This window comes from Streptomyces sp. NPDC056883, from assembly GCF_042788835.1.
Lineage (GTDB): Bacteria > Actinomycetota > Actinomycetes > Streptomycetales > Streptomycetaceae > Streptomyces > Streptomyces stoeckheimensis.
This window is the reverse complement of the sequence record NZ_JBHUBS010000009.1, coordinates 56,268-111,656: the sequence shown is the minus strand read 5'-3', so window position 1 is coordinate 111,656 and position 55,389 is coordinate 56,268. Positions and strand designations below refer to the sequence as shown.

General features: G+C 71.8%; 55 protein-coding genes (2 of these 55 running past the window's edge). 27 read left to right on the top strand and 28 right to left on the bottom strand.

The annotated features are described in order from the left end of the window. From ACFRU2_RS22805 to ACFRU2_RS22770, 8 genes are all read right to left on the bottom strand, one after another. On the bottom strand, window positions 1-583 hold the 5' portion of the coding sequence (locus tag ACFRU2_RS22805; protein WP_382974883.1) for an aspartate-semialdehyde dehydrogenase. Its footprint begins 437 nt before the window's first position; the window shows 583 of its 1,020 coding nt (coding positions 1-583); its start codon is at window positions 581-583; the stop codon falls past the left edge of the window. Further along, window positions 580-1,614 carry a DMT family transporter gene (locus tag ACFRU2_RS22800; RefSeq protein WP_382974880.1) on the bottom strand — a complete coding sequence of 345 codons (1,035 nt, stop codon included), beginning with the start codon at window positions 1,612-1,614 and terminating at the stop codon, window positions 580-582. Before ACFRU2_RS22800 ends, ACFRU2_RS22805 begins: the two co-directional genes overlap by 4 nt. Window positions 1,615-1,626: 12 nt before the next feature. Next, on the bottom strand, window positions 1,627-2,949 hold the full coding sequence (locus ACFRU2_RS22795; RefSeq protein ID WP_382974878.1) for a methylaspartate mutase: 1,323 nt from the start codon (window positions 2,947-2,949) through the stop codon (window positions 1,627-1,629). Next, entirely contained in the window at window positions 2,946-3,353 is a 408-nt protein-coding gene (locus ACFRU2_RS22790) for a cobalamin B12-binding domain-containing protein (protein WP_382974876.1), read from the bottom strand. The genes ACFRU2_RS22795 and ACFRU2_RS22790 overlap by 4 nt, the downstream gene beginning before the upstream one ends. 378 nt (window positions 3,354-3,731) lie before the next feature. Continuing rightward, window positions 3,732-3,968, bottom strand: coding sequence for a hypothetical protein (locus tag ACFRU2_RS22785; RefSeq protein ID WP_382974873.1), 237 nt, complete (start codon window positions 3,966-3,968; stop codon window positions 3,732-3,734). A 7-nt stretch (window positions 3,969-3,975) separates the two neighbouring features. Next, window positions 3,976-4,416 (bottom strand): hypothetical protein, encoded by a 441-nt coding sequence (locus tag ACFRU2_RS22780; RefSeq protein ID WP_382975193.1) that lies wholly within the window; start codon window positions 4,414-4,416, stop codon window positions 3,976-3,978. A gap of 235 nt (window positions 4,417-4,651) precedes the next feature. Beyond that, window positions 4,652-6,118, bottom strand: a complete 1,467-nt coding sequence (locus tag ACFRU2_RS22775) for a DHA2 family efflux MFS transporter permease subunit (RefSeq protein WP_382974870.1) — start codon at window positions 6,116-6,118, stop codon at window positions 4,652-4,654. A 14-nt stretch (window positions 6,119-6,132) separates the two neighbouring features. After that, window positions 6,133-6,759, bottom strand: a complete 627-nt coding sequence (locus ACFRU2_RS22770; RefSeq protein ID WP_382974867.1) for an NADPH-dependent FMN reductase — start codon at window positions 6,757-6,759, stop codon at window positions 6,133-6,135. 112 nt (window positions 6,760-6,871) lie between these two features. Here ACFRU2_RS22770 and ACFRU2_RS22765 point away from each other — a divergent pair, with 112 nt between their 5' ends. Continuing rightward, entirely contained in the window at window positions 6,872-7,543 is a 672-nt protein-coding gene (locus tag ACFRU2_RS22765) for a TetR/AcrR family transcriptional regulator (protein WP_382974864.1), read from the top strand. Between the two features lie 102 nt (window positions 7,544-7,645). Continuing rightward, window positions 7,646-8,806, top strand: a complete 1,161-nt coding sequence (locus ACFRU2_RS22760; protein WP_382975191.1) for a serine hydrolase domain-containing protein — start codon at window positions 7,646-7,648, stop codon at window positions 8,804-8,806. Here the strand turns inward: ACFRU2_RS22760 and ACFRU2_RS22755 are convergent. The 4 genes from ACFRU2_RS22755 to ACFRU2_RS22740 all read right to left on the bottom strand — a co-directional run bounded on the left by ACFRU2_RS22755 (window position 8,790) and on the right by ACFRU2_RS22740 (window position 13,820). Further along, window positions 8,790-10,844: a DUF2207 family protein gene (locus tag ACFRU2_RS22755; protein WP_382974861.1), complete on the bottom strand. Its 2,055-nt coding sequence runs from the start codon at window positions 10,842-10,844 to the stop codon at window positions 8,790-8,792. The genes ACFRU2_RS22760 and ACFRU2_RS22755 overlap by 17 nt on opposite strands. Beyond that, window positions 10,845-11,408, bottom strand: coding sequence for a LemA family protein (locus ACFRU2_RS22750; protein ID WP_382974859.1), 564 nt, complete (start codon window positions 11,406-11,408; stop codon window positions 10,845-10,847). 112 nt (window positions 11,409-11,520) lie between these two features. Beyond that, entirely contained in the window at window positions 11,521-12,840 is a 1,320-nt protein-coding gene (locus ACFRU2_RS22745) for an LPXTG cell wall anchor domain-containing protein (RefSeq protein ID WP_382974856.1), read from the bottom strand. Window positions 12,841-12,878: 38 nt separating this feature from the next. Further along, entirely contained in the window at window positions 12,879-13,820 is a 942-nt protein-coding gene (locus tag ACFRU2_RS22740; protein ID WP_382974854.1) for a YhjD/YihY/BrkB family envelope integrity protein, read from the bottom strand. Between the two features lie 159 nt (window positions 13,821-13,979). Here ACFRU2_RS22740 and ACFRU2_RS22735 point away from each other — a divergent pair, with 159 nt between their 5' ends. From ACFRU2_RS22735 to ACFRU2_RS22725, 3 genes are all read left to right on the top strand, one after another. Then, entirely contained in the window at window positions 13,980-14,504 is a 525-nt protein-coding gene (locus ACFRU2_RS22735; protein WP_382974851.1) for a GNAT family N-acetyltransferase, read from the top strand. A 65-nt stretch (window positions 14,505-14,569) separates the two neighbouring features. Beyond that, a complete protein-coding gene (locus ACFRU2_RS22730; RefSeq protein WP_382974848.1) occupies window positions 14,570-15,079 on the top strand; it encodes a SigE family RNA polymerase sigma factor in 510 nt (169 codons plus the stop codon). A gap of 79 nt (window positions 15,080-15,158) precedes the next feature. Continuing rightward, window positions 15,159-16,436, top strand: coding sequence for a hypothetical protein (locus tag ACFRU2_RS22725; protein ID WP_382974846.1), 1,278 nt, complete (start codon window positions 15,159-15,161; stop codon window positions 16,434-16,436). A 3-nt stretch (window positions 16,437-16,439) separates the two neighbouring features. On the opposite strand, the gene ACFRU2_RS22720 is transcribed toward ACFRU2_RS22725, so the two are convergent. After that, the gene (locus tag ACFRU2_RS22720; RefSeq protein ID WP_382974843.1) at window positions 16,440-18,110 is read right to left on the bottom strand and encodes a bifunctional 3'-5' exonuclease/DNA polymerase; all 1,671 of its coding nucleotides are present in this window, start codon (window positions 18,108-18,110) and stop codon (window positions 16,440-16,442) included. 239 nt (window positions 18,111-18,349) lie between these two features. Further along, the gene (locus ACFRU2_RS22715) at window positions 18,350-19,192 is read right to left on the bottom strand and encodes an NAD(P)H-binding protein (RefSeq protein ID WP_382974840.1); all 843 of its coding nucleotides are present in this window, start codon (window positions 19,190-19,192) and stop codon (window positions 18,350-18,352) included. A 91-nt stretch (window positions 19,193-19,283) separates the two neighbouring features. Here ACFRU2_RS22715 and ACFRU2_RS22710 point away from each other — a divergent pair, with 91 nt between their 5' ends. Continuing rightward, on the top strand, window positions 19,284-19,697 hold the full coding sequence (locus tag ACFRU2_RS22710; protein ID WP_382974837.1) for a winged helix-turn-helix transcriptional regulator: 414 nt from the start codon (window positions 19,284-19,286) through the stop codon (window positions 19,695-19,697). A gap of 4 nt (window positions 19,698-19,701) precedes the next feature. Next, window positions 19,702-20,883: a DUF2786 domain-containing protein gene (locus ACFRU2_RS22705; protein WP_382974834.1), complete on the top strand. Its 1,182-nt coding sequence runs from the start codon at window positions 19,702-19,704 to the stop codon at window positions 20,881-20,883. 15 nt (window positions 20,884-20,898) lie between these two features. On the opposite strand, the gene tatA is transcribed toward ACFRU2_RS22705, so the two are convergent. Further along, window positions 20,899-21,069, bottom strand: coding sequence for a Sec-independent protein translocase subunit TatA (gene tatA, locus ACFRU2_RS22700; protein WP_382974832.1), 171 nt, complete (start codon window positions 21,067-21,069; stop codon window positions 20,899-20,901). 346 nt (window positions 21,070-21,415) lie between these two features. Between tatA and ACFRU2_RS22695 the strand changes: the two genes are divergently transcribed. Both ACFRU2_RS22695 and ACFRU2_RS22690 read left to right on the top strand, forming a co-directional pair. After that, the gene (locus ACFRU2_RS22695) at window positions 21,416-23,497 is read left to right on the top strand and encodes an FUSC family protein (protein ID WP_382974829.1); all 2,082 of its coding nucleotides are present in this window, start codon (window positions 21,416-21,418) and stop codon (window positions 23,495-23,497) included. Window positions 23,498-23,601: 104 nt separating this feature from the next. Further along, window positions 23,602-23,838: a DUF397 domain-containing protein gene (locus ACFRU2_RS22690; protein WP_112450436.1), complete on the top strand. Its 237-nt coding sequence runs from the start codon at window positions 23,602-23,604 to the stop codon at window positions 23,836-23,838. Between the two features lie 98 nt (window positions 23,839-23,936). On the opposite strand, the gene ACFRU2_RS22685 is transcribed toward ACFRU2_RS22690, so the two are convergent. After that, window positions 23,937-24,425: an ATP-binding protein gene (locus tag ACFRU2_RS22685; protein ID WP_382974826.1), complete on the bottom strand. Its 489-nt coding sequence runs from the start codon at window positions 24,423-24,425 to the stop codon at window positions 23,937-23,939. Between the two features lie 328 nt (window positions 24,426-24,753). Between ACFRU2_RS22685 and ACFRU2_RS22680 the strand changes: the two genes are divergently transcribed. The 7 genes from ACFRU2_RS22680 to ACFRU2_RS22650 all read left to right on the top strand — a co-directional run bounded on the left by ACFRU2_RS22680 (window position 24,754) and on the right by ACFRU2_RS22650 (window position 32,254). Beyond that, the gene (locus ACFRU2_RS22680; protein ID WP_382974823.1) at window positions 24,754-25,614 is read left to right on the top strand and encodes a helix-turn-helix domain-containing protein; all 861 of its coding nucleotides are present in this window, start codon (window positions 24,754-24,756) and stop codon (window positions 25,612-25,614) included. 115 nt (window positions 25,615-25,729) lie between these two features. Then, window positions 25,730-27,187 carry an aldehyde dehydrogenase family protein gene (locus ACFRU2_RS22675; protein ID WP_382974820.1) on the top strand — a complete coding sequence of 486 codons (1,458 nt, stop codon included), beginning with the start codon at window positions 25,730-25,732 and terminating at the stop codon, window positions 27,185-27,187. Between the two features lie 60 nt (window positions 27,188-27,247). Then, on the top strand, window positions 27,248-29,326 hold the full coding sequence (mrdA, locus tag ACFRU2_RS22670) for a penicillin-binding protein 2 (RefSeq protein WP_382974817.1): 2,079 nt from the start codon (window positions 27,248-27,250) through the stop codon (window positions 29,324-29,326). 115 nt (window positions 29,327-29,441) lie between these two features. Further along, complete coding sequence (locus ACFRU2_RS22665; RefSeq protein ID WP_382974814.1) at window positions 29,442-29,945, top strand: DinB family protein; 504 nt, start codon at window positions 29,442-29,444, stop codon at window positions 29,943-29,945. Window positions 29,946-30,006: 61 nt separating this feature from the next. Next, window positions 30,007-30,606 (top strand): PadR family transcriptional regulator, encoded by a 600-nt coding sequence (locus ACFRU2_RS22660; RefSeq protein WP_382974811.1) that lies wholly within the window; start codon window positions 30,007-30,009, stop codon window positions 30,604-30,606. Window positions 30,607-30,701: 95 nt separating this feature from the next. Further along, window positions 30,702-31,460, top strand: a complete 759-nt coding sequence (locus ACFRU2_RS22655) for a MerR family transcriptional regulator (RefSeq protein ID WP_382974808.1) — start codon at window positions 30,702-30,704, stop codon at window positions 31,458-31,460. An 86-nt stretch (window positions 31,461-31,546) separates the two neighbouring features. Next, entirely contained in the window at window positions 31,547-32,254 is a 708-nt protein-coding gene (locus tag ACFRU2_RS22650) for a DedA family protein (RefSeq protein WP_382974806.1), read from the top strand. 97 nt (window positions 32,255-32,351) lie between these two features. Here ACFRU2_RS22650 and ACFRU2_RS22645 read toward each other — a convergent pair whose 3' ends face one another. Next, window positions 32,352-34,007, bottom strand: coding sequence for a threonine/serine exporter ThrE family protein (locus tag ACFRU2_RS22645; protein ID WP_382974803.1), 1,656 nt, complete (start codon window positions 34,005-34,007; stop codon window positions 32,352-32,354). Window positions 34,008-34,190: 183 nt separating this feature from the next. Further along, window positions 34,191-34,685: an inorganic diphosphatase gene (locus ACFRU2_RS22640; protein ID WP_266960167.1), complete on the bottom strand. Its 495-nt coding sequence runs from the start codon at window positions 34,683-34,685 to the stop codon at window positions 34,191-34,193. 162 nt (window positions 34,686-34,847) lie between these two features. Between ACFRU2_RS22640 and dacB the strand changes: the two genes are divergently transcribed. From dacB to folE, 6 genes are all read left to right on the top strand, one after another. Beyond that, window positions 34,848-36,308 carry a D-alanyl-D-alanine carboxypeptidase/D-alanyl-D-alanine-endopeptidase gene (gene dacB / locus ACFRU2_RS22635; protein ID WP_382974800.1) on the top strand — a complete coding sequence of 487 codons (1,461 nt, stop codon included), beginning with the start codon at window positions 34,848-34,850 and terminating at the stop codon, window positions 36,306-36,308. A gap of 57 nt (window positions 36,309-36,365) precedes the next feature. Next, window positions 36,366-37,517 carry a zinc-dependent metalloprotease gene (locus ACFRU2_RS22630; RefSeq protein ID WP_382974798.1) on the top strand — a complete coding sequence of 384 codons (1,152 nt, stop codon included), beginning with the start codon at window positions 36,366-36,368 and terminating at the stop codon, window positions 37,515-37,517. A gap of 232 nt (window positions 37,518-37,749) precedes the next feature. Next, window positions 37,750-38,865, top strand: coding sequence for a tRNA lysidine(34) synthetase TilS (gene tilS, locus ACFRU2_RS22625; RefSeq protein ID WP_382974795.1), 1,116 nt, complete (start codon window positions 37,750-37,752; stop codon window positions 38,863-38,865). 66 nt (window positions 38,866-38,931) lie between these two features. Continuing rightward, on the top strand, window positions 38,932-39,492 hold the full coding sequence (hpt, locus tag ACFRU2_RS22620) for a hypoxanthine phosphoribosyltransferase (RefSeq protein WP_243339812.1): 561 nt from the start codon (window positions 38,932-38,934) through the stop codon (window positions 39,490-39,492). A gap of 182 nt (window positions 39,493-39,674) precedes the next feature. Continuing rightward, window positions 39,675-41,702: an ATP-dependent zinc metalloprotease FtsH gene (gene ftsH, locus ACFRU2_RS22615; protein ID WP_382974792.1), complete on the top strand. Its 2,028-nt coding sequence runs from the start codon at window positions 39,675-39,677 to the stop codon at window positions 41,700-41,702. A 96-nt stretch (window positions 41,703-41,798) separates the two neighbouring features. Then, entirely contained in the window at window positions 41,799-42,407 is a 609-nt protein-coding gene (gene folE / locus ACFRU2_RS22610; RefSeq protein ID WP_250754436.1) for a GTP cyclohydrolase I FolE, read from the top strand. An 86-nt stretch (window positions 42,408-42,493) separates the two neighbouring features. On the opposite strand, the gene ACFRU2_RS22605 is transcribed toward folE, so the two are convergent. From ACFRU2_RS22605 to ACFRU2_RS22580, 6 genes are all read right to left on the bottom strand, one after another. Beyond that, window positions 42,494-42,982, bottom strand: a complete 489-nt coding sequence (locus tag ACFRU2_RS22605) for a DUF3180 domain-containing protein (RefSeq protein WP_382974789.1) — start codon at window positions 42,980-42,982, stop codon at window positions 42,494-42,496. A 76-nt stretch (window positions 42,983-43,058) separates the two neighbouring features. After that, window positions 43,059-43,655 (bottom strand): 2-amino-4-hydroxy-6-hydroxymethyldihydropteridine diphosphokinase, encoded by a 597-nt coding sequence (folK, locus tag ACFRU2_RS22600; protein WP_382975189.1) that lies wholly within the window; start codon window positions 43,653-43,655, stop codon window positions 43,059-43,061. Between the two features lie 8 nt (window positions 43,656-43,663). Then, the gene (gene folB, locus ACFRU2_RS22595; RefSeq protein WP_030010912.1) at window positions 43,664-44,023 is read right to left on the bottom strand and encodes a dihydroneopterin aldolase; all 360 of its coding nucleotides are present in this window, start codon (window positions 44,021-44,023) and stop codon (window positions 43,664-43,666) included. 141 nt (window positions 44,024-44,164) lie between these two features. After that, window positions 44,165-44,608, bottom strand: coding sequence for a nuclear transport factor 2 family protein (locus ACFRU2_RS22590; RefSeq protein ID WP_351383571.1), 444 nt, complete (start codon window positions 44,606-44,608; stop codon window positions 44,165-44,167). Further along, entirely contained in the window at window positions 44,605-45,510 is a 906-nt protein-coding gene (folP, locus tag ACFRU2_RS22585) for a dihydropteroate synthase (RefSeq protein ID WP_382974785.1), read from the bottom strand. The genes ACFRU2_RS22590 and folP overlap by 4 nt, the downstream gene beginning before the upstream one ends. Window positions 45,511-45,536: 26 nt before the next feature. After that, entirely contained in the window at window positions 45,537-47,387 is a 1,851-nt protein-coding gene (locus tag ACFRU2_RS22580; RefSeq protein WP_382974782.1) for a phosphatidylglycerol lysyltransferase domain-containing protein, read from the bottom strand. Window positions 47,388-47,541: 154 nt separating this feature from the next. Here ACFRU2_RS22580 and ACFRU2_RS22575 point away from each other — a divergent pair, with 154 nt between their 5' ends. After that, on the top strand, window positions 47,542-48,648 hold the full coding sequence (locus ACFRU2_RS22575) for an alpha/beta hydrolase-fold protein (RefSeq protein ID WP_382974779.1): 1,107 nt from the start codon (window positions 47,542-47,544) through the stop codon (window positions 48,646-48,648). Between the two features lie 37 nt (window positions 48,649-48,685). On the opposite strand, the gene ACFRU2_RS22570 is transcribed toward ACFRU2_RS22575, so the two are convergent. After that, entirely contained in the window at window positions 48,686-49,693 is a 1,008-nt protein-coding gene (locus ACFRU2_RS22570; RefSeq protein WP_382974776.1) for an ABC transporter ATP-binding protein, read from the bottom strand. A 132-nt stretch (window positions 49,694-49,825) separates the two neighbouring features. On the opposite strand from ACFRU2_RS22570, the gene ACFRU2_RS22565 reads away from it, so the two are divergent. The 4 genes from ACFRU2_RS22565 (at window position 49,826) to ACFRU2_RS22550 (ending at window position 53,509) form a co-directional block, all read left to right on the top strand. Then, window positions 49,826-50,560, top strand: a complete 735-nt coding sequence (locus ACFRU2_RS22565; protein ID WP_382974773.1) for an ABC transporter permease — start codon at window positions 49,826-49,828, stop codon at window positions 50,558-50,560. Continuing rightward, window positions 50,560-51,225: an ABC transporter permease gene (locus ACFRU2_RS22560; RefSeq protein ID WP_351383585.1), complete on the top strand. Its 666-nt coding sequence runs from the start codon at window positions 50,560-50,562 to the stop codon at window positions 51,223-51,225. Before ACFRU2_RS22565 ends, ACFRU2_RS22560 begins: the two co-directional genes overlap by 1 nt. A gap of 45 nt (window positions 51,226-51,270) precedes the next feature. Beyond that, a complete protein-coding gene (locus ACFRU2_RS22555) occupies window positions 51,271-52,263 on the top strand; it encodes an ABC transporter substrate-binding protein (RefSeq protein WP_382974770.1) in 993 nt (330 codons plus the stop codon). Window positions 52,264-52,360: 97 nt separating this feature from the next. Then, on the top strand, window positions 52,361-53,509 hold the full coding sequence (locus tag ACFRU2_RS22550; protein ID WP_382974767.1) for a hypothetical protein: 1,149 nt from the start codon (window positions 52,361-52,363) through the stop codon (window positions 53,507-53,509). 9 nt (window positions 53,510-53,518) lie between these two features. On the opposite strand, the gene ACFRU2_RS22545 is transcribed toward ACFRU2_RS22550, so the two are convergent. From ACFRU2_RS22545 to ACFRU2_RS22535, 3 genes are all read right to left on the bottom strand, one after another. Further along, a complete protein-coding gene (locus ACFRU2_RS22545; RefSeq protein WP_382974764.1) occupies window positions 53,519-54,778 on the bottom strand; it encodes an alpha/beta hydrolase in 1,260 nt (419 codons plus the stop codon). 71 nt (window positions 54,779-54,849) lie between these two features. After that, window positions 54,850-55,065: a hypothetical protein gene (locus ACFRU2_RS22540; protein WP_266956188.1), complete on the bottom strand. Its 216-nt coding sequence runs from the start codon at window positions 55,063-55,065 to the stop codon at window positions 54,850-54,852. A gap of 51 nt (window positions 55,066-55,116) precedes the next feature. After that, window positions 55,117-55,389 carry the 3' portion of an arylamine N-acetyltransferase gene (locus ACFRU2_RS22535; protein WP_382974761.1) on the bottom strand. 660 nt of this gene lie beyond the right edge of the window, so the window shows 273 of its 933 coding nt (coding positions 661-933); its start codon lies off the right edge, out of view; the stop codon is at window positions 55,117-55,119.

Below are 55,389 nucleotides of genomic sequence, written 5' to 3'. Positions count from 1 at the left end.
GGCGGCTGAACCGCCGGGCCTGAGCGGTGTCGCCCGCCAGAATGCTGCGCGCGCCGTCGTACAGCTCGTCGATGCCGTTCTGACCGCCGCCGGAGGCAGCCTGGTAGGTGGAGACGTAGACGCTCCGCAGTCCGAAGGTCTCGTGTACCGGGCGCAGCAGACGAACCAGCGGAATGGTCGAGCAGTTGGGGTTGGCGACGATCCCGGAGATCGGGCGCTCGGCCAGCAGGGCGCCGTTGACCTGCGGAACGACGAGCTGCGATGCGGGGTCCATCCGGAAGGCGTTGGTGTTGTCGATCACCAGGGCACCTGCCCCGGCGGCCTTCCCCGCCCATTCGGCGCTGACGGGCGTACCCGCGGAGAAGAACGCGATGTCGACGTCGGAGAAGTCCGCGGTGCGCAGGTCCTCGACGACGACGCTCCGGCCGAGGACGGACACGGTGCGGCCGGCGGACCGCTCCGAAGCGATCAGCCGCACGGACTCGTGGGCGAATCCGCGCTGCTCGATCAGGCCGAGCAGGGTCTGGCCTACGGCTCCGGTGCCGCCGACGACGGCGATACGGGGTGGACGCGAACGGCTCACGTGGTGCTCCGGGAAGGGAGGGCCGGTACGGGACCGGCGGCGTGGACTGCCACAGGGGCGACAGGAGTGGGGACGGGGGTGACGACAGGAGCAAGGGGGGTGGGCTCGGCAACCGGGGCAACCGGGGCGACCGGGCGGCTCGGACCGAAGCGCCAGCCGAGGTTGATGCCCAGGGTCGCGGCGGCGATCAGCGGAATGCCCAGGGCCTGGAGGAGGCTCACGCGGTGTCCGTACACGGCCCAGTCGCAGAACATCGCGACGGCCGGGTAGATGAAGGCCAGCACGGCGATCTTGGACGTGGGCAGCTTCTGGTACGAGGAGTACATGAGGGCGTACATCACGCAGGTGTGGATGACTCCGAGGCCGACGAGCCAGGCCCAGCCGGCGCCCAGGCCCGCGGTTTCCGCGAGGCGCGTGAACGGAAGCAGCAGCGGGATGCCCACGAGGACCTGCATCAGGGCGACCAGATGCGGCCGCACGCCCGTCACGCGCTTGGTGAAGATGGTGGAGAGCGCGTAGAAGAGGGCCGCGAGCAGTGCCTCGCCCAGTCCGAGGAGGTAGCTGCCGCCTCCGACCAGGTCGGCGGGGGACACCCCGGCGACCAGGACGAGTCCGCCGAAGGCGACGGCCAGCCAGGCGAACTTCGAAACCGTCAGCTTGTCGCGGAAGAAGAGCGCGCCGAGCAGGACCACGTAGAACGGCTGCGTGTGGTAGACGACCGTGGCGACCGAGATGGACGTGGACCGGTACGACTCGAAGAGCAGCACCCAGTTGAAGACGATGAACACGCCGCCCAGGCAGGTCAGGAGAACCTTGTGCCGGGTGAAGCCATGGTCACGGAAGAATCCGCCGGCCAGGCAGTACAGGCCGAGTGCGACCGCGCCGAACACGCAGCGGAAGAACACCACGTTGAACGGAGTGGCTCCGGACTCGACCACGAAGACGCCGATCGTGCCCGAGAGGGCCATCGCCAGTGACAGCTGGAGGGTGCCCTTGCGTTCCAGGGCCGCTCCGGTCGGGGCTGCGCTCATGGTGAACCTCTTCTATCGAAGGACGGGGGGTGCGGGCCGGCGGTCGTAGCGCCTCTGGTTCTCGCCGAGCATCCGGAGCAGCTCGGCCGATCCGCCCGCGCGGGGGGCCGTGCGCGCGCTCCGCGGAGGCAGGGGCATCCGGCCGGTGTCGGCCCAGGTGAGCCGCCCCTCGGGGGTGAAGGCGGTCCGGGTCCGCCCGGCGTTGTCCGGGTGGAGGCAGTACGGCAGGTCCAGCACACCGGTACGGAACGCGGTGACCAGGGCGTCACCGATGTCATGACGCAGCCCGCGGACCGCATCGATCAGGGCGCGTGCCTCCAGGTAGGTCTCGCTGTCCGCGCCGTACTCGTCGTACTCGCCGTTCTCGTCGCGGTGCTCCGTACGGGCGACGCGAGCGGCCTGCTGCCCGAAGCGGGCCGCGTGCTCGGCTGCGAGTTCCAGCGCCTCGACGTTCTCCGCGACCGTGGGGATGCGCGAGGATTCGACGGCGGTCTTGACGATCAGCCGGTGCGCGCCGGCCGACATGGCCAGTTCCACGCTGTCGCGGGAGATCGCCGCAGCGCCCTCGGGAGTACTGGGGAAGAGCCCCATGAACGTGTAGACGACGATGTGGGTGTCCAGGCCGGGCAGGAACTCGCCGACGAGTCGGCGCAGTGCCCGGATGGCCTCGAGGTCCTGCCCGGCGTGCACCTGCTGGGCGTAGCTCAGCGAGATGCTGCGCAGACCGTGCTGCCGGAAGAAGAGCCCCTCCAGGACGCTGAGCGCGACCGTCAGCGAGGGCGGGCACAACTGGCCCAGCATGCAGCCGGCGAAGCTCTCCAGGTGTCCGGGCCTGCCGTCGCCGGGGCCCGGCGCGAGGATCTCGCAGCACTCGGCCCAGGCCTCGACGGCCTTGGCGAGCGGAACTCGGCTGTAGGGCAGGCAGTAGGAGACCGGGCCGCCCTCGGTGGCGTCCAGTCCCGCGTCCAGCAGGGTCCTGAAGATCTTCAGGGGCTGGGCGGATCCGTGCCGTACCTGGACGGGTACGCGGGTGCCGACGGCCTCGGCGACCATGTCGCGGGTGTCGGCGGCTCCGTGCAGTACGAGGGGATAGCCGTTCAGGTCGTGGCCGTCGCGGAGGGCGAGGTCGGCGGCCGCGTGATCGCCGACCCTGGTGTAGCTGTCCAGGGTGAGGGTGGCGACGGTGTCGGCCCGTGCGCCGGCGACGGCCCGCAGACCGTCACGCATGCGGGGGATGGTGCCGAAGCCCATGCGGGGCTGGACCACGAGCCGGCCCTGCGCGTGGTGCTCGGCCACGTAGGCGGAGAAGGCGGTGGGCGCCGGTGAGGTCGTCACGCCGCGACCAGGGCGTCGAGGTGCTCGAGGTGCCGGACGAACTCCGGAATCGCGTCGTCACCGACGAAGACCCCGGAGAATCCCTGGTCGAGCAGGTCGGCGATGTAGTCGGCGTTCCCGTCTCCCCGAGTGCCCAACTTGCCGCCGATGACGACCGGAAGTCCGGGAAGGTGCTCGTGCACGGCGCGGACGTACGAACCACCCTGCTGGTGGCCGTGACCGTTGACGCTGCTGATGACGATCAGGTCGGGACGCTCGCTGAGGGCTTCCTGCACCAGCAGTGATTCCGGCACACAGGCACCGAGATTGACGGTCTGATGACCGAGTTCCTCCAGCAGGAGCTGGAGATAGACGAGATTCCAGGTGTGTGAATCCGAGGAGACACTGGATATGAGGACTCTCATGGCGTGCTGGGCTCCTGCTGCTCGGTGGCGGTGTTCCTCGACGAGTGGGGGTGGGGGGCGACGGCACGGCATGCGGTCTGTTTGGAGACCGTTTCCCGTTGGCGTTGGAGAGAGCTTCTCCCCCCGTGCATCCCGCGCGTAAGCACTTGCGGCTGGCATGAAACGCCCGGGCCGCATGGTGCCGTTCGCGGACCCCAGAAAGCGCGATCGACCAGCACCTTCGTCCCCTTGGCACGCACCGGCCAGGACCTAGCTGGCCACGCCCTGACGGCCCGCCCGAGCTGCTCCGAGTCCGCGAAGGCCGCCGTCGGCGGCAACGGCACCGCCAGTCGGCTGCCGTGCGCGGTCAGCCGCTCCGCCCAACGGTTGCGGGGGCGATCAGCTCTGTGGGTGAGCGCCGCGTCTTTTCGACAGCTGGGACCGCCGTGCCCAGCGGGCCAGGGCGCCGACGGCGAGCGAGGTGACGATCGCGCCCCAGTCGATGACGTGGGGAAGCCCCGGGAAGAAGGCGAAGAACGCGAAGGACGCCGCGGTGGCCAGCAGGAAGGCCGCCAGGCCGGCACGGCGGAGCTGGGCTTCCCACGCGGATTCGTCGGGTGAAGGCTGGGTGGTCATGTGCGGCTCACTTCGTGATGTGGTGGCACTGACTGACCCGGCGCACACCGTTGACGCTGAGGTGAGCGCAGGCCTTGCCGTAACGAGGCAGTGTCTGAGGTGCGTTGTCGCGCAGGGGATGGATCTCGCACTCGGTGTGCGTCTTGCCTCGGGACGTGCGGTAGGTCTTGTTGTCGGTGTCCGCGTAGGTGAAGTCGATGCGCCAGTTGCAGAAGCCTGAATTGAGGGCACCTACGAAACCGCAGTCGACGCCGGCGTTCTGGTAGGTGATCTTCTTGCCTTCGCCGCGGATGACGTGAGTGAACATGCAGCCCGTCGGGACCTTCATGGTGACACCGCCGACTTGGTAGTCGAAGCCGGTGACGGGCGTCGAGCCGATGACGCCGGCGTGCGCCTCGGCGGGAGGTAAGACGGCCAGCCCGGCCGTCGTGGCGAGAGTGGCGATGATTCGGGCTGCCAAGAGCTTGCCGATCAGTGTCCCTTCAGGCGGAGTGTGTCTGCCGGAAGGGAACGCTCGTCGTCGACTTGCAGTTCTGCTCCGGGAGGCACTCCACTACGAAGAGTGATCAGCAGATTGGCTTGCTGACTACCCGTAACCGCCGACCTGTCTAAGCCCCTTGGCACGGCAGAGCCCGGACTCCTGGTCGTGGGCGAGGAGTCCGGGCTGGACGTGTGTGGGTGGGTCAGGGGCGGCGGGTGGGGAGTTGGGAGGCCGGGATTAGGGCCAGGGTGAGGAGGAGGGCTGCGAGGGCGTATGTGGTGCGGAAGCCCGTTGGGGTCGTGCCCGTCTCGGTCAGGGTGATCGAGAGGAGGGCGGTGCCGACCGACGCGCCGATCTGGGAGTTGATGCTGAGGAGGGTGCTTGCGGCGGTCAGGTGGGCCCTGGGGAGGTCTCGGCTTGCGGTGGTCATCGTCGGCATCATGACCATCCCGGCTCCGATGCCCATGACGATCGAAGCGGTGACGAACCGCCAGGGTGCCGCCTCCGCGGACCCGGCCTGGAGTGCGGTCAGGGCCATGCCCAGTGCGCCCACCGCGATCCCGGCCCGGATCAGCCGGCGCGGGGAGACCTTGTCCACGCGGCGCGAGGCGATCTGCATGACCAGTCCGACGGTGAGTCCGGCCGGTGCGCCCAGCAGCCCGGCCGCCGTCGCGGTCATGCCGCGGCCCTGCTGCCAGTACATCGGTCCGAGCAGCATGGATCCGAAGTAGCCGCAGGTGAAGAGGGTGAGCGTGGTGATGCCCGCCCGGAAGGTGCGGTCGCGGAGGAGTTTCAGGTCGAGGAGGGGCTCGCGGGCGGTCACGGACCGGCGGGCGAAGGTGGCCACGAGTGCGGCGCCGGCCAGGGTGGGGAGCAGGGCGTCGGGGGCGGTGAAGGTGCCGCCTTCCCCGCCGCGGGCCAGGCCGTAGAGGAGCAGGGCGAGGCCCGGGGAGAGCATCAGCAGGCCGGGTACGTCCAGCCGGGGCGGGGAGGCCGCGGAGCCCGGCGCGTCGGAGCGCAGCAGTTTCGCGGCGAGGAACAGGGCGACCGCCCCGACGGGCAGGTTGACCAGGAAGATCCACTGCCAGGACGCCGAGTCGACCAGCCAGCCGCCCAGCACCGGACCGGCCACCGGCCCGACGATGATGGGCAGCCCGAGCAGGGCCATCACCCGCCCGAGCCGGGCCGGGTCCGCGGTGCGCATCACCATGGCCATGCCGACGGGCATGAGCAGCCCGCCGCCGAGGCCCTGTACCGCGCGGAAGGCGATCAGGCTCCCGGCGCTCCAGGCGCACGCGGCGAGCAGCGATCCGAGCGAGAAGAGGGTGAGGGCGCCCAGATAGGTGCGCTTGGCGCCGAAGCGGCCCATCGCCCAGGCCGAGGCCGGGATGACGGCGGCGAGCGCGAGCGAGTACGCGCTGGCGGCCCACTGGATCGTCGCCAGGGGGGCGTGGAAGGCCTCGGAGAGGCGGTGCAGGGCCACGTTGACGATCGTCATGTCGAGCACCGACATGACCGAGCCGACGATGACGACGCCCGCGGTGCGGCGTAGCAGCGCTGCGGATGCCGGGGAGGGGGCAGGGGTGACGGCAGGGGCCTCGGGGGCAGGGGCGTCGGGGGCGGGGGTCTCGGTGGTGTGTGCGCCGATCGCCCGGTTCGTCGTACGCATCCTCGTGCCGCCCCTCAGCCCTGGTACGGGTGGCTCGCGCGGGCGGCGCGCAGAGCGCGTCCCCACCAGGTCAGCTGGCCGAGCATGCCCTTGAGCGCGCCCTCGGCCACGGCGGTGTCGCGCGGGACGCCGTCCGTGCCGAGCCCGGACCAAGGCCCGTGCAGGCTGACGGAGTCGCGCACGGTCACGGAGTGCAGCTCGGCGAAGACCAGCCGGAGCTGCTCGACGGCGCGCAGGCCGCCGCCGAGGCCGCCGTAGGAGACGAAGCCGGCCGGCTTGGCCTGCCATTCCTCGCGGTGCCAGTCGATGAGGTTCTTCAGTACGGCCGGGAAGCTGTGGTTGTACTCGGGGGTGACGATGACGAAGGCGTCGGCGGCGGCCAGCCGCGGGCTGACCTCCGCGAGGGCGGCGGCCGCCTGCGGGCTCGGCGAACCGCCCCAGCCGGGCATGGCCAGCGGCAGGTCGACGTCGGCGAGGTCGATGAGGTCGAGGTCCAGGCCGCCGACGGCGCCCGCGGCGCCGAGGAACCAGTCGGCGACGGCGGGGCCCTGCCGGCCCTCGCGGACGCTGCCGAGGATGACGGCGACGCGCAGCGGCGCGTCCGTCCGGGGGGTGGTGGGACCGGAAGTGGCGGCGGACATGGCAGGTTCCCCTCGTTGGCGGTGCGGCCGCCCGTGCGGCTGCTCCTCCGGTAAACTACAACGACCGTTGTAAAAAGTGCAACGGTCGTTGTACTTCTCGTGTGGAGGCGAAATGAGCACCGGCACCGGCGCGGGCACCGGCACCCATGACAAGAAGCTGGAGAAGCGGATCGCCATCGCGAGCGCGTCCTGCGGGGTCTTCGGCCGCGAGGGCTACTCCCGCGCCTCGGTCGACGCGCTCGCCGCAGCGGCCGGCGTCTCGACGCGCACGCTCTACAACCACTTCCCGGGCGGCAAGGCGATGCTCTTCGCCACCGTCGTCACCTGGACCTCGGGGCAGGTGCGCGACGCCCAGATCGCCCAGATCGAAGCCGTCCTGAACCCCGAACGCCCGCCCCGCCCCGAGGACCTGGAGCGGGACCTGGTCGCCTTCGCCCAGCGGGTCATCGGGCTCATGACCGACTACGCCGACCACTTCGCGCTGGTCCGCCACATCCACGCCGAAGCCGACCACGTGCCCCCGGAGGTGCTGGAAGCCTGGACGAACGCCGGCCCCGGCCCGGTGTCCCGCGCGCTCGCGGACGCGATGGCGGGCCTCGAGGCCGCCGGGCTGATCGATGTGCACGGCGACGCGATGCTGGCGGCCGCCCACTTCATGGCGCTGACCTCGCACTCCATCGTGCAGCTCTCCTACTACGGGGTCCTGCCCCTCCCCAAGGACCGGACCGACCACTTGATCGCAGGCGGCGTCGCCGCCTTCCTCCGGGCCTACCGGGTGGGCTGAACGGCTCCGGTCGCCCGGCCCCCGGGCCGGGGCTACGTTGGACGGGTGAGCACGACACGGTTGCGCAGGGCGGCTGTGGGAGCGGCCGCAGTGGGGCTCCTGATGGTGCCCGTGGGGGCCGGTGCCGGGTACGCCGTGGACGTGCCGACACCACCGGCGGCGAGCAGTACGGCCGTATCCGATGAGTTTCCGCAGCTCACCCCCGCCGTGGCGCGGCAGTTGGACGACGCCATCCGGAAGGTGATGGACGAGGCCAAGATCCCCGGGGTCCAAGTGGCCCTGTCGGCGCCGGGCAAGGGGACGTACCTACGGGCCTTCGGCGTGGCCGACAAGGCCACCGGTGCGCCCATGACCGACGGCCTCAACATGCGGATCGGCAGCGAGACCAAGACCTTCACCGTGACCGCGATGCTGAAGCTGGTCGACGAGGGGAAGATCGGGCTGGACGACCCCATCGGCAAGTACGTCGACGGCGTGCCCAACGGCGACCGGATCACCCTGCGCGAGCTGGCGGGCATGCGCAGCGGACTGTTCAACTACTCGGCCGACGAGGACTTCTTCAAGGCGCTGACCAGCGATCCCCGTAGGCCCTTCACCCCGCAGGAACTGCTCGCCTACTCCTTCAAGCACCCGGTGCTCTTCGAGCCGAACGCGAAGTTCTACTACTGCAACACCAACCTGATCCTCATCGGGCTCGTCGTGGAGAAGATCAGCGGGCAGACGCTCGCCGACTACATCACCGAGGAGGTCGTCGAGCCCGCCGGGCTGAAGCACACCCTCTTCCCGACCGGCGCCGAGTTCCCGACCCCGCACGCGCAGGGCTACACGGACCAGACGGCCTCGGGGAAGACCGAGGACGCGGCCGACTGGAACCCCTCCTGGGGCTGGGCCGCCGGGGCGATGATCTCCGACCTCACGGACCTGCGGCAGTGGGCCAAGGTGCTGGCCACCGGTGAGCTGCTCACCCCCGCCACCCAGGCCGAGCGCCTCGATGTCGTACCGGCCCTGCCGGGCACCGGCTACGGGCTGGGGATCTTCAACGTCCAGGGGTGGATCGGGCACAACGGCTCGCTGCCCGGCTACCAGTCGCTGACCGTCTACAACCCGCAGCAGTCCGAAGCCACCCTGGTCGTGCTGCTCAACACCGACATCTCCGCCGAGGGCGAGGAGCCGAGCACGCTGTTCGGCAAGGCGATCACCGAGATCGTGACCCCGCAGCACGTCTACACGCTGCCGGCCCAGCCCGTCACGGGGAAGGACTGACCATCCGGCGGGCGGCCGCCTCCGCCAGTGCCGGAAGCACCGAATGGTCCGAGTCGAACGGGAGTTGCAGCATCAGGACGTGGTCCCCGCGGCGCAGGACCATGCGGCGGCCCCGCAGGTACGCCTCGTCGGCCGCTCCCGCGCCGACCGGGGTCGCCCGGCGCTTGTGGGTGGCGAGCAGCCGACGGCCCAGGACCTTCGAAGCCGTCTGCAGGAGCAGGAACGCCTCCCCGTCCGCGGTGTCGTAGGTCCGGACTCCGAGGTGGGGGGAGTACTCCGCCTCGCGCAGCTCCGTCCGGAGGATCCGTGCGGCCTCCGCGAGCGGGAGGAACTCCTTCGGGTCGCCCCGCGCGAACAGCGCGGCCACCCCGGCCCACGGGGCCGGCGGCCCGGTGTCCTCGTCCCAGGGGCCGTTCTCGGCTGCGTCCCCGTCCGCGTGCTCGTCCGTGTGCCCGTCCGTGTGCTCGTCCGGCGCGTACCCCGCCGGGAACAGCTCGCCCTGCGGTGAAGGCGTCACCAGCACCACCTCGTAGACGTGCCCGAGCATCGGTCCCCGCAGCACCCGTACGACCGCCCCCTCGCGCAGGGCCCCGTACAGCTCGGGCCGTACGGGCCAGGCCGTGACCGCGGTCCGTCCGCCCGGGTCGAGCGCCAGGTGGTGGAGCCCCTTCCCGGTGCGCAGCCGGACCACCTCGCCCTCGCTCCAGGCCCGCCGGGACAGGTCCAGCAGGGCGGAGGCGAGCAGGAACAGGTACCCGAGCAGCGCGGGGCCGGCGATCAGCACCGGCGGCAGCTGCGCCCACACCACCTGCGGCGGCACCGCCCACTCCCCGGAGATTTGGAGCCCCCCGGTGAAGCCGGCGAAGGCGAGGAGGCCGCCGTACACGTACGCCGCGAGCGGGATCACCGGCCGCCGGCCGGTCCACAGCCAGCGGGACCCCATGAGCACGCCGATCAGCAGGGCCACCTCCGCGACCAGCAGCGCGATGCTCGCGACCGGGAGCCGGATCACGGTCGGCGGATGCGCGTGCCACCAGGCCACCAGCAGCAGCACGATCGATGCCGACCCGATCCGCCGCAGGGCCAGCCGCACGCTCTCCCGCGGCGGGCGCAGGGTGCGGGCCGGGGCCGGGGCGTAGCGCAGCCGGACCTCGTGCCAGCCGCCGCCGTACGTGGACCAGGCGCGGCGCTCGTCGCGCGGGCCGAGCGGGAGCACGGCGAGTGCGGAGCGGGCCACACCGGTGGCGGCGCCGTAGGCGAGGTAGCGGTCCCAGAGGGTCACCGCCGCCGGGGGCAGCCCGGGGAAGGACTCGTCGCGGGCCAGCCACTCCCGTACGCCGAGCCAGTGTGCGCAGGCCTCGACACCGGCGGGCGTCTCGCGCTCCCCGGTGAGGCGGGAGACCAGCAGGGTCCCGAGGAACCACACGACCAGGCCGATGGCCAGGGACATGAACCAGCCGCCGGGGCCGACCAGGGACAGGAACAGGACGGCCGCCAGGGCCGCCGGCAAGGCGGCGGCCAGCGTCAGCCCGGCCTTCAGCCGCGCCGGGTAGCGGTCCCGGGCCAGTCCGCGGGCCCGGGCGTCGGCGGCCACGGCCCGGCCGAAGGCCCGCCACCAGCCCCGGTCCTCGTCCTCGGTGCCCCGGGCCAGGGCGCCGGCGGGCAGCACCCCGCCGGAGGCCAGGGCGGTGACCCGGGCCAGCACCAGGGCCTCGTAGGGGAGCAGGTCCTCGGGGGGCTCCTTCCGGGCCGGCCGGATGCGGACGAGGGTGTGGCGCGGATCGGGGCCCGTCTGCTCCAGGGCGAGGAACCCGCGCGCGGCCAGGTCCAGGAGCGTGGCGCGCGGGGCGCCGCGGCCGGCCTCCCAGCCGCCGGTCAGGAACTCCACCAGCGCGGGCGGCTCGGGCCGCAGCTCCATCGTCGGCCCGTCGGCGGCCACGGACACGGGCCGGTGGGCGACCACCGCCCAGCCGACGGCGGACAGCCACAGCAGGGCGCTCACCAGGGTGGCCGCCGCGACGAACCAGGTCCAGGTCATCTAGAACCGGACCTGGACCGGGTCGGTTTCGCCCTCCGCCGCGCGGAAGAACGCGCGGGCCCGGAAGCCGAGCGGTCCGGCGACCAGCAGGGTCGGGAAGGAGGCCACGGAGGTGTTGTAGGCCAGAACGGCGTCGTTGTAGTACTGCCGGGCGTACGCGGCGCGGTCCTCGGTGGCCGCCAGCTCCCGCTGGAGGGAGTCGAAGTTGCCGCTCGCGCGGAGCGCCGGGTAGGCCTCGGCGAGGGCGAGCAGTCCGGTCAGGCTGGTGCGCAGGACGGCCTCGGCCTGCTCCTTGTCGGCGGGGCCGCTCGCGGCGACGGCCGCCTCGCGGGCTCGGACGACGGCCTCGAAGGTGCCGCGCTCGTGGGCGGCGTAGGCCTTGACGGTCTCGACGAGGTTGGGGATCAGGTCGTAGCGGCGCGTGAGCTGGACGTCGACCTGGGCCCAGGCGTTGTCGACCTGGTTGCGGCGCCGGACGAGTCCGTTGTAGGTGGCGGTCAGCCAGACCGGAACCAGCAGGACGATCACGACGCAGACGATGACGAGCATGCCGAGCGGTGTCATGTGTGGCCCCCCGTTGCCGGGCCGGTTCCCTGCCGGCCCGGCCGTAGCGTAGGGCGGCGGCGCTGGATTGGGACCCCCCGCGCACAAGGGAATCGGCGCGCGGAGACACCCCCTAGGGGGCGGCCTTCTCCGGCGGTGGCGTCCCGTCGGAGGCTTCCGCGCCCAGGAACTCCACCACCGCCAGGGCGAAGAGCAGGGCGAGGGCCAGGCCGAGGACCACCCAGCCGGTGGGGTAGGACCAGAGGACGTAGGCGGCGAGTGCTGCCGCGGTCAGGGCCCAGACGATCCAGGAGCGGTGGCGGCGGACGAACGGCCCCACCGGGCCCGTACGCAGGCCGGCGCGGTCGGCCGTGGTGCGCGCGGCGCCGATGCCCGAGGTCCACAGGCCCCTGAGCAGGCCGGCGCGGCGACCGGGGCCGGTGAGCCAGGCGGACAGGGCGAGGACGAGGCCCAGGGCCACGACCATTCTGATCATGGTGTGGATCAGGTGGGTCAGGGTGTCGTAGACGGCTCCGGCGGCTTCCGGGGAGACCCCCGCGGGCAGCGCGTCGAGGTAGACCACGCGGAAGACCCGGAGCCCGATGCCGAGCAGCGCGGTGGCGGCGGCCACGCCCAGGGCCCCCGCGACCAGGGCCCGGCGCCGCCGCCGCGAGAGCAGGACGCCGCCGGCCACGAGGAGTACGGCGAGTACGGGCAGCCAGTTGCCGGTGATCTGCAGGAGCCGGACGTACGTCTTGACCTTGCCGATCTCGTCGGAGCGGACGAGCGTGAAGTCGGTGTGGATCTCCGGGATGCGCCCGGCGGCCTGCATGCCCTCGTCCACGAGGCGCTGTTTCACGAGGTCGACGACGGGACCGAGGTCGAGGGTGACCGTGTCGCCCTCCAGGCGCACCGCGCCGCCGCCCTTCCCGGTGAGCGCCTTGTCCACCGAGGCGTGGATCTTGCGGTTGGCCTCGGTCCAGATGGTGGCGAAGGCGTCCGAGCCGGTCACCGCCCGCGCCTTGTCGTGCACGAAGCTGCGGACCGCCCCTTCGAGGGAGTCGCCCAGCTTCCCCAGCCCCTTCTCCAGGAGCGGCCGGTCCTCCGGCGCCGTGTCGGACAGCAGGGACGCCAGGTCGATACGGGTCATGAGGGCGTCGGTGACCCGGTTGGCGACGGCGTCCTGGACGGCCGGGTCCGAAGCCAGCGGGGCGACGGTCGCCACGTAGCGGTCGGTGTCGCCCACCTGGTCCGCCGCCCAGGCCGCGACGATTCCGAGGGGCGCGAGCACGCAGCCGAGGACGATCAGCAGGGCGGCCAGGAAGGACTTCGCGCGGTGCCGGGGCGGCCGCGCCGTCCGTTCCGCTTCGAGGGTCGCGACACGGCTGCGGAGTTCCCGGAGCTCCCGTTCAGACCGCTCACCGTCCCGCGCGGCCGATCCTTCGTCCGACACCCTGCCTCCTCATCCGCGGTGATCGCGGTGCGTCCTCGTCAGCCTCGACCGGTGCGGTCCCCCGGGCGACCGGGGTTGGGCCGTCCGGGGGACGGGGATTCGGGGGACGGGGATGCGGGGGGCGACCCGCTGCGGGGCGTTCTCACGTACCTGTTCAGGGGCGGTTCCTCCGCCAGTACCGCGCCGATGGTCACCGCGAAGGCGACCGAGGCGCATAGGGCGATCAGCCACGAGAGCACGACGAGCACGAGGCCGAGGGAGCCGTATTCCCCCATGGCCCGGTCGAGCGCCGGCGGTATGTAGATGCGCGCCGTCAGCCCGAGCACGCTGGTGGCGGCTCCCGCCAGCAGGGCGCCGGGAAGCAGCGCCGACCAGGTGACGCGGTTGGCGAGCAGGAGGTGCTGCGTCCACAGCCAGACGCCCGTGCTCACCAGGAAGAAGAGCGGTGTTCCGACGAGGGGGCCGGCGCCGAAGCCGTCGCGGATCGGGCCCTGCAGCACCAGCACGAGCACCATCACCAGGAGCCACACCACCCAGCGCCAGGCCGAGATCCGGGTCCCGGCCTTGGGCAGCAGCCAGGCACGCTCGCAGACCCGGGCCATCGCCCGGCTGAGGCTGGTGGCCGACACCAGTGCGACCAGCACGCCGACGATGCCGGTGGTCTCGCGCAGGCCGTCGTCGGACGCCCCGTACAGGACCTGTTGCAGCTCCTCGTCGGGTGCGCCGCTGAGTCCGAACATGGTGCGCAGGGAGTCGCGGAGCTGGTCGCGCACGCCCGCCGGGGCGAAGGCCGCGAAGGCGAACAGCAGGGGTACCGAGCCCAGGAAGGCCTGGGCCGCGAGGCGGGTCCCCGAGTCGAGCAGGTTCGCGGACAGCAGCCTGCTCGTGAGCTCGGAGAGGAAGGGGAAGCGCAGCTCCGCACCGGAACGCAGGCCGGCCAGACCGGAACGCAAGCCTTCCAGCCGGGTCTTCCACCGCATTGCGTCTCCTGCCCGGGCCCGTTTCACGAAGTATCGACGGTCTGCCGTCGTGCCGCGATTCGGCGGTTCCCGCGCCGCAGCCACGGCCGGTGCGGGTCGCGACCCGCGCGCGGTTGCAGAATTGGGGAGCGCGACAGGGACGCCACGAGGGAGAGCGATATGAACGGTCGGACGACGCACGACGAGGCCCGCACCCCGGAGGCCGCCGACGGCGGGGGCAAGGTGGTCCTGCGCGAGGCGGGCGAGGCGGATCTGGACACCGCCGCCGAGCTCTTCCGCGGCTACCTGGAGTTCTACGAGGTGGAGGTCGAGGACCCGGAGCGCCCGCGCGCCTTCCTGGCGGAGCGGCTGGCGGGCGGCGACTCCTTCATCCTGCTCGCCGAGGTCCCGGGTGCGGGCACGGTCGGCTTCACGCAGGTCTACCCGATGTTCTCCTCGCTGGCCATGAAGCCCGCCTGGCTGCTGGGCGACCTGTACGTGGCGCCCGAGGGCCGCCGTACGGGCGCGGGCCGCGCGCTGCTGCGCGAGGTGCTGCGCCGGGCGCGGGAGGCCGGGGTCTCGGGCGTGCAGCTGGAGACGGCGTACGACAACCTCGTCGCGCAGGGGCTGTACGAGGCGGAGGGGTTCGTCCGCGAGGAGTTCCACATGTACTTCCACGACCTGACCGTTTCCGCATCGGTCTGAGATCGGCTGAAACATTCCCGCTCCCCGTCGCGTCATTGGGGTGAGACGGACACGAGGGGGAGCCGATGGGGTACGGACGCAGAGATGGGTTCCGTGAGTTCGCGGCGGGCAGATCGGCACATTTGTACCGGTCGGCCTGTCTGCTGACGAGCGGGGACACTCACCTCGCGGAGGATCTCGTACAGGAGACCCTCGGGCGGATGTACCTGCTCTGGGCACGCGTCGCCCGGATCGACAACCCGGCGGCGTACGCGCAAACCGTTCTGGTGCGTGCCTTCCTGACGCACCAGCGCCGCCGGTCGGCGGGGGAGCGTCCGGTCGGGGAGTTCCCCGACGCGGGCGCGCCGACCGGCGGCGATCCCGCGCTGCGGCTGACGCTGCTGGAGGCGCTGGGGCGGCTGGCGCCGAAGGACCGGGCGGTCCTGGTGCTGCGGTACTGGGAGGACCGCAGCGTCGAGGAGACCGCCGACGCGATGAACGTCAGCTCGGCGGCCGTACGGACCCGCAGCTCGCGTGCGCTGACCCGGCTGCGGGAGCAACTGGGCGGCTCGCTGGCGGAGTTCGCGGGGCGCTGAGTCCCCCGCTCGCTCGGGCGCACGCCATTTCCATTCTTCTCATCCCATGATTCCCTTTGGACGGAAGGTTTGATTCCGCATGCCCTTTGAAGATGAGCTCGGTGAAGCCCTCCGGCGTACGGGTGACGGTTTCACGTCCGAAGGCCGGGATCTCGTGGACGCCGGGGAGCGGCGCGGGCGGCGGATGGTGGCCCGTCGCCGGGCCGCCATGGCCGGTGGCTCGGCGCTCGCCCTGGCCCTGATCGGTACCGCCGGGGCCTACGCGAACGGGATGCTCGGGTCCGGCGGCGGGGGCCGGTCGAACGTCGCGTCCTCGGCGGAGCCGCCCGCACCGGGGGTGTCGGCGCCGGGGCAGCCCCGCAGCCGCGTCGGAACCGGCGCCGTTTCCGCCGAGCAGCTGACCGGGGTGCTCAAGCAGCTCCTGCCGCAGGGCACGCTCAGCACCGTCGAGGCGCGGGGGACGGAGCACGAGCTGGGCCCGATGGTGAGCGCGGTCTTCGACGACGGCGAAGGCAAGAGCTCCCTCGGCTTCGGTCTCTACCGGATCGACCCCAAGGGTGCGATGGCCGAGGACATGCTCGAGTGCCCCTCCAAGACCACCACGAAGTACGACAGTTGCACCTCGGAGACGCTCGCGGACGGTTCGCGGCTGCACCTCTACAAGGGCTACGTGTTCCCCGACCACCGGGCCGACGTCAAGTCCTGGCGCGCCATCGTGGTGACCCCGCAGGGGTTCATGGTGGACGCCCACGAGGAGAACTCGCCGGAGGAGAAGGGCGCGCCCGTCAGCCGTCCGACACCGCCGCTCACGCTCGCGCAGATGCAGGCGCTCGTGACGTCCCCGCTGTGGCACCCGGCCCTGAACGACCTGCCCGCCGCCGGTCAGGAGAACGAGCGTCCGGCCGGCCGCCAGGGGGCGAAGGCGGCAGTCATCCTGGAGGAACTGCTGCGTACGGACGCGATCCCGATCGTGCGCCGGGACGAGGAGCACGCCGATCTGGGCTACCTGGTGCTCGACGACGGCAAGGGCAAGTCGCTGGTCAGCCTGGAGATCCAGGTGGACAACGCGAGGAAGCCGGGAGAGCCGGCCACATGGGCGGACTTGTTCAAGGACGCCGAGACGCTGCCGGACGGATCGAAGGTCCTGACCGAGAAGCGGGACGGGGACAAGGGCGTGCCCGGCATGGTCTGGTGGAAGGCCGAGGTGCTGCGGCCGAACGGGACCCGGTTGATGCTGTCCGCGTTCAACGCCGAGACCCAGGGGTCGGCGGTGACCCGCAAGGAGCCGGTGCTGAGCGTGGAGCGGCTGAAGGAGCTCGCCACGAGCCCGAAGTGGGCCTCGGAGTACGGACAGTAGACGTCACTTCGCGTCCGCGTAGCACTCCACGACGGCCGTGGTGAAGGGGAAGCGGACCGGGGTCTCGCCGAAGGTGATGCGGCCGGCCAGGTCGCCCGCCGCGCGGATCGCCGCGACCACGGCGGGCGCCTCCTCCTCGGGGCAGTGGACGATGACCTCGTCGTGCTGGAAGAAGACCAGCTCGGCCCGCATCCCCGCCTCCGCGAGGGACCGGCGCAGGGCCGCGAGCAGGAGCAGCGCCCAGTCCGCGGCGCTGCCCTGCACGACGAAGTTGCGGGTGAAGCGGCCGCGGGCCCGGGCGTCGGTCGAGGCGTAGCTCGGGACGTAGCCGTCGGGGAGCTCCTCGGCGTCCTCCGGATCGGCCGGCGGCGGACAGGTGCGGCCCAGCCAGGTCCGTACGAGCCTCCCCTCCTCGCCCGCCTTCGCGGCGTCGTCCACGTAGGCCACGGCCCGGGGGAAGCGGCGGCGCAGCGCGGCCAGGTTCTTCAGACCGTCCCCGGAGGTCTGCCCGTACACCGCGCCGAGCACGGCGATCTTCGCCATGTCGCGGTCTCCGGAGAAGCCCTGGCGGGAGATGGAGGTGTACAGGTCCTCAGGGCGGCCGGCCACCTCCATGAAGGCGGGGTCGCGGGAGATCGCGGCGAGCACCCGGGGCTCCATCTGGTCGGCGTCGGCCACGACGAGCCGCCAGCCGGGGTCGGCGACGACGGCCCGGCGGATCACCTTGGGGATCTGCAGGGCCCCGCCGCCGTTGGTGACCCAGCGGCCGGTGTAGGTGCCGCCGGGGATGAACTCGGGGCGGAAACGGCCGTCGTGGACCCAGTCCGCGAGCCAGGACCAGCCGTGGGCGGTGTAGATCCGGTACAGCTTCTTGAACGCGATCAGGGGCTCCACGGCCGGGTGTTCCAGGTCCTGGATCTCCCAGCGCCGGGTGGACTTGAGCTTGATCCCGGCCTCCGCGAAGGCCTTGATGACATCGGCGGCCAGCTCGGGCCGTACGCGCCGGCCGAACGCCGCCGAGACCTCGTCGGCCAGCTCCGCGAGCCGGCGGGGCTGGCCGCGCCCCGCGTACCGCTCGCCGAGCAGCTCGGTGAGCAGGGCCCGGTGGACGTCGGCCCGCCAGGGCAGCCCCGCGCGGTTCATCTCGGCGGCTACGAGGAAGGCCGCCGACTCGGAGGCCACGAGCAGCCGCATCCGGTCGGGGTGGGCGGTGGAGTCGAGCCGTTTCGCCTGGTCGGCGTGGACGGCGACGAGGGCGTCGAGCGGGACGGGGGCGGGCTGGGGGTCGAAGAGGGAGTGCTGGCTGCCGGGTTCCGCCGCGCGCTGCGGGGGATCGGGCGGTACGGGCGCGTTCGTCAGGCGGGCCCAGGCGGCGGCCGCCGAGCGGGGTTCGCCGAGGCGGCCCTCGTGGGCGAGCAGGAGCAGCTCGGCGTCCTCGATGTCGTGGCAGCGATCGACGCGGGCGCCGGCGGCGAGGATTCGGGGGTAGACGGCCTGTGTGGAGCGCCAGACCCAGCGGGTGCCGGTGGGGGCTGCGCGGATCGCTTCCGCGGGGTCGGTGACCGTGAGCGGTGTGGCGGCGGCCGCGGTGCCGGTGGCGGGGTCCAGGGGCGTGGCGTGCCATCGGCCGTCGCCGTCCTCGGCGAGGGCCCACCGGGGGATGCGGTCGCTCATGAGTGCGAGTGTCCCACCGGGGTCTGACAGCGCCCGCGCGCGGCGCGCTCGTACAGGTGTACGCCGCTGCGCGGGCGTCGGGTCCCCTACCCGCCCTTCGCCCGTTCCCCGGGGCTCCGCCCCGGACCCCGTCCTGGGGCTCCGCCCCAGACCCCGGTCCTCAAACGCCGGACGGGCTGGATTTGCCCAGACCCCGGTCCTCAAACGCCGGACGGCTGGATTTGCCCGGACCCCGGTCCTCAAGCGTCGGACGGCTGGATTTGCTGCGCCCGGACTTGCTGCGGGAGAGAGGCCTTGTAGGTCTCCAGCGCTGGGCGCGGAGGGTGGGGCAGGAGGGTGCGGAGGGGGCCCCGGTCCGGGGTGGAGAGGAAGTCGGCGGCGATCGCGGAGTAGGTGCCGACCAGCATCGGGGGCTGGAAGGGGGGCGTTCCGGGGGCGGAGAGGGCCGCGCGGGCCTCGGCGAGGGTGGCCGGGGCGTAGACGGAGCCCGTCGCGGCGGCCAGGTCGGCGCCCGACAGGGGCCGGTCGCCCACCAGCTCGTACACCCGGCCCGCGTGTGCGGCGGGGTCGAGGGCGACCCGTACCGCCACGTCCGCCAGGTCCTCGCGGGCCACCGCGGCCAGCCGGCCCCGGCCCAGCGGGGCGGTGATCCGCCCGTCGGGGCCGGGCGGAGCCAGGGCGGCCAGGAGTTCCGCGTACAGGCCGTTGCGCAGGACGGTCCAGGCGAGGGAGGGGGAGGCGGCGAGGCGGCGTTCCGTCCAGCGGTGGGCCAGTGCGTACGGGAGGTGGTCGCCCTCCGCCGTGAGGCTCGTGTAGACGACGTGGCGGACCCCGTCCCGCTCCGCCGCGGCGATCGCCGCCTCGTGACGGCGGATCACCTCGTCGTCCTCCCCGTAGCCGGCCGAGATCAGCAGGAGGGTGTCCACGCCCCGGAAGTCCAGGGTCTGCGGTGCGTCGAAGTCGACCCGGACCCGGGAGGGGCCGGTGGGGCGGCGGGTGCCGATGCGGACGTCCGGGCGGTCCGCCAGCCGCTGTGCGACCAGGGAGCCGAGGCCGCCCGAAGCGCCGGTGATCAAGAGCATGGAAGGGCCTCCGAGCCATCGTCAGGGGGGTGCGCTTTCGCGTCACGCCTATCGTGTTCGATCAGTGCGCGGCGCATAAGGAGGCACATTCATGTCAGCAGGGCACACCGAAGTAACCGCCCCCGACCCCGTGGTGAGCTGCGACGACGACTGCGGGATCCGCGACGTCCTCGACCGGCTCGGTGACAGGTGGTCGGTGCTCGTCGTCGTCCAGCTCGCCGCCGGAGCCCTGCGCTTCAACGCCCTGCAGCGGTCCCTGGAGGGCGTCTCCCAGCGGATGCTGACCCTCACCGTCCGTCGCCTGGAGCGCGACGGACTCGTCCGGCGGACCGTGTATCCGACCGTGCCCCCGCAGGTCGAGTACGAGCTGACCGCGCTCGGCCACAGCCTGACCCACCTCGTGAAGGGCCTCGCCGACTGGTCCCTGGCCCACCGTCCGCAGATCGCGGCCGCCCGGGCCGAGTGGGACGAGGAGAAGGCGCAGCAGGCGGGCATGCCAAGCTGAAGGGGTGAGAGACATCGTCGACCGGGCCTGCGAGGCCGCGCTGTACAACCAGGACGACGCCGGGCTGGACGCCGGGGCGTCGGTGCTCGTCGCCGAGGGGGACCGGTGGGGCGGGGTCGGGCAGGCGCTGCTCGCGCGCGGGGAGGAGTACCTGCGCCAGGCCTGGGAGCGCGGGTGGCGGCCGGCCGACGTGCTGCGGCTCGTGCGTCGGGACCTGGAGCAGCCGCACCTGCGGATCGCCGAGGACCTGATCGCCGCCGAGGCCCGGCGGTACGCGCGGCTGCCCGAGCGGTGGACCGACGCCGAGGTGTGGTGGGGGGACGACACCGGGTACGGGGAACGGCTGGTCCAGCGGGAGCGCACCGACCGCTTCAGCCTGGCCGGGACCGTTCTGGAGGTGTTCCGGCTGCTGATCCGGCTGCCGTCCATCGAACCGGTGGGGCCCGTGCCGGGAGACCCGGCGGGTGACCTGCTCGAACACGCGCACATCGAGCCCCGCATGCTCGGCCGGATCCGGGCGCTGCTCGCGAAGGCCGAGGCGACCACCTTCCCGGAGGAGGCGGAGGCGCTCAGCGCCAAGGCGCAGGAGCTCATGGCCCGCCACACCGTGGACGCGGCCCTGCTCGCGGTGAAGTCCGGCACTGCGCAGATACCCGGGGCCTGCCGGATCGGCGTCGAGGCCCCGTACGAGGAGGCCAAGGCGGTGCTGCTCGACGCGGTGGCGAGCGCGAACCGGTGCCGGTCCGTGTGGAACAGCGCCTACGAGTTCTCCACCGTCGTCGGCTTCGAGAGCGACCTGGAGGCGGTGGAGCTGCTGTACACCTCCCTGCTCGTCCAGGGCACCGCCGCGATGACCCGTGCGGAGGCCGGTCAGCGGGCGGGCGGGCGCAAGCGCACCAAGACCTTCCGGCAGTCCTTCCTCCTGGCCTACGCGAGCCGGCTCGGCCAGCGCCTCGCGGAGACGGCCGAGCACACGGTGGCCGACACCGTGGCCGAGGCCCCCGACAACCTGCCGGCCCTGGTCGCCCGGGACGTGGCGGTCACCTCGCGGGCGGAGGAGATGTTCCCCCGGACCACGACGACCCGGCTGCGCGGAGCGACGGACCTCGCGGGCTGGGAGGACGGTACGGCGGCGGCCGACCGGGCGCACATGGCGGACGCGCGCCGGCGCTCCCTGCGGGGCTGAGCCCGGAGGTCCGGATCAGCGCTCGACGGGGGCCTCCTCGCGCAGCGCGCGGGCCTCGGCCTTCAGGATGCGGGCGGACCGGCCCAGCCCGCGGGCCATCTCGGGGAGCTTCTTGGAGCCGAACAGCATCAGGCAGACGAGCACGACGATGGCGACGTGCCAGGGTTCCAGGCCGTTCCTGAGCATGGGTGTGTCCGCCTTCCGGGGCGAGTGCCGGCAGCCTGCCGGGACGGTGCCGGAATGGGCCCGTCGGGCCGATGATCGGCGCTTGCAGGGCGTCCGCGCCATAGATCACGCCAAGCCTGAAGAACACCTGAAACCCGGGGCCCGCGCTCCGGCTGCCCTGCGGGGCTGTCCCCTACCCGCCCTTCCGCCGTTCCCCGGGCTGCGCCCGGACCCGTACGTGCGCTGCGCGCCCGTGCCCTCAAACGCCGGGCGGGCTGGAGTTTGAGCCCCGGGGAACGGCGGAAGGGCGGGTAGGGGGCTTCGCCCCGCGCAGCGGGAGCCCCTGGGCGGGGCTACGCTCGGGATCATGAGCTGGGTCCGGGCGCTGAAGGACACCGCCCGGGCCGGGCTGACGGTCGAGCGGACCCGGCTGCAACCCCTCATCGCGCTGCGCGCCGCCGCGGGCCTCGCCATCGTCATCGGCGTGAGCCTCGCCCTCCTCGGGCCCGGCTCCGCCGCCAGTTCCGCGTTCGGCGCCTACATGGCGGCCGTCGCCACCTTCCAGAAGAGCTGGCGGCCCCGGCCCGTGCTCGCGCTCTCCGCCGGGCTGACCCTGGCCGTGTCCACCTTCATCGGCTACCTCGTCGGGTCCTCGCACACCCTGGCCTTCATGCTGCTGCTCGCCGTGTGGAGCTTTGCCGCAGGAATGATGTGGGCGGCCGGCCCCACCGCCGGCATCATCGCCTCCGGCAACGTCGCGATCATGCTGGTCACCGTCACCCTGCCCACCTCCGTGCCGCAGGCCGCCGGGCACGCCGCGATGATCGCCGCCGGCGGGGTGGTGCAGGCCCTGCTGATCGTGCTCTTCCCGATCCGGCGGTGGGGCGCCCAGCGGGACGCCCTGGCCGACGCCCTCGCCGCCGAGGCCGACTACGCGCGCCGCCTGCGCCAGGACCCGGTCGCCTCCTTCGACCCGCAGCCGCTGATGAAGGCGCGCGACGCCGCGACCGTGACGGTGCGCCAGGCCCGCCGCCGCCCCGCCGAGCTGCACGGCGCGCGGGGGCTCGCGGAGCGGATCCGGCCCGTGCTGGCCCTGCTGGCCGACCCGGCGGTCGGGGCCCCGGCCGAGGGCCCGGCGCGGGACCGGGTCCGGGAACTGCTCGCCGCGGCCGGGTCGGTGCTGGACGCCGCCGCGTCCGCGATCCGGCACGGGGAGGCGGTGCGGCTTCCCGCGCCGGCCCTCGCGGTGCTCAAGGCCCCCGACACCGCCGACCTGTTCCGGGGCCCCGCGCTGCGCGCCGCGCGCCGGCTCACCGCCCTGCTGGACGACGTACTCGACACCGCCGAGCCGGGCTCGGGGCGCACCGCGGATCCCGGGGAGTCGATGCTGCGGCCCACCCTGCCGGCGCTCGCGCCGATGGTGCTGGCCGCCGTACGGGCGGAGCTGCGTCCCGGGTCGCCGATCCTGCGGCACGCCGTCCGGGTCACGGCCGTCGCCTGTGCGGGCTACGGCATCGGCCACGCGCTGCCGTTCGGCCACGCCTACTGGGCCCCGATGGCCTCCGTCATGGTCATGCGGCCCGATTTCACGCAGACCTACACCCGCGCCGTCGCCCGGTTCGGCGGCACCCTGGTCGGGGTCGCCCTCGCGACGGCCGTCGTCCAGCTCGCGCACCCGGGGATGTACGTGTCCGGGCTGCTCGCCGTCGTCAGCGCGGGCCTGATGTACACGTTCATGCGCACCGGGTACGCCGTTTCGATGGTCTTCGTCTCCGCCTACGTGGTCTTCCTGCTCGGCATGGGCGGCCTGCGCTGGGACCAGACCGTGCCGGACCGCGTCATGCTCACCCTGGTCGGCGGAGTCCTCGCGATGATCTCCTACGCCGTCTACCCGGCCTGGGAGACCCCGCGCCTGCGGACCCGGCTGGCCGACTGGGTGGCGGCCAACGGCCGGTACGCGGCGGCCGTGCTCGGGCAGTACGCGGACCCGGCCGGAGCCCGCCGCGACGAGGTGCGCAGCGCCCTGCTGGCGGTGCGCGACGCCCGGGTCGCCTGGCAGGAGGCGGTGGACCGGGCCGCCGGGGAGCCGGTGCGCCACCGCGGGATCTCCGGGGCGGCCGCCGAGGACGCGGGCCGGGCCCTGGCCGCGATGGGCCGCCACGCGATGCTGCTGGAGGCGCACTTCCCGGACCGGTCCCGGCCCCCGGTGCCGGGCGCGGCCGAGCTGGCCCGGGCGCTGCGCGAGGCGACGGAGGCGGGCGCGAAGGCGGTACGGGAGCGGCGGGTGCCCGACTGGGAGGGGGTCCGCACGGCGCTGGCCGACGGGGGCACCCCCGACCCGGGCGTGCTGCGCGGGGCGGCGCGGCAGCTTCTGGACTCCCTGGAGGAGGTCTCCGAGGCCCTGCGCACCCCGCCGCGTCCGGACTCCGGGGAAGGGCGTCACGCTTAGTGGTGCCTTGCCCTCCGTTCGTGCACGTGCATCTGCCCATGCAGGCGTTCATGAACACAGCTATGATCCGGTGCAGTTGACATCTGCACTATCGGGGGCTTCCTGTGGACCACGCGTACAACGGGATGGCAGCTGCAGAGCTTGACGGGGTGACCTGGCAGAAGAGCAGACACAGCAACTCGCAAGGTTCCTGTGTGGAGTTCGCGAAACTGCCCGGGGGCGACGTTGCCATGCGCAACTCGCGGTTTCCGGACGGACCGGCACTCGTGTACACGCCGGCCGAGATAGAAGCGCTGCTGCTGGGTGTCAAGGACGGCGAGTTCGACCACCTGATCAGCTGAAGACCAGCCGAAGATCAGCCATGCACGTGCAGCGGCCGGGATTGATCGTCATGATCAATCCCGGCCGCTTGTCGTCTATGGGGTGATTGTGCGGTGGCTCAGTCCTGGAGCGCGAACAGCGCCCAGACCACCTTGCCGGTCAGCCGCCCCGCGAGCGGGTGCCAGCCCCAGCTGTCGCTGTAGGCGTCGACGAGGAAGAGCCCGCGCCCCGACTCCAGGTCGCTGTTGCGCTCGGTCGCCTCCGGCGCGAAGCACCCGCCGGGCCGGTCCTCGCTGGGGTCCCGCACCGCACACACCAGCCGGGTGCTCCACCGCATCAGGTGGAGGCGCACCGGCGGCTCGCTCTCGCCCGGGGCCGGCCGGGAGTCGTCCGGGAGGGCATGGCGCAGCGCGTTGGTGACGAGTTCGGAGACGACCAGCGCCACGTCGTCGAACCGGTCGTCGAGGCCCCACTGGGACAGGGTGGAACGCGTGAAGGTGCGTGCACCGCGCACCGCTTCGAGGCGGGCGGGGAGGGCGCAGGACGCGGACCCGGAGACAGCCGTGGGGTCGACCGGGGGAAGCCCCTGCCGTAACGGCTCGAGCATGGTCGATCCATTCGTCCCCATGCGAGGCACTCCCGGGATTCGAAAGAACTGCGGGGCACGCAGGTGCGCGGGACCATGGTTCCGAATGCCGGAGCCGGATGCAAGGGCAGATGCACGTGCACGCGCCGGACCTGTCCGGTCCCGTGACGGTTCTTGCTCATTTCTTCCTACGCAGACTTACGGACTTCTTTTACAGCGCGGCCAAATCCGTTACAGAACGAGTACGGGCAGATGCGTTTTGGTGGCAGACTGCGGGCCTTGAGGGGCACGGGGGCCCCTGCGACGCAGCCGTACGTATCCATCCACCGCATGGGGAGGGGCAGGACTCGTGACCGCAGAAGCCAGTGGTTCTGTGGTGCGCCGCATCCTCCTGGGCTCCCAGCTCAGGCGACTCCGAGAATCCCGCGGCATCACCCGTGAGGCGGCCGGTTACTCGATCCGCGCATCCGAATCGAAGATCAGCCGCTTGGAGTTGGGAAGGGTGAGCTTCAAGGCAAGGGACGTAGAGGACCTCCTCACGCTCTACGGAGTCACGGACGGCGCGGAGCGGGAGTCCCTCCTGGGGCTCGTCCGCGAGGCCAACGTGGCCGGCTGGTGGCACAGCTACGGCGACGTCCTGCCGGGCTGGTTCCAGACGTACGTGGGCCTGGAAGGCGCCGCCTCCCTCATCCGCATCTACGAAGTGCAGTTCGTGCACGGCCTGTTGCAGACCGAGGCCTACGCCCAGGCCGTCGTCAGCCGCGGCATGCCCGGCGCCGGCCGGGCCGAGATCGACCGCCGGGTCGCGCTGCGCCTGGAGCGCCAGAAGGTGCTGGTCTCCGAGAACGCCCCCGTCTTCCACGCCGTCCTCGACGAGGCCGCACTGCGCCGCCCGTACGGCGACCGGGACGTGATGCGCGGTCAGCTGGAGCACCTCATCGAGATCTCCCAGCGGCCGAACGTGCACCTGCAGGTCATGCCCTTCTCCTTCGGCGGTCACGCCGGCGAGAGCGGTGCCTTCACCCTGCTGCGCTTCCCCGAGTCCGACCTCCAGGACGTGGTCTATCTGGAACAGCTCACCAGCGCCCTCTACCTCGACAAAGACGAGGAAGTGGGTCAGTACGAGCGGGCGATGCTGCGCCTCCAGAATGACTGCCCGGACCCCGGCCAGACCCGCGATCTCCTGCGTGGTCTGCTCCAACTGTCTTGATTCGCACGTACTATGACGCCTGATCAGGCAGTGATACTCAGAGCGTGACGATGACCCAGATGACCACTGGGTCTCCGGTGCAGCGCAAGGAAGCGCGTTCGACGTAAGGGATGGCATGTCCATATTCGAGGACCTGGCTCACCAGTACATCGACGGCGCATGGCTGGCCGGAAACGGCTCGTGGGACATCATCGACGTCAACCCGTACAACGGGGAGAAGCTCGCAGCCATCACCGTGGCCACCGTCGAGCAGGTCGACCAGGCCTACCGGGCCGCCGAGCGGGCCCAGAAGGAATGGGCCGCCACCAGCCCGTACACCAGACGAGCCGTCCTGGAACGCGCCCTGCGGATCACCGAGGAGCGCGGCAAGGAAATCATCGAGGCGATGATCGACGAACTCGGCGGGACCCGTCCCAAGGCCGAGTACGAGGTCCACCTCGCGAAGGAGTTCATCCGCGAGGCCATGCAGCTGGCCGTCCGCCCCGAGGGCCGCATCCTGCCCTCGCCGGTCGAGGGCAAGGAGAACCGGATCCAGCGCCTGCCCGTCGGGGTCGTCGCCGTGATCAGCCCCTTCAACTTCCCCTTCCTGGTCACCCTGAAGTCGGTCGCCCCGGCCCTGGCCCTCGGCAACGCCGTCGTCATCAAGCCGAACCAGAACGCGCCCGTCGTCGGCGGCGGGGTCATCGCCAAGATCTTCGAGGAGGCGGGCCTGCCGGCCGGCCTGCTCAACGTCCTGGTCACCGACATCGCCGAGATAGGCGACGCGCTCCTGACCCACCCCGTCCCCAAGGTCATATCCTTCGCCGGCTCCGACCGGGTCGGCCGGCACGTCGGCGCGGTGGCCGCCCGCCACTTCAAGCGGACCGTCCTGGAGCTCAGCGGCAACAGCGCGCTCGTCGTCCTCGACGACGCCGACCTCGACTACGCGGTGGACGCGGCCGTCTTCAGCCGCTTCGTCTACCAGGGCCAGGTCTGCATGGCCGCCAACCGGATCCTGGTCGACGCTTCGGTCGCCGAGGAGTTCACCGAGAAGTTCACCGCCCGCGTGCGCGCCCTGAAGACCGGCGACCCGCACGAGGCCGACACCCACATCGGCCCGCTGATCAACTCCTTCCAGGCCGACGCCCTCACCGCCCTCGTCGACCGCGCCGTCGACTCCGGCGCGCAGGCGCTCGTACGGGGCTCCACGCGCGGCAACCTGGTCGAGCCCACCGTGCTCGCCGGACTCCCCGAGGACTCCCCGCTGCTCGGCCAGGAGATCTTCGGCCCCGTCGCCCTCCTCGTGGTCTTCGACGGCGAGGACGAGGCCGTCCGCCTCACCAACGCAACCCCGTACGGACTCAGCGGCGCCGTCCACACGCGGGACGTGGAGCGCGGGGTCCGCTTCGCCCGGCGCATCGAGACCGGCATGATCCACGTCAACGACTCCACCATCGGCGACGAGCCGCTCGCGGCGTTCGGCGGGGAGAAGGCCTCCGGCATGGGCCGCCTCAACGGCGAGGCCACCGTCGAGGCCTTCACCACCCAGAAATGGATCTCGGTCCAGCACGGCCGGACGCAGTTCCCGTTCTAGTCCGTCGGGGGATCTAGACTCGGACCGGTCAGGCGAGGACCAGTCCGGGGGAGAGCCGAGTTGAGCAACATACCGGAGACCGGGCGCACACCCCGGGTCCAGAACCGGCTCGTCATGATCCAGATCGTGGTGTTCTCGCTGCTGCTGACCCTCGGCGGGCGTCTGTGGTACCTCCAGATACGCAACGGCCAGGAGTACACGGACGAGGCGAAGAACAACAACACCCAGCAGGTGGTCCAGCCCGCCGTGCGCGGCTCGATCCTCGATGCCCGCGGGATCCCGCTCGCCGACAACGAGACCCGCATGGTGGTCTCCGCCAGCCGCACCGACCTCTCCAAGATGAAGGACCGCGGCAAGGGCGTCCTGACCCACCTCGCCGGGGTGCTGGGCCTGAACCCCGACGACGTGGTCAACGGCGTCCGGCTGTGCGACGCCAAGACCCCCAAGCCCTGCTGGAACGGCTCCCCGTACCAGCCGATCCCCATCACCGACGAGGCGACGACCGACCAGGTCCTGGAGATACGGGAGCACGCCGAGCAGTTCCCCGGCATCACCGCCGAGCCCACCGCCCTGCGCCGCTACGCCGGCCCCGACGGCGCCAACACCTCCCAGGTGCTCGGCTACCTCTCCCCGGTCACCGACGAGGAGATCACCAAGGCGAAGGGCTCCGACTCCCCGTACCTGCGCTCCGACCAGGTGGGCCGCAGCGGCCTGGAGCGCACCTACGACAAGGAGCTCCGCGGCAAGGCGGGCATCACCCGCTACGAGGTGGACAACCTCGGCCGGATCATCGGCGAGGGAGTGAGCGACAAGCCGCAGGCCGGCGCGAACATCGTGACCTCGATCGACTCGCGCGTGCAGGCCGTGGCCGAGCGCGAGCTGAACAACGCGATGATCGAGGCCCGCAAGGGCATCGACAAGAACAACACGGGCCGGCACTACGAGGCCGACTCGGGCGCCGTCGTGGTCATGGAGGCCAAGACCGGCCGGGTCGTCGCGATGGCCTCCAACCCGACCTACGACCCGAACGCCTGGGTCGGCGGGATCTCCGCGAAGGACTACGCCTCCCTCACCGACAAGGGATCGAACTACCCGCTGCTGAACCGCGCCATCCAGGGCCAGGCCGCCCCCGGCTCGATCTTCAAGGTGGTCTCCTCGACGGCCGCGGTCAACGCCGGCTACCCCTTCAACAGGCTCTACGGCTGCCCGAGCTCCTACTCGGTCGGCAGCCAGGTCTTCACCAACTTCGAGTCCCAGGGCCACGGCGACATCACCATCGGCAAGGCCCTGGAGGTGTCCTGCGACACCGTCTACTACGCCATCGCCGACCAGGAGTGGAAGAAGGACGGCGGCATCAAGCCCAAGGCCCAGCCCGGCGACTGGTTCTTCAAGACCGCCCACGAGTTCGGCCTCGGCAAGCGCACCGGCATCGACCTGCCCAGCGAGGTCCCGGGCCGGGTCCCCGACCGCCAGTGGAAGAAGGACTTCTTCGAGGCGAACAAGGCCGCCTGGTGCCGCGACGGCAAGAAGGACGGCTCGTACGCCGAGAAGATCGCCTACGAGAACTGCCGCCAGGGCAACCAGCTCCGCGAGGGCGACGCGATCAACTACTCCATCGGCCAGGGCGACACCCTCGTCACCCCGATCCAGATGGCCTCCGTCTACGCCGCCATCGCCAACGGCGGCACCCTCCACCAGCCCAGCATCGGCAAGGCCGTGGTCAGCGCCGACGGTGCCTCGGTCCAGGAGATCGCCCCGAAGGAACAGGGCAAGCTCCCCATGAACGCGAAGCTCCGGGACAACATCGACGGAGCCCTGGCGGACGTGGTCACCTCGGGCAGCGCCGCCTGGCGGTTCGGCGGCTGGCCGCAGAAGCAGATCCCGATGCACGCGAAGACCGGTACGGCCGAGGTCCAGGGCAAGCAGACCACCTCCTGGTTCGCGTCCTACACCGAGGACTACGCGATCGTGATGACGATCTCCCAGGGCGGCACCGGCTCCGGAGCCTCGGGACCGGCCGTCCGCAAGATCTACGAGGCGATGTACGGCCTGGACGAGAAGGGTGCCCAGGACCTGAAGAAGGCCCTGCTCCCCAAGCCGCAGACGGAACTGCCGCCGGCCCGGCAAGAAGGTCAGTGAGTTCCGGCGACGAGTTTCGGCGCCGCCGGTGATTGCGGACCGGAACTGACCGCAAGGCTTCGTACGGTGGTTCTTGTCAGCAGGAGAACAACCCAGCGAAAGCAGGCGGTCGGTCATGGCTCAGATTTCCACGGAGGTCCCCGGTGACGAGCGCGGCACGCTCCTCGCCTTCGTCGAGGCCCAGCGCACGGCGCTCCGCGAGGCGGCGCAGGGCCTGACCGAGGAGCAGGCGGCGAGCAAGCCCAGCGTCAGCGAGCTCTCCGTGTCCGGGCTGCTCAAGCACGCGGCCAACTGCGAGCTCGGCTGGCTGCGGATGGCGCAGGGCGACACCGAGTCCCCGGGGGGCGACTGGGCCGACGGCTTCCGGCTGGTCGGGGACGAGACCATGCCGTCGGTGCTGGCCTACTGGGACGGGATCCGCAAGGAGACGGAGGCGTTCATCGCCGCCGTCCCCAGCCTCGACGACAGCTTCCCGCTGCCCCCGGCCCCGTGGTTCCCGCAGGACGCCAAGGTCTCGATGCGCTGGATGCTCCTGCACCTGGTGGAGGAGTTCGCCCGGCACGCGGGCCACGCGGACATCATCCGCGAGTCCATCGACGGCACCCGCGCGATGGGCTAGCCGAGGCGCCACGGGGCCGGGGCCGGGGTGGGGTCCGGCAAGGGGTCAGTAGCCTGGCCCCATGTCAGCGATCCGCCTCCTCGTCCTCGGCGCAGTCCGCCAGCACGGGCGGGCCCACGGCTACCAGGTCCGGGCCGATCTGGAGTTCTGGGGCGCCCACGAGTGGTCGAACACCAAACCCGGGTCGATCTACCACGCGCTCAAGCAGATGGCGAAGCAGGGCGTCCTGCTGGCCCACGAGGTGGCCCCGTCCGCGGCGGGCGGCCCGCCGCGGACCGAGTACGAGCTGACGGAGGCGGGCCGCGCGGAGTACTTCAAGCTGCTCCGCGAGGCGCTGTCCTCCGCCGACCAGAAGGCCGACGTCCTCGCCTCGGCCCTCGGCTTCATGGTCGACCTGCCCCGCGCCGAGGCCCTGGCCCTGCTCCGCGAGCGCCTGGGCCGGCTGGCCGCCTGGCGCTCCGCCGTCACGGACCACTACGTCCCCGAGGAGGGCCCCGAGCCGCTGGGCCACATCGGCGAGATCATGCACCGCTGGATCCACTCGGCGGACGCCGAGGCGGACTGGACCCGGGGCCTGGTCGCCCGCATCGAGGGCGGCGCCTACTCCTTCGCCGACGACCCGGGCGACGCCTTCGCCGGGGTCCTCGCCCCGTCCCCCTGAGCTCCGCCCCCGAGCCCTGCCCCGCTCGCGGGCTTGCACCTCACGCGACGTGAGGGACCAGGCTGGGCGCGTACCCGAGAAGAGGAGCGGAAGCGATGGGCTACTCCGTGGGCCAGGTCGCCGGATTCGCCGGAGTGACGGTGCGCACGCTGCACCACTACGACGAGATCGGGCTGCTCTCCCCGAGCGGCCGCAGCGGGGCGGGGCACCGGCGGTACGACGACGCCGACCTCGACCGGCTGCAGCGGATCCTGTTCTACCGGGAGCTCGGCTTTCCGCTCGAAGAGGTCGCGGTCCTGCTGGACGATCCGGAATCGGACCCGAGGGAGCACCTGCGCCGGCAGCACGCCCTCCTGTCCGAGCGGATCGCCCGGCTCCAGCAGATGGCCGCGGCCGTCGAGCACGCCATGGAGGCGAAGAAGATGGGCATCAACCTCACCCCCGAGGAGAAGTTCGAGGTGTTCGGGGACAAGGACCCCGAGCGGTACGCGGAGGAGGCCCGGCAGCGCTGGGGCGGCACCGAGGCGTACGCACAGTCGCAGCGGCGGGTCGCCACCTACACCAAGGACGACTGGAAGCGGATCCAGGACGAGGTCGCCGACTGGAGCGCCCGGTACGCGGCCCTGATGGAGGCGGGCGAGCCCGCCGACGGGGAGGCGGCCATGGACATGGCCGAGGAGCACCGGGGGCACATCGTGACCTGGTACTACGACTGCTCGTACGAGATGCACACCGGCCTCGGCGAGATGTACGTGGCGGACGAGCGGTTCAAGGAGTTCTACGACTCCGTGCGCCCGGGCCTCGCCGAGCACCTGCGGGACTCGATCACGGCCAACGCGGTCCGCAAGGTCTAGCCGCCGTTCCCTGGAACCAGGCGGGGGTGGTGTGCGTTCATAATTGGACGGACACCCCCCACCTGATCCAGGAGAGCCCGGAACCCGTGAACACGCTTGCGCTCGGTCCTGAGTGGATCTCCCCGGAGTACCTGATCGGCCATTTCGGCCTGATCGGCATCCTGGTCATCGTCTTCGCGGAATCCGGTCTCTTCGCGTTCCTGCCCGGAGACTCCCTGCTCTTCACGGCGGGCCTGTTCGTCGCGAGCGGCACCATCAGCCAGCCGCTGTGGCTGGTGTGCACCCTGATCGTGGCCGCCGCGATCCTCGGTGACCAGGTCGGATACATGATCGGCAAGGTCTTCGGCCCGAAGATCTTCAACAAGCCGAACTCCAAGCTCTTCAAGCGCGAGAACCTCGACGCGGCGCACGAGTTCATGGAGAAGCACGGCCCCAAGGCCATCGTGCTCGCGCGGTTCGTGCCGATCATCCGCACCTTCGCGCCGATGGTCGCGGGCGCGACCGCGATGAAGTACCGCACCTTCCTGACGTTCAACGTCATCGGCGGCGTCCTGTGGGGCGCGGGCGTCACGATCCTGGGCTACCAGCTCGGCCAGTTCGAGGTCATCAAGAACAACGTCGAGCCGATCTTCATCGGCATCGTCCTGATCTCCGTCATCCCGGTGATCTTCGAGGTGCTCAAGTCCCGCAAGCAGAAGAAGGCGGCGGCGGAGGCCGGCGGCACGGAGCCCGGCGCCGGCGAGGACCCGCAGGCCCCGGGCCAGCAGCGCAGCGGCCGCCACGCCAAGCGCTGACGGCTCCCCGAAGCCCCGTACGATGCCCCGCCCACCGGGATTCCCGGTCGGCGGGGCATCGGCGCATCCGGGGGCGTGAAACCGCCCCGGACGGCCCCTAGAACCCGCGGGTGCGCTTCGCCGCGCCGCGCTTGGCCGCACTGGCCGCGCCGGGGATGCGCATGAACAGCCGGGAGGTCTCGGAGCCGAGGTTGACTCCGATCGCGATGGCCAGCGCGATGGCCGCGGCGTTCGTCAGCGAGCCCAGCCCCTCGTTCAGCCGGTCCTCGGCGATCAGCAGGAGCCCGTAGTACGTGGCCGAGCCGGGCAGCAGCGGGCCGATGGCGGCCGTGACGAAGGGGAGGGCCGAGGAGAACCGGTGCCGGGCGAGGAGCTGCCCGAAGAGGCCGACGAGCCCGGCGGCGATCGCGGTGGACGGCACCGGCGGCATCTTGGCGGCGTAGTGCAGGGCCCCGTAGATCACCCAGGCGATCCCGCCGTTCAGCGTCACGAACCACACGGTGGAACGTTCCTGCTGGAGCAGGATCGCGAACGTGAACACCAGAACCATCGAGGCCACGATCTGGAGCAGTGGCCGCTGCTCGATCTGCAGGACGTCCTCCGGCTGCGGATTGGAGCCGAACTGGACGCCGACGAAGAGCACCACCAGCACGCCCATGATGATGCCGATGAAGAGGTACATCACCTCCAGCAGCCGGGCGGAGGCGGTGATGTAGTAGCCGGTCAGACCGTCCTGCACGGCCGCGACCAGGGCCCGCCCCGGCAGCAGCGCGAACAGCCCGCCGGTGATCACGGCGGAGGAGCGCACGTCGATCTCGGTCATCTTCAGGGCCACGCCCATCGCGGCCGGCGGCATCGCCGCGACCACGAACTGGTAGAACTCCGGCAGCCCGCGCCCGGCACACAGCCAGGCCAGCCGGTCGCCGAGCACCGCCCCGAGTGCGGCTGCGAAGAACACCAGCACGCCACCGCCGACCAGGGTGGAGGCCGCGCCGGCGAGCAGGCCGGCCGCTGCGGTGAGCACCCAGCCGGGGTACGGGTGCCGGTTGCGGCGGATCTCGGCGAGCCGCCGGTAGGCGTCCTCCAGCGAGATCTCGACCTCGTGCGCGGTGATGTCGTTGACGAGCCTGAACACGGCCGAGAGCCGGGTGTAGTCCGTGCCGCGGCGGCGGACGGTGCGGTTCGCCGACACCGGGTCGTCCACCAGGGAGGGCTGGTGGGTGATCGACAGCAGGGTGAAGGTGACGGTGGGCTCGCAGCGGTCCAGGCCGTAGCTGCGGGCCACGGCGAACATCGCGGCCTCCACGTCCTCGGCGCCCTCGCCGCCCGAGAGCAGCAGCTCGCCGATGCGCAGGGTCAGGTCGAGCACGCGCCCCACGGCGGGCCCGGTCTCCACGGCGAGGCGCTGCGAGGGCTCCGGCACCGGCCGGACGTCGACCGGCATGCGCAGCACCGTGCGCATGCGGTCCTGCCAGGGGGACTCCTTCATCCGGGTGACGGGGAAGCCCGGAGGGCCGGTGTAGGCCGGCGGGGAGTGGGCGGCGCTGTAGGTGTGCGGGGTGGCGAACGCGGAACCCTCCGGCTCCAGGGACACCGAGGCGAGTCCGTCGGGGACGGCGAACTCCGACGTCGGCTGGTCCTCCTCGACCGCCTCGGGGTCCACCCCGACCCCGTCCGGCACGGAGAACGCACTGCGCGCCTCGTCCGACTTCGGCTTCCGGTCCTCGGTCCCGGATCCTTCGCCTTCCGCCACGCGTCCTCCAGTCCCCGACCCAGCCCGTATCAGTATGCGGAACACCTTGATCCGCGGCGAAAGCGGCACCGGCGCCCGTCCGACCCCGGACACGACAGCGGGCGGCACCCCCGAAGGGATGCCGCCCGTGATGTCACGAGGGCCGACGGGACGTCCCGCCCGCCCGACTCACCGAGCCGGAGCTCAGTGCTGGCCGCCCTGGGCCTCGAGGCGCTTGTACGAGGCCTCGATCTCGGCCTCGGCCTCGGTGCGGCCGACCCAGTTCGCGCCCTCGACCGACTTGCCCGGCTCCAGGTCCTTGTAGACCTCGAAGAAGTGCTGGATCTCCAGGCGGTCGAACTCGGACACGTGGTGGATGTCGCGCAGGTGCTCCACACGCGGGTCGGACGCCGGCACGCACAGCAACTTGGCGTCGCCGCCCGCCTCGTCCGTCATGTTGAACATGCCGATCGCGCGGCACTTGATCAGGCAGCCCGGGAAGGTCGGCTCGTCAAGGATGACCAGCGCGTCCAGCGGGTCGCCGTCCTCGCCGAGGGTGTTCTCGACGAAGCCGTAGTCGGCCGGGTAGCTGGTCGAGGTGAAGAGGCGACGGTCCAGGCGGATCCGGCCGGTCTCGTGGTCCACCTCGTACTTGTTCCGCGAACCCTTGGGGATCTCGATGGTGACGTCGAACTCCACGTCCTGCTCCTCCATGATCAGCTTCATTGCTTCGGGGATGCGCCGTTCACCTGCGTGCGCGGCCCGCCCGGCCCTGCCGGGTGGGGTGCCATGCTCGCGGCAAGACGCAATGGTTAAGTGTCCCTCACGCATATGTGTGATCGCGAAAGGGGCTGGTCCGAGGTGCCATTGGTCAAGACCTGGCAGCTCATCGCGGTGTCGGCCGTTGCCGGCCTCGCCCTGTCGGCCGCGACGGTGGCCGCCGCGGGTCCCTGGGACTCCGGCCAGCGTAAGGCCGAGCGGGACAAGGCCGCCTCTTGGGGCCGTACGGGTGGCGCAGATCACGGTGCCGGCACCGCTGCCGCGCTGCCGCAGGCGGCCCCCAGCGCCCCCGGCGTGCTCGCCGGCGTCGGCCCCGCCGGAGCCGGCTCGGGCACGGGCTCCGGCTCGGGCGACCAGGCCGGAGCCGTGGACTCCGGGGCCCTCGCCGCCGCCCTGCGGCCGCTGCTCGCCGACCCCGCCCTCGGAACCGCCCGCGGCGCCTCCGTGATCGACACCGCCACCGGGAAGGTCCTCTTCGAAACCGGGGCCCGGGACGCCATGACCCCCGCCTCCACCGTCAAGATCGCCACCGCGGCGGCCTCCCTCGCGGCCCTCGGTCCCGACCACCGGATCCGCACCACCGTCACCCCCGGCGCCGGGCCCGGCCAGATCATCCTGGTCGGCGGCGGCGACCCCTCGCTCACCGCCAAGAAGAAGGCCCCGGCCGGCTCCGGCGGCAGCCTCGTCGCCCTCGCCGCGGACACCGCACAGGCCCTCAAGGCCGCCGGCACCGACTCCGTGGCCCTCGGCTACGACGACTCGCTCTACACCGGCCCCGTCCTCCACCCGATCGGCGAGAACCCCAACCTCGCGCCCGTCACGGCCCTGACCGCCGACGAAGGACGCCCCGACGAATCCTTCTCCGGCCCCGTCAAGCGCAGCCAGGACCCCTCCCGCGACACCGCCCGCGCCTTCGCCGCCCTGCTCAAGGAACGCGGGGTCAAGGTCACCGGCGAGCCCGCCAGGGCCAAGGCCGCCACCGGGGCCGTCCCGCTCGCCGCCACCCTCTCGCCGCCGCTCGCCGGACTCGTCGAGCGGATGCTGACCCACAGCGACAACGACATCGCCGAAGCCCTCGCCCGCCAGACCGCCCTCGCCTCCGGAGCACCCGCGAGCTTCGACGGCGTCGCCCAGGCCACCGGCGCGAAGCTCGCCGCCCTCGGCGTCGACACCGCCGGCTCCCGCTTCGCCGACGGCAGCGGCCTCAACCGCGCCGACAGGGTCAGCGCCGGCCTGCTCACCGCCCTCCTCGCCAAGGCCGCCGACCCGCAGCGGCCCGACCTGCGGCCCGTCCTCACCGGACTGCCCGTCGCCGGATTCACCGGCACCCTGCGCACCCGCAACTCCGGCGACTCCCCGGCGGCCGGCCTGCTGCGGGCCAAGACGGGCACCTTGAGCGGCGTCAACTCCCTCGCCGGCACCGTCGTCGACCCCACCGGCCGACTGCTCGCCTTCGCGTTCCTGACCGCGAACACCCCGGAGCCCGGCCCCGCGGAGAAGGGCCTCGACAAGCTCGCGGCGGCCGTGGCCAACGCTTCCTGAGGATCCCGCCCGCCCTTGGGGATCCCGCCCGCGCGCAGGTCCACGTACGGTTGACGCATGACGAGCTTCGGTGGTGCGGAGATGGTCGACTGGAACCTCGCGGTGGCGACCGCGACCAGGCTCGTGCGGCCCGGTCCGGAGGTGAGCCGGGAGGAGGCGCGGGCCGTCGTCGCGGAGCTGCGCAGGCACGCCAAGACCTCCGAACGGCACGTGCGCGAGTTCACGCGGATGATGCCCGAAGGCATGACCCCGGCCGACACGCCCGTCCTCGTCGTGGACCGGGCCGGCTGGGTCAAGGCCAACGTGGCGGGCTTCCGCGAGCTCCTGTCGCCCCTCCTCGGCAAGATGCAGGACCGCCGCGCCGGCACCCCCGGCGGCGCCGTGCTCGGCGCGGTCGGCGGCAAGGTCACCGGCGTCGAGCTGGGCATGCTGCTCAGCTTCCTGGCCTCCCGCGTGCTCGGCCAGTACGAGACCTTCGCGCCCGCGGGCCTCGACCTCCCGGGCTCCGCCACCGGCGGCCGGCTGCTGCTCGTCGCGCCGAACATCGTCCACGTGGAGCGGGAGCTGGAGGTGGACCCGCACGACTTCCGGCTCTGGGTCTGCCTGCACGAGGAGACGCACCGTACCCAGTTCACGGCCGTCCCGTGGCTCCGCGAACATCTGGAGGGCGAAATCCAGACGTTCCTCGGAGCCACCGAAATGGACCCGATGACCGTGCTGGAGCGCCTGCGCGAGGCCGCCCAGTCCTTCGCCGGAGCCCGCCCCGACGCGGAAAGCGGGGACGAGGGCCGCTCCCTCGTCGAGCTCGTGCAGACCCCCGAGCAGCGCGAGGTGCTGGCCCGGCTCACCGCCGTCATGTCCCTCCTGGAGGGCCACGCCGACTTCGTCATGGACGGGGTCGGCCCCGAGGTCGTGCCCTCGGTCGGCGAGATCCGCGAGAAGTTCCAGCAGCGCAGGGCCAGTGGCGCCGGCCGGCTCGACGCCGCCCTGCGCAAGCTCCTCGGCCTCGACGCCAAGCTGCGCCAGTACCGCGACGGGGAACGCTTCGTGCGCGCCGTCGTCGGCCAGGTCGGCATGGACGGCTTCAACCGGGTCTGGACCTCCCCGAACACACTGCCGACCAAGTCCGAGATCGCCAGGCCCGCGGACTGGGTGGCCCGCGTCCACCGCAAGGGGAGCGAGCAGAGCGAGGCGAGCGAAGAGGTGTGACCCAAGAGGCGTGAAGATGTCCCTCTGGGGGAAGCAGCGTCACCCGTCCGAGGGACCGTGGGGCGTGGAAGGGCGTGCGATGCTCGGAGAACGGCTCGGCTCTGTCACCATCGACGCACTCTGAGTGACAACCCCTACGTGCGGGGGAGCCGGGCAGCACACCGGCACACCACCTCCCGCAACGCCTCCCAGCGCCTCCGAGGCATCCGAACTCCACCGAAGGGCACCGGACATGGGTCCCCATCCTGCGGTCGCGGCGATACGCCTGGCGGTCCGCCGCGTACTCCACGACGTCCTCACCGACCTCACCGAACAGGGAGGCCGGCCCGCTCCCGCCCCCGCACCCCGCGTCGGCCGCCCCGGCCGCACCGTCGGATCCTCGGCCGGTGCCGCCCCCCACGACCCCCTCCCCGACACCGCTCCGCTCGTCCTCGTCGCCTGCTCCGGCGGCGCGGACTCCATGGCGCTCGCCTCCGCCCTCGCCTTCGAGGCCCCCAAACTCGGAATCCGGGCCGGCGGCATCACCGTCGACCACGGCCTCCAGGACGGCTCCGCCCTGCGCGCCGCCGAGGTCGTCTCCCGCATGACCGCGCTGCACCTCGACCCCGTCGAGTCCGTCGCCGTGCGCGTCGGCCGCGACGGCGGCCCCGAAGCCGCCGCCCGCGACGCCCGCTACGCGGCCCTGGACGAGGCCGCCGACCGGCTGGGCGCCGTCGCCGTGCTGCTCGGCCACACCCGCGACGACCAAGCCGAAACCGTCCTGCTGGGCCTCGCCCGCGGTTCCGGCATCCGCTCGCTCTCCGGTATGGCGGAAGTCTCCGGAGGCCCCGGCGCCCGGGGCCTGGGCCACCACTACCGCCGGCCCTTCCTCCAGGTCGACCGGCAGACCGCCCGCAAGGCCTGCATGGTCCAGTCCCTCGCCGTCTGGGACGACCCGCACAACATCGACCCCGCCTACACCCGCTCCCGGCTGCGCCACGAAGGGCTGCCCGCCCTGGAGAAGGCGCTCGGCAAGGGGGTCGTGGAGGCGCTCGCCCGCACCGCCCAGCTCTCCCGCGACGACGCCGACGCCCTGGACGCCTGGGCCGCCGAGGCCGAGAGCGGCGTACGCGACGAAGACGGCCGCCTGGAGTGCGCCAAGCTGTACGCGCTTCCCCCCGCGGTCCGCCGCCGCGTACTGCGCCGGGCGGTCGTCGCCGCCGGTTCTCCCGCAGGCTCCCTCTTCGCCCGCCACATCGAGGAAGTCGACCGGCTCATCACCGGATGGCGCGGTCAGGGAGCCATCAACCTGCCCGGCCGGGTGGAGGCCCAGCGGCAGGGTGGCAGACTGGTCATCCGGCAGGGCTGATTGGTGCTGAAACACGGCTGAGTCCTCCGGGGTCACCCCCCGGAGCCCCAGCCGACAACGAAAGTGATGCGGGTGGACGAGAAGGACATGGGCAACGACCTCCAGTCGGTGCTCATCACCAAGGAAGAGATCGACGCGAAGCTGGCCGAGCTGGCCGCGAAGATCGACGCGGAGTACGCGGGCAAGGACCTGCTCATCGTCGGCGTCCTCAAGGGCGCGGTGATGGTGATGGCGGACCTGGCGCGCGCCTTGTCCACCCCGCTCACCATGGACTGGATGGCGGTGTCCTCGTACGGCGCCGGGACCCAGTCCTCGGGCGTGGTGCGGATCCTCAAGGACCTGGACACCGACATCAAGGACAAGCACGTCCTGATCGTCGAGGACATCATCGACTCGGGCCTGACCCTGTCGTGGCTGCTGTCGAACCTCGGCTCCCGCCAGCCGGCCTCCCTGGAGGTCGTCACGCTGCTGCGCAAGCCCGACGCCGCCAAGGTCGCGATCGACGTGAAGTGGGTCGGCTTCGACATCCCGAACGAGTTCGTCGTCGGCTACGGCCTCGACTACGCGGAGAAGTACCGCAACCTGCCGTTCGTCGGCACCCTCGCTCCCCACGTCTACGGCGGCTGATCCAGCGCCCGACAGGGGAACCCTGGAGCGTTTCCCGCCGTTGGAGCATGGAAAGGCGGGTCTGTCAGCCGTCCCATGAGGCCACGGGTGACAATGCAGGGGTACATTCCGAAGAACAGTCTTTACTCACAGCAGCATTTACCTACGGGCAGGAGGGACGGGGTGCCTAGCGCCCCGTATGGATGGACGTGAAGCGATACTTCCGTGGGCCGGTTATGTGGATCGTGCTGGCCGTCCTCGCCGTGGTCGTGTTGATGAACGTCGTCGGCTCCGGCGGCGGCTACAAGTCGGTGGAGACCAGCGAGGTCATCAAGGCGATCAACAGTGGCCAGGTGGACAGCGCCAAGCTCACCACCGGTGACAGCCAGATGATCAAGATCGAGCTGAAGAAGGACCAGAAGCTCGGCGACAACGACGGCACCAAGTTCCAGGCCAACTACATCGGGGACCAGGGCGTACAGCTCGCCCAGAACCTCCAGACCAAGTACGAAGCCGGTCAGATCCCTGACGGATACTCCGTCACGCCGGACAAGACCAGCCCGTTCCTGAGCGTGCTGCTCTCGCTGCTGCCGTTCGTCCTCATCGTCGTGGTCTTCCTGTTCCTGATGAACCAGATGCAGGGCGGCGGCTCCCGAGTCATGAACTTCGGGAAGTCCAAGGCCAAGCTCATCACCAAGGACACCCCGAAGACGACGTTCGCCGATGTCGCGGGCTCCGACGAGGCCGTCGAGGAACTCCACGAGATCAAGGAGTTCCTCCAGGAGCCGGCGAAGTTCCAGGCCGTCGGCGCCAAGATCCCCAAGGGCGTGCTGCTCTACGGCCCGCCCGGCACCGGAAAGACCCTGCTCGCGCGTGCCGTCGCGGGCGAGGCCGGTGTCCCCTTCTACTCGATCTCCGGTTCCGACTTCGTCGAGATGTTCGTCGGTGTCGGTGCCTCGCGTGTCCGCGACCTGTTCGAACAGGCCAAGGCCAACGCCCCGGCGATCGTCTTCGTCGACGAGATCGACGCCGTCGGCCGGCACCGCGGTGCGGGCCTCGGCGGCGGTCACGACGAGCGCGAGCAGACCCTCAACCAGCTGCTCGTCGAGATGGACGGCTTCGACGTGAAGGGCGGGGTCATCCTGATCGCCGCCACGAACCGTCCCGACATCCTCGACCCGGCCCTCCTGCGCCCCGGCCGCTTCGACCGCCAGATCGCGGTCGACCGTCCGGACATGCAGGGCCGTCTGGAGATCCTCAAGGTCCACCAGAAGGGCAAGCCGGTCGCCCCGGACGTGGACCTGGGCGCCGTCGCCCGCCGTACCCCCGGCTTCACGGGTGCCGATCTCGCCAACGTCCTGAACGAGGCCGCGCTGCTCACGGCCCGCTCGGACCAGAAGCTGATCGACAACCACGCGCTGGACGAGGCGATCGACCGCGTCGTGGCGGGTCCGCAGAAGCGGACCCGGATCATGTCGGACCGGGAAAAGAAGATCACCGCGTACCACGAGGGCGGACACGCCCTGGTCGCGGCGGCTTCCCCGAACTCCGACCCGGTCCACAAGATCACGATCCTGTCCCGCGGCCGGGCCCTGGGCTACACCATGGTCCTGCCCGACGAGGACAAGTACTCGACCACGCGCAACGAGATGCTCGACCAGCTGGCGTACATGCTGGGCGGGCGCGCGGCCGAGGAGCTGGTCTTCCACGACCCGACCACGGGCGCCGCGAACGACATCGAGAAGGCCACGGCAACGGCCCGCGCGATGGTCACCCAGTACGGCATGACCGAGCGTCTCGGCGCGATCAAGTTCGGCGGAGACAACACCGAGCCGTTCCTCGGGCGCGAGATGTCGCACCCGCGTGACTACTCGGAAGAAGTCGCCGCGCTGGTCGACGAAGAGGTCAAGAAGCTCATCGAGACCGCGCACAACGAGGCCTGGGAGATCCTGGTCGAGAACCGCGACGTCCTCGACAACCTGGTCCTCGCCCTCCTGGAGAAGGAGACGCTCAACAAGGAGCAGATCGCCGAGGTCTTCTCGACGATCGTGAAGCGCCCGGCCCGCCCGGCGTGGACCGGCTCCTCGCACCGCACGCCGTCCACCCGTCCGCCGGTGCTCTCTCCCAAGGAGCTCCAGCTGACGAACGCGGCGAACGGCACGTCGGCCTCGACCGCCGTGTCGGTGGAGAAGACCCCGGAGCCCTCCCCGGAGGAGCGCCCGGAGGCCTAGTACCTCCCGGAATGGAAGCCGCGCCCCCCAGGTTCTAGCCTGGGGGGCGCGGCACTTTTACGCGCCGGCGAACGCGCAGACAGGAACGAGGAAGACATGACCGACCCAGTGACCCTGACCGGTGGCGAGGGCACGATCGGCGAGTTCGACGAGAAGCGCGCCGAGGCGGCCGTCCGCGAGCTCCTGATCGCGGTCGGCGAGGACCCGGACCGCGAGGGGCTGCTGGCGACTCCGGGGCGGGTCGCGCGGGCGTACAAGGAGATATTCGCCGGCCTGTACCAGAGGCCCGAGGACGTCCTGACGACGACGTTCGACCTCGGCCACGACGAGATGGTCCTGGTGAAGGACATCGAAGTCATGAGTACGTGTGAGCACCACCTGGTTCCGTTCCACGGTGTGGCGCACGTCGGCTACATCCCGTCCGTCGACGGGAAGATCACCGGTCTGTCGAAGCTCGCCCGCCTCGTGGACGTCTTCGCCCGCCGCCCCCAGGTGCAGGAGCGGCTGACGACGCAGATCGCCGAGTCGGTCATGGAGATCCTGGACCCGCGCGGGGTCATCGTGGTCATCGAGTGCGAGCACATGTGCATGACCATGCGCGGCGTCCGCAAGCCCGGCGCGAAGACCATCACCTCGGCCGTCCGCGGCCAGCTCCGCGACCCCGCGACCCGCAACGAGGCGATGAGCCTGATCATGGCCCGCTAGCCGCCCCGCAGGCCGCCCCCGGGGTGCCGGCGAGCCCCGTCCGTGGCCGCAGGCCGCGTGCCGGGGCCAGGTCGTGCCCTGGGGGCCTAGGCCCGGGACGGGGCCTCGGAGGCGGGGTCCTCGTCGTCCGGGAGTTTCAGGACGTGTTCCAGGAAGAGGGCTGCGGCGATGACCGCCGCGCCCGCCAGGACCGAGAAGCCGGCGTACCAGGTCTGGTCGCGGCGGGCGGGGACGTCCATCGCGGTGGTGAGCAGGAAGACGCCGACGCCGCCGTAGGCGCCCGCGACCAGGGCCGCCACCAGGGCGCTGGCCTGGCCGAAGACGACCGCGCGGGCCGCCATGAGCGGCTCCACGCCCTTGGCGCCGGGCACGCGCTCGCGCTGCGCCTTCAGGCGGGAGCGCAGCGACAGGGCCGTTGCCAGCAGGACGACGGCGATGGCGCCCAGCACGATGGGCGCGGCCACCGGGACGCCGGGGAGCGTGCCGTACGCGTTCCACAGCCGGGCTCCGGCCCAGGACAGCACCGCGGCGATCGCGAAAATGCCCGCCAGGACCGCCGGCCTCAGTTGCTTCACGTGCGCCTCTCCCGCTCTCCGTGCGTGCGTACCCGGTGATCCTAAGTGGTCGGCGGACCCGCCCCGCGGGCGCGGCTCACTCGGGGAGGCGCAGTTCCAGGTCCTCGCGCCGGGTGAGCCCGGCGAGGCCGACCGCCGCCAGGAGCGCGCCCACGGGCCCCTGGCCCGGGATCTGCGCCTCGGGGTCGATGTCGTTCCAGGGGGCCAGCACGAAGGCGCGCTGGTGGGCGCGCGGGTGCGGGAGGGTGAGGACGGGGTCGGCGGAGACCACGTCGGCGTAGGTGATGATGTCGACGTCGATCGTGCGGGGCCCCCAGCGCTCCTCGCGGACGCGGTCGAAGGCTTCCTCGATGGCGTGGCCGCGCTCCAGCAGGGAGCTGGGGGGCAGGGTGGTCTTCACCGAGATGACGGCGTTGAGGTACGAGGGCTGCGAGCCCGCGTCCACGCCCCACGGCTCCGTCTCGTAGACGGGGGAGACGGCCTTGACCCGGAGGCCCGGGGTGTCGCCGAGGGCGTCGATGGCGCCCTGGAGGGTCTCCAGGCGGTTGCCCAGGTTCGCGCCCAGCGCGACGACGGCCCACTTGGGGTTGGACAGGGTGACGTCGGCCGCGTCGACGGCTTCGACCACGGAGGCGGGTACCGGCTGGACGGTGGGGTCGCTCTGGGCGTTCATTCCGTTGTTCACGCGCGGCTCCGTGTGATCGTGATGGTCACGTCGTCGAAGGGGACGGTGATCGGCGCGTCCGGTTTGTGGACGACGACCTCCACCTGGGCGACCGCTTCGTGCTTGAGGCACTGCTGGGCGATCCGCTCGGCGAGGGTCTCGATCAGGTCCACGGGCTCGCCCTGGACCACGTCGACGACTTCTTCCGCGACTACCCCGTAGTGCACCGTCTTAGCCAGGTCGTCGCCCGCCGCCGCGGGCCGGGTGTCGAGGTGGAGCACCAGGTCGACGATGAAGGTCTGGCCTTCTTCGCGTTCCCGGGGGAAGACGCCATGGTGCCCGCGAGCCTTGAGGCCGCGCAGCGCGACACGATCCACGCGAATCACTCCTGCTTTTCGTAGGTGCTTCCGGTCCGGGACTCCCCGGATCCATGGCCGGAGCCGAGTGCGGTCGGCGTCGTCCATCTTCGAATTTACCTGCGAAATACCTGGGACCCCGACAGCCCCCCGGCTGAAGGGCTAGGAGGACTCCTCCTCGTCGTCCTCGTCGGAGTCCGTGAGGACGGGAGAACCGTGGTGCGACCAGAGGCGCCAGCCCTCCGGTGTGCGTCGGAACACATTCGTCGCGACGACGAGCTGGCCGACGAGCGGGCCCAGTTCCCCGCCGTCCTCGGCGGGTCCGCCGCTGAGGATGTTCTCGGTACAGGTCACCAGGGCGGTGTCGCCTATGACCGTGACCTTGGTGTCGGTCAGGAAGAACTGGATGTACTCGGTGTGCGACATGATCAGCGCGTAGGAGCGCAGCACCTCGCCGCGTCCGGACAGCACCGGCCAGCCCGGGTGCACGCAGGAGATCTCGTCCTCGAGCCAGAGCGCCGACAGTGCGTCGAAGTCCCCCCGCTCCATGGCCTCGTAGAAGGCCGTGTTGACCTCTTCGACGGATTCGATGTCGGTACGGCTCACCGGGCCCCTTCCTCGTTGCTACGGGTCGTACGCAGTGCCCCTTCCACGGCACGGGCCACCCGAACCGCGTCGGCGCTCGCCCGTACCTCGTGGACGCGTACGGCCCAGGCGCCCCGGGCGGCGGCGATGGCGGTGACGGCGGCGGTGGCGGCGTCGCGTTCGCGGGCGGGCGGCGGGGAGGCGTCGTCGGCGCCGGCCAGCACCCGGCCGAGGAAACGCTTCCGCGAGGCGGCCACCAGCAGCGGGAAGCCCAGTGCGCGCAGCTCGGAGAGGTGGGCGACCAGGGCGAGGTCGTGCTCGGCGTTCTTGGCGAAGCCGAGGCCCGGGTCGACCAGGACCCGTTCGGGGGCGATGCCGCCGGCGACGACGGCGTCGATGCGGGTGCGGAGTTCGGCGGTGACCTCGGCGAGGACGTCCTCGTAGACGGCGAGGCGGTTCATGCCGTCGCTGAAGCCGCGCCAGTGCATGACGACGAAGGGCACTTCGGCGGCGGCGACGGCCGGGATCATGTCCGGGTCGGCGAGGCCGCCGCTGACGTCGTTGACCAGGGTGGCGCCGGCGGCGACGGCCCGGGCGGCGACGGAGGCGCGCATGGTGTCGACGGAGACGACGACGCCTTCGGAGGCTAGGCCGCGGACGACGGGGACGACCCGGCGCAGCTCTTCCTCCTCGTCGACGCGGGAGGCGCCGGGGCGGGTGGACTCGCCGCCGACGTCCACGAGGTCGGCGCCCTGGGCGACGAGGTCGAGCCCGCGCTTGACGGCAGCGGTGGTGTCGAACCAGCGGCCGCCGTCGGAGAAGGAGTCGGGGGTGACGTTGACGACGCCCATGACCGCACAGCGGTCCCAGTCGGGGAGGCCCGTCACCAGGCCCCTGGGGGCGGGACCGCTGTTCGTGTTCATGGTTCCCAGGGTAGGGCCCGTGCCCGTCAGGCGGCCCGGACCTCGCGCTCCGCCTGGGCGGGGACGGTCTGCACCCGGTGGTGGGCGCAGGTGCGGACCGGCTTGGGACGCCGCCGGCCGGCGAACAGGCGGGGCAAGGCGAGCGTGACGAAGCCTTCGGCCTGCATCGCGGCGAAGCCGATGCGGGGCAGGTCCCGGGTGGTGCGGAAGACCACGAAGCGGGGCTCCCAGCGGGGGCGGAACTTCGCGTTGAACTTGTACAGCGACTCGATCTGGAACCAGCGCGAGAGGAACACCAGCAGGCTGCGCCACATCCGCAGGACCGGGCCGGCGCCGATCTTCTCGCCGCGGGCCAGGGCCGAGCGGAACATCGCGAAGTTCAGGGAGACCTTCTCGATGCCGAGCGCCGGGGCGGCCTCCAGGGAGGCGACGATGAGCAGTTCGTTCATGCCGGGGTCGGCGGCGCGGTCGCGGCGCATCAGCTCCAGCGACATGCCGTCCTTGCCCCACGGGACGAAGTGCAGGACGGCCTTGAGGTCGCCGAAGGGGGAGGTGTCGCCCTCCTCGACGCGGTGTGCGGTGGCGATGTAGCAGTCCCCGTCGCCCGGGTCGCCGACGCGGCCCAGCGCCATGGAGAAGCCGCGTTCGGTGTCGGTGCCGCGCCAGGCCTCGGCGGCGCCGCGCACCTGCTCCAGCTCGGTGTCGGTCAGCTCGCTGACCCGGCGGACCTTGGTGGTGTAGCCGTTGCGCTCGATGCGCTTCACCATCTGCCGGACGTTGCGCATCGCCCGCCCGGAGAGGGAGAAGTCTTTGACGTCGACGATCGCCTCGTCCCCGAGCTCCAGGGCGTCGAGGCCGGTCTCGCGGGTCCAGACCTCTCCGCCGGTCTCGCTGCAGCCCATGACGGCGGGGGTCCAGGAGTGGGTCTTGGCCTCCTCCATGAACCGTTCGATGGCGCCGGGCCAGGCCTCGACGTCGCCGACCGGGTCGCCGGAGGCGAGCATCACGCCGGAGACGACGCGGTAGGTGACGGCGGCCTTGCCGCTGGGGGAGAAGACGACGGCCTTGTCGCGGCGGAGCGCGAAGTGCCCCAGCGAGTCGCGGCCGCCGTGCCGGGCGAGCAGCTCGCGGAGCTTGACCTCGTCGTCGGCGGTGAGCCGGGCGGCCGGGTGCTCGGGGCGGAAGGCCAGGTAGATGGTGGTGACGGCGGTCAGCATGCCGAGGGCGCCCAGCGAGTAGCCGACGGTCCAGGACACCCGGCCGGCGTAGTCGACGGGGCCCTCGAAGCCGAAGAGCCCGTAGACGACGTGGCTGATCTGTTCATAAACACCCGGATTGCCTACAACGCGGCCGGGGTGCGAGTTGACGATGACCAGACCGAGGCCGATGGAGCCCGCGCTCATCAGCACGAAGTTGGCGAGCGCCTTCCAGCGGCTGCGCGGGTCGGGCAGCGCCTTGAATTCACTCTGATGGCGGAGCAGGAGGGCCAGGAGCACCGCCGCGATGACCACGCCGATGACCGAGTGGCGGTACGTGAACTGCGCGACGGCGCCGGCCGGCAGCAGTACCACGGCCGCCCGCCAGGCGCGGCGCTTGCGGCGCTTGAGCCCGTGGGCGAGCAGCAGGAGCAGGACGCCGGCGCTGATGGCCAGGGCGGCGGCGAAGGGGCCGACGGAACCGGGCAGCACCTCGGTGACCGCGTGGATGCGGCTGTGCCGGAAGCGCGGGAAGACTCCCGCGGCGATGTCCAGCAGGCCGACGACCGTGACTGCGGTGCCCACGACTCCGGGGACGGACTCCGGTCGGGGGCCTCGGAGGATTCGGCTGACAGGCTTCGGAACCTGTCCCGACTTATCGCCATCTATCCTGCTAGACATCGCTTCCCGTTGCTCCGCGAGAGATCATGTGGCCGAAGGCCGCTGGGGCCCTTCGCTGGGTGGTGCGTCCACTAGGACGACATCGAGGGGGAGCGGGTTCACTCTTCCGTCGAGAAAAAAACTAGTCCTGCCATAGAAAGTCGACTGACTGCTCATGGGTCTCACCAGTAATACGGTTCTGGCGCTGGCCATCCTCGCCGGTGTGCTGCTGTTCGCGGCCACGGTCTGGTTCTGGCCGAAGCTCTCGGGCCGCTCCTGGCGCTCGGTCCTCGGCCGGATCGGCCTCCTCCTGGCGACACAGCTGGCGATGTTCGCGGCGATCGGTCTCGCCGCGAACAAGTCGTTCCTCTTCTACGGGTCCTGGGCCGACCTCTTCGGCCAGGAGACGTCGATCGGCAAGGTCGTCGACCACTCGATGAGCAGTGACGACATCAAGGTGGTCGACAAGCAGCACCTCGACGTGCCCGGCGGTGCCAAGCCCCCGGTGGCCGGACAGATCCTGAAGGTCTCCATAACGGGCCAGAAGTCGAAGATAACGAGCCCCGGGTACGTGTGGCTGCCGCCGGAGTACTTCCAGCCGCAGTACAAGGACCAGAACTTCCCGGCCTCCATCGTCCTCACGGGCTACCCGGGCATGGCGGAGAACCTGATCAAAGGGCTCGACTACCCGATGAAGGCCTTCAGCCTGTCCAAGGCGGGCAAGATGAAGCCGATGATCCTGGTCATGATGCGCCCGACCCCGGGCGCGCGCGACACCGAGTGCGTGGACATACCCGGTGGCCCGCAGACCGAGACCTTCTACGGCCAGGACCTCCCGCAGGCCATCCAGAGCACCTTCCGGGTCGGCAAGAAGCCCGGGAACATGGGCTACATCGGGAACTCCACGGGCGGTTACTGCGCCCTGAAGATGACCGCGCACTACCCGCAGACCTTCGGTGCCGCCGCCGGCCTGTCCGCGTACTACGAGGCCGCGGACGACCCGACGACCGGTGACCTCTTCCAGGGGGACGCCCAGCTGAAGGCGCGCGCGAACGTGCTGGAGTCCATCAAGGCGAAGCAGCCGACCGGTACGTCCTTCCTCGTCACCAGCAGCGAGAAGGGCGAGCCGAACCTCGCCGGCACGAAGAAGTTCATCAAGCTGGTCAAGGGCCCGGACCGGGTCTCCTCGATCATCCTCGACAGCGGCGGCCACAACTTCAACACCTGGCGCCGCGAGATCCCGCCGATGCTGGTGTGGATGAGCGGCAGGATCCAGGCGTAGCGGAACGGGATCCGGGCGCAGCGGGACCGGATCCGGCTCAGGCCTCCTGCAGCCGGGCCCGGCGCAGCGCCCGGTGCACCCCTTCCGGGGTGAGTACGCCGACCAGCGCGCCGGAGTCGGGATCCGTGACCCCGATCCGGCCCGAGTCCTCCTGGAGCAGCAGCGCGAGCGCCTCGCGCAGACTGGCCCCCAGCGCCACACCGGCGGTGGGGGCCTTTCCGTCGGCGGAGGCGAGGCCGGAGAGGCCGGAGAGGTCGGGGAGGTCGGCCAGGTCGGTCAGGTCGGCCTGGGACACGGCGGTGACCGCGAGCCGCTTCAGCCCGCGGTCGGCGCCGACGAAGCCGGCCACGTAGTCGGTCGCCGGGGCGCCCAGCACCTGCGCCGGGCGGGCGAACTGCTCGATGGTGCCCGCTCCGTAGACCGCGATGCGGTCCCCGAGCCGGACGGCCTCCTCCAGATCGTGCGTGACCAGCAGGATCGTTTTGCGCACGGTCCGCTGGAGCGCCAGGAACTCGTTCTGCAGCCGCTCGCGCACCACCGGGTCCACCGCGCCGAACGGCTCGTCCATCAGCAGCACCGGCGGGTCGGCGGCGAGCGCCCTGGCCACGCCGACGCGCTGGCGCTGGCCGCCGGAGAGCTGCTCCGGGTAGCGGCCCCCGTAGACGGCCGGGTCCAGTCCGACCAGGTCGAGGAGTTCCGCGGCCCGCGCGCGGGCCTTGGCCTTCGGGGTGCCGATGAGCTGCGGCACGGTGGCCGTGTTCTCCAGCACCGTCTTGTGCGGGAACAGCCCGACCTGCTGGATGACGTAGCCGATGCGCCGCCGCAGTTCGACCGGGTCGGCGGCGGCGATGTCCTCGCCGTTCAGCAGGATCCGGCCGGAAGTCGGCTCGATGAGCCGGTTGACCATCTTCATGGTGGTCGTCTTGCCGCAGCCGGACGGGCCCACCAGGGTGACCAGTTCGCCCTCGGCGACCTCGAAGGACAGGTCGGCGACGGCCGTGGTCCCGTCGGGGTAGCGCTTGGTCACTTGCTCGAATCGGATCACCCGGCCATCTTTCCCTACCCGCTGGGTCCGTTTGTGAAGGGCGTGTTGCCCGCGTGCGAAGGATTCCGGCCGTTGTCCCCGGCGGGGGTTATGGTCGCTCCTACGTACGGTCGGTAATGGGGGTGAGGGGCGATGGCCGGGCAGAACTGCCTGGTGGCGAACGACTGGATCTGCTGGGAGTACGTCACCTCCCGCTCCCAGGAGCTCACCGACGCCACCCTCGAACACGTCTGGATCACGGGCGTGTCGGTGCTGATCGGCATCGCCGTGTCCGTCCCGCTCGCCCTGCTGGCCCGCCGCGGCCGCCACTGGGCGGCCCCCGTCCTGGGCATCACCACGCTGCTCTACACGGTCCCCTCGCTCGCCATGTTCTCGCTGCTGCTGCCGGTCTTCGGACTCTCGGCGGTGCTGGTGGTGACCGGGCTGGTGCTGTATTCGCTGACCATCCTCGTGCGCAACGTGCTGGCCGGTCTCGAAGCCGTGCCCGAGGACGTACGGGAAGCCGCGCGCGGGATGGGGTACGGCCCGGGCCGGCTGCTGTGGCAGGTCGAGCTGCCACTGGCACTGCCCGCCCTGCTGGCCGGCGTACGGATCGCGACCGTCTCCACGGTGGCGCTGACGACCGTGGGCTCCATCGTGGGCAAGGGCGGCCTCGGCAATCTCATCGCACCCGCCGTGAACAGCTCCTTCAAGGCCCAGGTGCTCACCGCCTCGGTGCTCTGCGTGCTCCTCGCGCTGGTCGCGGACCTGGCCCTGCTCGGCCTCCAGCGGCTGCTGACGCCCTGGACCCGCGCCACCCGCCCGACGCGTGCGACCCGGGCCGCCCGCGCCGCGCGCACCGCCGGCGTCAGCGGGGGAGCGGGCTGATGGGAGTGCTGGGACAGGCCTGGGACTGGCTGGCCGACGGGGCCAACTGGTCCGGGGAGAGCGGGGTCTGGCACCGGCTCGGCGAGCACGTGTACGTCAGCGGGGTCGCCCTGGCCCTGGCCTGTGCGGTGGCCCTTCCGGTCGGACTGTGGCTGGGCCACCTCGGCAAGGGCGGCGGCCTCGCCGTCAACGTCTCCAACATCGGGCGGGCCGTCCCGGTCTTCGCGGTGCTGGCGCTGTTCATGGTCTCCCCGCTGCGCAACGCCGGGTACGTGCCGACCATCGCCGCGCTGGTCCTCTTCGCCATCCCGCCGCTGCTGACCAACGCCTACGTGGGCATGCGCGAGGTCGACCGCTCGGTGGTGGAGGCCGCGCGGGGCATGGGCATGTCCGGCCGCCAGCTGTTCTGGCGGGTGGAACTGCCGCTCGCGCGCAGCCTGGTGATGACGGGGCTGCGCTCGGGAGCCGTCCAGGTCATCGCCACTGCCACCATCGCCGCCATGGTCGGCCAGGGCGGCCTCGGCCGGATCATCACCGCCGGCTTCAACACGTACAACACCCCGCAGGTCGTCGCGGGCGCCCTGCTGGTCGCCGCGCTGGCCCTGCTCGTGGAGGGCGCGCTGGTGGCGGCCGACCGGCTGCTGCCGGGCGCGGCCACCCGCTGAGCGGGCCCCGACACGTCTTTCGTCCACCCCTTGAAGGAGATTCAGATGAGCAAGTCCACGCGCGCCCTCGGCGCGGCCCTGGGCGCAGTCGCCCTGACCGCCTCGCTCGCCGCGTGCGGCGGCGACAGCCTGGAGAAGACCAAGGACGGGGGCTCCTCCGCAGCCGCCTCCGGGTCCTCCGAGGGGGGCAAGGGCGGCAAGCTGGTGATCGGTGCCGCCGGATTCACCGAGTCCAACGTGCTGGCCGAGCTGTACGCGCAGGTCCTCGAGGGCGCCGGATACGACACGTCGATCACCACGGTCAGCAACCGCGAGCTGTACGAACCCTCGCTGGAGAAGGGCGAGATCGACGTCGTCCCGGAGTACGCGGCGACCCTCGCGGAGTTCCTCAACGCCAAGGTGAACGGTTCCAAGGCTCCGGCGGAGAAGCCGGTCGCGTCGAGCGATGTGACGGCGACGGTGGCGGCCCTGGAGAAGCTGGCGGGCCCGCTGGGTCTGAAGGCGCTGCCCGCGGGCTCGGCGGTCGACCAGAACGCCTTCGCGGTGAGCAAGGAATTCGCCACGAAGAACAATCTCAAGACCCTTTCCGATCTGGGCAAGTCCGGTCTGAAGGTGAAGATCGCGGCCGGTGACGAATGCGCGGTGCGGCCCTTCTGCGCACCCGGATTGAAGACGACATACGGAATCGATGTTTCCGGTATCGACCCCAAGGGCGTCGGAACCCCGCAGGCCAAGCAGGCGGTCAAGGACGGCGCGGACCAGCTCGTCCTCACCACCACCACGGACGCCACCCTCGACAGCTTCGGCCTGGTCCTGCTGGAGGACGACAAGAAGCTCCAGAACGCCGACAACGTGCTCCCGGTGGTCAACTCGAAGGACGCCGGTGCCCCCGAGATCGCGGCCGCCCTCGACAAGATCACCAAGGCGCTCACGACGGCCGATCTGGTCGAGCTGAACCGCAAGGTCGACGCCGAGCGCGCCAAGCCGGCGGATGTCGCGAAGGCCTATCTGGAGTCCAAGGGCCTGCTGAAGAAGTAGGAGTTGCGCCTTTCGTGAGACAAGTGCGGTAACTGCTCGGAAACAGATTCCCGGGCGGCTACCCCACACCCTGTCCACGCCCTGTAAATTTCAGGCCATGCCCCGTGGACGCCACCGCAATCCCGAACCTCTTCACCGGCTGCTCACGCCGACGGCCGTCGCCGGTGTGTCCGTTGCCGGCGCCGGCGCCGCCTGGCTGCTCGCGGAACCGATGGCGCTGCGCCTGCTCGTGGCGCTCACCGCGGCCGCCGGGCTGGCCGGCGCCGTCGTCATGCGCTCGTGGGACCTGGCGGCCGGCCGCCGGGTCACCGAGCTGGGGCGCGAGCGGGTCAAGGACGAGTGGCGCACGGACGAGCGGATAGCCGAGCTCGAATCCGACCTCGAAGAGGCCCGGGTGCTGCGCGCCAAGCTCGACGCCAAACTGCGCGCCAAGCGGGTCGAACTCGCGGGCCTGCGCGGGGAGCACGCGTCGCTGCTGCGCCGGTACGCCACCGCCGAGACCGAGCGGGCGAGCGCCCTGGAGGGGCGCCGGCTGCTGGCCATCGAGGCCGCGGCCCCGGCCGCTCCCGCCGCCCCGGAGCCCAAGCAACTTCCCGCCGTGTCCGAGGAGCGCACCAGCGCCGGCGCGGCCACCTCGGTGGGCTTCGCCCGCGCCCACGCCGCGCTGGCGGCGCTGGCCGACAAGACGGCCGCGCAGGCCAGGGCCGCCGAGCGGGCCAAGGCCGCCCCGACCGGCCCCGCCGCGCTGCCCGCGGCCCCCGCCGCTCCCGCGCTCCCCGCCGGCCAGGCTGCTCCCGCCGGCCGGGCGAAGCCCGCCTCCCCGGCGAAGCCCGCCGAGCTGGAGGCGCACGCCCGCCCCGCGCTCACCGGCCCGGTCCCCGCGGGCCCGGCGGCAGCCGTCCCCGCGCGCCGGCTCGCGGCCGCGGTGGCCCCGTACGCCGCCCAGCGCCGACCCGCCTCGCGCGTCGAGGGCGGCTTCGACTTCTTCGGTACGAAGACCGCGGCGCAGGCCCGCGCGGTCATCGAGTCCGTGCAGAACGAGGACCTCGCCGACGTCGTCGGCGCGGAGGCCCTCGCCGTCCACAAGGCGGAGTCCGCCCAGGACGGTGCGGAGCCGGCGGCCCTCGTCGACACCGCCAAGCCGGCCACCGCCGAGACCCGCGCCGTGGGCCAGGTCATCGACCTGACCGCCCACGACGAGACCGAGCCGATCGACGTGGTGCAGCTGCGCACCGCGATTTCCTAGCGCGGCTTCTCAGCGCAGCGAGTCGAACCAGCGGACGGCCTGCGGGGCCGAGCGGATCACCGAGACGAAGTGATCGGCGTCCGGCCCCTGGTCGACGACCTTCGCGCGGACTCCGTGGCGGGCCAGATCCGCCGCGCACGCCTCGGTGTTGGCGAGGGGGACGTCGGTGTCGGCCGAGCCGGCGTAGAGGCGGACCGGCGCGGCGGGCTTCCAGTCGCAGGCGTCGTCGTTGGCCTTCAGGGCCGTCCGCAGGGCCCCGCGCGGGGCCCGGACGTTCTCGTACCACTCCGGGGTGAGCAGCTCCTGCGGTGAGGCGGGGAGCCCGGCCACGATGTCCTCGAACCCGTGGTTCCCGTCGAACAGGGTTTCCACAGCCTGTGCGTAAGGTGCGCGGAACACCTCGGCCGGATCGGCGTAGAGCGGGTGCAGCCGGTTCTGGGCGGTGAGGAAGTAGGAGAGGTAGAAGACGGCGGTGCGCGGGTCGACCCGGCCGTCGGTGATGCCGGGCAGCTCGGAGCCGTCCAGGTCGTACGGACCGGCGACCGGGGCGAGCGCGCGCAGCCGGAAGCCACTGGAGGGGCGGGACAGCTCGCGTCCCAGGGCCATCGCCACCTGGGCTCCCTGCGAGAAGCCGGTGGCGTACACGTCCCGGGTGACGGGGCGCCCCAGCCGGTCGGCCGCCGTCCGGGCGGCCTTCAGCATGTCGACGGAGGCGGTGACCGAGGACCGGGTGTCCATGTACGGATGGGCGCCGGGCCCGCCGCCCAGGCCCAGGTAGTCCGGGGCGGCGACGGCGCGGCCGGCGGAGGCGTGCAGGTACGGAGTGAGCCTGTTGTAGCCCGCGCCCCCCGACGGGGCGTCGTCGCGGGTGGCGACCGTGCCGTGGGTGTCGGAGACCAGGTCGAGCCGGTGCGGGCCCCCGCGGGGGAGCACGAGCAGGCCGGTGGCGGTGGTCGGGCGGCCCTGGGGGTCGACGGTGGCGTAGGTGAGGCGGTAGGCGGAGACGCCGTGCCGGACCGTGGACACGTCGAAGCCGTGGGGTGCGAGGCGGGCGGTGACGTCCGCGGGGGCGAGGCGCTCCAGGGCGGTGAGGGAGATCAGGTGCCCGCGGCCGCCCTGCGCGGTCGCGGCGGCCGCGGGACCCGCCGCCGGGGCCGGGGCGGCGAGCGCCGCGGGCGCGGCGAGCCCGCCGAGAACGGCGGCGAGCGCCACGGCGGCGGCCCCGCGCCGGAGCCACTGGCGGTTGCTGTGCTTCTGCTGCGTCGTCATGCCCCGAAACTACGGAGCCGCGCATTTCCCCAACATCCGGCTACCCCGCGGCCGTTACTGGTGCTGACCCCCTAGAACAGCGGGAGCTGGCCCGGGAGCGGGGACAGGGTGAAGCCGTCCAGGGTGGGGGCGGAGGCGCCGAGGGTCACGCGGGCGCGGGAGCCGGGGCAGGAGACGAGGTCCCCGCGGCCCCGGCCGGCGGGCGGGTCGTGGCGGGCGATCCGGCCGGCGGTGACGGCGCAGTCGCGGCCGCAGGAGGGGCAGGCCCGGCGGGGTGAGAGGGACATCCCCCAAGTCTGCCCTGCCCCGCGGACATCGGCCCGCCCGGCCGTCCCGGGTCAGCTCTCGCCGGAGGCTTCGGAGGAGGCTTCGGCAGCGGCCTCGCGGGTGGCCGCCCAGCTCTCGTGGGCCCGGTTCACCCGGGTCCACAGGGCCGTGCGGTCCGTCGGGCTCAGGTCGTCGAGCGCGCGGCCGAAGACGCCCTCCAGCGCGGCGTAGAACTCCTCGTGGCCGTCGAGCACCCGCTCCGTGTTCCCCTTCACCGGGTCGATCCGGCTCAGCACCCGGCCGCGCAGGGCGTCGATGCCGTCGGCGTCGCGCCGCAGGGCCGC

Coding starts and splice junctions, on each gene's coding strand:
- tatA (WP_382974832.1), bottom strand. CDS start 21,069: ATGCTCAGGAACGGCCTGGAACCCTGGCACGTCGCCATCGTCGTGCTC.
- ACFRU2_RS22725 (WP_382974846.1), top strand. CDS start 15,159: ATGCCCTTTGAAGATGAGCTCGGTGAAGCCCTCCGGCGTACGGGTGAC.
- ACFRU2_RS22660 (WP_382974811.1), top strand. CDS start 30,007: ATGTCAGCGATCCGCCTCCTCGTCCTCGGCGCAGTCCGCCAGCACGGG.
- ACFRU2_RS22710 (WP_382974837.1), top strand. CDS start 19,284: ATGTCAGCAGGGCACACCGAAGTAACCGCCCCCGACCCCGTGGTGAGC.
- ACFRU2_RS22580 (WP_382974782.1), bottom strand. CDS start 47,387: ATGTCTAGCAGGATAGATGGCGATAAGTCGGGACAGGTTCCGAAGCCT.
- ACFRU2_RS22720 (WP_382974843.1), bottom strand. CDS start 18,110: ATGAGCGACCGCATCCCCCGGTGGGCCCTCGCCGAGGACGGCGACGGC.
- ACFRU2_RS22715 (WP_382974840.1), bottom strand. CDS start 19,192: ATGCTCTTGATCACCGGCGCTTCGGGCGGCCTCGGCTCCCTGGTCGCA.
- folP (WP_382974785.1), bottom strand. CDS start 45,510: ATGAACACGAACAGCGGTCCCGCCCCCAGGGGCCTGGTGACGGGCCTC.
- ACFRU2_RS22765 (WP_382974864.1), top strand. CDS start 6,872: ATGAGCACCGGCACCGGCGCGGGCACCGGCACCCATGACAAGAAGCTG.
- ACFRU2_RS22740 (WP_382974854.1), bottom strand. CDS start 13,820: ATGCGGTGGAAGACCCGGCTGGAAGGCTTGCGTTCCGGTCTGGCCGGC.
- folK (WP_382975189.1), bottom strand. CDS start 43,655: ATGAACGCCCAGAGCGACCCCACCGTCCAGCCGGTACCCGCCTCCGTG.
- ACFRU2_RS22665 (WP_382974814.1), top strand. CDS start 29,442: ATGGCTCAGATTTCCACGGAGGTCCCCGGTGACGAGCGCGGCACGCTC.
- ACFRU2_RS22685 (WP_382974826.1), bottom strand. CDS start 24,425: ATGCTCGAGCCGTTACGGCAGGGGCTTCCCCCGGTCGACCCCACGGCT.
- ACFRU2_RS22790 (WP_382974876.1), bottom strand. CDS start 3,353: ATGAGAGTCCTCATATCCAGTGTCTCCTCGGATTCACACACCTGGAAT.
- ACFRU2_RS22555 (WP_382974770.1), top strand. CDS start 51,271: ATGAGCAAGTCCACGCGCGCCCTCGGCGCGGCCCTGGGCGCAGTCGCC.
- ftsH (WP_382974792.1), top strand. CDS start 39,675: ATGGACGTGAAGCGATACTTCCGTGGGCCGGTTATGTGGATCGTGCTG.
- ACFRU2_RS22800 (WP_382974880.1), bottom strand. CDS start 1,614: ATGAGCGCAGCCCCGACCGGAGCGGCCCTGGAACGCAAGGGCACCCTC.
- folE (WP_250754436.1), top strand. CDS start 41,799: ATGACCGACCCAGTGACCCTGACCGGTGGCGAGGGCACGATCGGCGAG.
- ACFRU2_RS22730 (WP_382974848.1), top strand. CDS start 14,570: ATGGGGTACGGACGCAGAGATGGGTTCCGTGAGTTCGCGGCGGGCAGA.
- ACFRU2_RS22565 (WP_382974773.1), top strand. CDS start 49,826: ATGGCCGGGCAGAACTGCCTGGTGGCGAACGACTGGATCTGCTGGGAG.
- ACFRU2_RS22695 (WP_382974829.1), top strand. CDS start 21,416: ATGAGCTGGGTCCGGGCGCTGAAGGACACCGCCCGGGCCGGGCTGACG.
- ACFRU2_RS22630 (WP_382974798.1), top strand. CDS start 36,366: ATGACGAGCTTCGGTGGTGCGGAGATGGTCGACTGGAACCTCGCGGTG.
- ACFRU2_RS22770 (WP_382974867.1), bottom strand. CDS start 6,759: ATGTCCGCCGCCACTTCCGGTCCCACCACCCCCCGGACGGACGCGCCG.
- ACFRU2_RS22560 (WP_351383585.1), top strand. CDS start 50,560: ATGGGAGTGCTGGGACAGGCCTGGGACTGGCTGGCCGACGGGGCCAAC.
- ACFRU2_RS22575 (WP_382974779.1), top strand. CDS start 47,542: ATGGGTCTCACCAGTAATACGGTTCTGGCGCTGGCCATCCTCGCCGGT.
- ACFRU2_RS22785 (WP_382974873.1), bottom strand. CDS start 3,968: ATGACCACCCAGCCTTCACCCGACGAATCCGCGTGGGAAGCCCAGCTC.
- ACFRU2_RS22760 (WP_382975191.1), top strand. CDS start 7,646: ATGGTGCCCGTGGGGGCCGGTGCCGGGTACGCCGTGGACGTGCCGACA.
- ACFRU2_RS22775 (WP_382974870.1), bottom strand. CDS start 6,118: ATGCGTACGACGAACCGGGCGATCGGCGCACACACCACCGAGACCCCC.
- ACFRU2_RS22540 (WP_266956188.1), bottom strand. CDS start 55,065: ATGTCCCTCTCACCCCGCCGGGCCTGCCCCTCCTGCGGCCGCGACTGC.
- ACFRU2_RS22735 (WP_382974851.1), top strand. CDS start 13,980: ATGAACGGTCGGACGACGCACGACGAGGCCCGCACCCCGGAGGCCGCC.
- ACFRU2_RS22545 (WP_382974764.1), bottom strand. CDS start 54,778: ATGACGACGCAGCAGAAGCACAGCAACCGCCAGTGGCTCCGGCGCGGG.
- ACFRU2_RS22750 (WP_382974859.1), bottom strand. CDS start 11,408: ATGACACCGCTCGGCATGCTCGTCATCGTCTGCGTCGTGATCGTCCTG.
- ACFRU2_RS22550 (WP_382974767.1), top strand. CDS start 52,361: ATGCCCCGTGGACGCCACCGCAATCCCGAACCTCTTCACCGGCTGCTC.
- ACFRU2_RS22675 (WP_382974820.1), top strand. CDS start 25,730: ATGTCCATATTCGAGGACCTGGCTCACCAGTACATCGACGGCGCATGG.
- tilS (WP_382974795.1), top strand. CDS start 37,750: ATGGGTCCCCATCCTGCGGTCGCGGCGATACGCCTGGCGGTCCGCCGC.
- hpt (WP_243339812.1), top strand. CDS start 38,932: ATGCGGGTGGACGAGAAGGACATGGGCAACGACCTCCAGTCGGTGCTC.
- ACFRU2_RS22755 (WP_382974861.1), bottom strand. CDS start 10,844: ATGACCTGGACCTGGTTCGTCGCGGCGGCCACCCTGGTGAGCGCCCTG.
- ACFRU2_RS22655 (WP_382974808.1), top strand. CDS start 30,702: ATGGGCTACTCCGTGGGCCAGGTCGCCGGATTCGCCGGAGTGACGGTG.